Source organism: Acinetobacter sp. YH12233 (assembly GCF_013417725.1).
Classification (GTDB): Bacteria; Pseudomonadota; Gammaproteobacteria; order Pseudomonadales; family Moraxellaceae; genus Acinetobacter.
Map to the genome: position 1 here is coordinate 57672 of NZ_VPDK01000005.1, position 57671 is coordinate 115342.

Genomic DNA, 57671 nt, shown 5'->3' on the forward strand with positions numbered 1-57671 from the left:
ACCGTTATGCCCTGCCTAAATTCCTTTATACCGAATATGGCGTACGTCGTTATGGTTTCCATGGCACCAGCCATGCTTATGTGTCCGATCGCGGTTCTGAACTGGCGGGCAGCTTTAAGCAAGGTGGCTGGTTAACAGCGCATCTCGGTAATGGTAGTTCGACCTGTGCGGTGTGGAATGGCCAAAGTGTAGATACCTCAATGGGTCTGACGCCACTTGAAGGTGTGGTGATGGGAACTCGTAGTGGTGATGTTGATCCAAGTTTGCATAGCTTCCTGGCTGCAAACCTAGGCTGGGATGTATATAAAATTGACAAGATGCTGAATAAAGAAAGTGGCTTGCTTGGTTTGTCTGACAACCTGTCTAATGACATGCGTACCCTGATTGAAGCCTCAGAACAAGGTAGTGAAGATGCGACTCTTGCGATTGAAGTATTCTGCTACCGTCTGGCGAAATCTTTAGCTGCTTTAAGCTGTGGTCTGCCACGTATTGATGGTCTGTTCTTTACCGGTGGTATTGGTGAAAACTCGGCGTATATCCGTGAAAAAACCATGGCTTATTTACCACATTTCGGTTTCAACCTGGATAAAGACGCTAATAGCAGTTTGAAACGCGGTACTGAAGGCCGGATCGATAATGGTACAGGCCCACAAATCTGGGTAGTTCCAACTGATGAAGAAGGCCGAATCGCGAAAGAAACTCATTCTGTGGTAGAGCATGAAGTGGAGCAAGCCACTGCAAAAAAGTCTGAACCTGAAGCTGCGCTTGCATAAGCAAGCCCGGTTCCCTTTTACCTAATTTCTATTATTGCGCGACTGATATTACTTATGAAAACGATTTTATTGGTGCCGACCGGGGAAGGCGTCGGCTTAACTTCAGCCTGTTTAGGTTTGGTATATGCTTTAGAATGCCAAGGGGTAAAAGCAGGTTTTGTGAAACCTTTTTCACAGGAAAAAAGTCAGGAAACAGATCGCACTACAGCACTCTATCGTCATTTATCCCAAAGTGAAACCGTTGAACCGATTGCTTATGAAAGTCTGATTCAGCGCTTTAATCTGGGTGAAACAGATGAATTGCTTGAAGATGCAGTACGCCTGCATCGTGAGATTGCCAAAAATCACGACCTGATTATTGTTGAAGGTTTGGTACCCAATAGCCGTGATACCTTTGCGCCAAGCTTTAATGCAGCCTTGGCACAGGCACTAGATGCCAAAGTCATTATTGTCAGCAATGCTGATATCAACCAGCCTGAAGTGGCAGCTGAAAAAGTTGAAAGCCAATTACGTTATTTGGGTGGGTCCTCTTCTACCCGTATGGCTGGCGTATTATTTATGCGCACCAAAGGCTTACCTGAAGATTCTGCCCATATCCCGGTGACCATTGATCCTGGTTTACGTCTGATTAGTGATACCAACAAATTTATAGCTGATATTCAAAAAACCCATGCCCATATTGGTTCTGAAAAGCTTCCAGTCATTGGTCTGGTTCCATTCAGTAATACTTTAAGTGTGCCACGTATTTCTGACCTGGCAGCGCATATTTCAGCAGACTGGGTGAACTTGGGTGAAGCAAAGCAGCGCCGTGTCTTACACAGCAGTTTAATTGCGTCCAACATTGAACATGAGTTGCATAAATTCGTGGCTGGCGAGCTGATTATCAGTGCATCAGACCGCATTGATGTCCTGCTGGCAAGTAGCCTGGCGAGCAGCAATGGCATTCCATTGGCAGGTCTGGTGCTGACTGAACATTATGAGCCAAATTCGGCAGTACTGGAGTTCTGCCAGACAGCAATCAAACATGGTCTGCCTATTCTGCATACGCCACTCAGCACTTTTGAAACTGCCCAAAGTCTGGCCAATTTAAGCAATGAAATTCCATGTGATGATACTGAACGTGCTGAACAGGTCACTCGTTTTGTGTCCAGTCATTTAAATGAAGAATGGATTGCACAGCTAATCAATGGTTCTTACAAGCCACGTCTGTCGCCTTCTGCATTCCGTCATGAACTGGTACAAAAATCGATTACTGCGAAAAAACGTATTGTGCTTCCGGAAGGTGATGAGCCACGTACCATTCAGGCGGCTGCGATCTGTCAATCTCGTGGGATTGCGCACTGTATCTTGCTGGCAAAACCGGAAGAAGTGGTTGAAGTTGCTAAAGCACGCAATATTGAATTACCGCACGATCTTGAAATTATTGATCCAGACCTGATTCGCGAGAATTATGTCGAAAAAATGGTTGAATTGCGTAAAGGCAAAATCAACGAATTGCAGGCGCGTGAACAGCTACAGGATACTGTCGTACTCGGTACCATGATGCTGGCACTTGATCAAGTGGATGGTCTGGTTTCTGGTGCAGTACATACGACTGCCAATACCGTTCGTCCTGCTTTCCAGTTGATCAAGACAGCACCTGAATATTCACTGGTTTCTTCTGTGTTCTTTATGCTGCTGCCAGATGAGGTCTATGTTTATGGTGACTGTGCGATTAATCCAGATCCGGATGCTGAACAACTGGCTGAAATTGCAATTCAGTCTGCTGACTCTGCAAAAGCCTTTGGCATTGATCCACGTATTGCCATGATTTCTTACTCTACTGGTACTTCGGGTACAGGTGTAGATGTAGAAAAAGTGGCGAAAGCGACTGAGATTGCCAAACAGCGTCGTCCTGATCTGCTGATTGATGGTCCACTTCAATACGATGCCGCTTCAGTTGAAAGTGTGGGTCGTCAAAAAGCACCAGATTCACAAGTCGCTGGTCGTGCCAATGTGTTTATCTTCCCTGATCTAAATACTGGTAACACCACTTATAAAGCGGTACAACGTGCAGCAAATGTCGTGAGTGTCGGTCCGATGCTGCAAGGCTTGAACAAGCCGGTGAATGACCTGTCACGTGGTGCGCTGGTCGATGACATTGTATTTACCATTGCTTTAACTGCGATTCAGGCTGATCAGCAAGCTAGTTAATTTTCTTTAACACTCCACAACCATCCGATCAAAAGATCGGGTGGTTTTTTTATTGATCTATTTTATAAGTTTTCTCAGTAATTATTAGACGTTCTATCATCTACAGATTATCTAGCTCAAAAAATTATGCAGGTTCTTAATCTGCTCTATGAGTAAATGAAACTAAAATAAACAGATTGATGACACAAAAGAAATGCCAGCCGAACAGGCTGGCATTTACCACTTTAACAGATCAGACTTGCCTATTTTAAACTTACATCCAGTTTGACTATTTAAGCCAAACCAGAACAAGTCAGGCAACGATCATGCTTATACCGTGGTCCATTCTTTGTGCACATCTTCTGCTGTTTTATTCAAGATCACGCTGTCATCTTTCACTTCGCTTACCCAGCTGACCGGGATCAGATGATGCTCATTATTCTCGTCATCACTTCTTGTCAATTTAATCTTGTCCTGACCTTCTAAATGATCCACTTTACCAACTTGAGTACCATCTGAAGCAATTACTGAAGCATGTTCTTTGATGTCATTTGTATTAAAGTTACTCATTCTAATTGCCCTATTTATAGAAGTTGAGAGACCTCAGTCTAAGCCCTAAAAAATTGGCTGTGTGTAAGGGTTTTCAGGCTTTGGGTTTTTCTGGGTTAATAATGTAATGAAGAAAAATAACTGTGTCACAGGCGTGTTGTGGCAAGGCCAAGATGATTGAAATATTGTTTTTTTATTAAGGTAATTTGAAGATTTGAAGATTTGAAGATTTGAAGATTTGAAGATTTGAAGATTTGAAGATTTGAAGATTTGAAGATTTGAAGATTTGAAGATAGGCTAATTTTTTAGCTCTTAAAATGTAAAAAAGAAGATAAAGCTTAAGCTTGATCTTCTTTCTGGCCGTAGAACCAAGTAGCAGCGATATAAAGACTAAAAGCAATTACCATCAATACACTAGTCAGGGTCATAAAGAAAACTCATCATTCATTTGATAAGCGCATTATGTAAAAGTTTTATGACAGTTATATGACAATGATGAAATTTTCATAATTTTAATTAATTAATAAAAATCATATATTTAGAATATATTTAATTATATTCCAATAAATTTTAAGCTGAAATATGACAGTAAATATGACAAAAACCTGTCATTTTTAACCAATCTTTCAGCCAAAGTAATTTTCCTTATTGCTTAAACTATAAACTTTTGGCCAATGTCCCTGCAAAACGCCCACAACCGGATTCATTTGTCTTATAATTTAGCCCGCTAGCTAACAGCCCGCTCAAGAGATATTTGTATGACAACTATTATCAAGCAAGATGACTTGATCACATCGGTTAAAGATGCGCTTCAGTTCATTTCTTACTATCATCCACAAGACTTCATCCAAGCGATGAGCCGTGCGTACGACCGTGAAGAGAACAAAGCTGCGAAAGATGCGATCGCGCAAATCTTAATTAACTCACGCATGTGTGCAGAAGGCCACCGCCCTATCTGCCAGGATACTGGTATCGTCAACGTATTTGTTGAAGTGGGCATGGACGTTAAATTTGATTTAACCATGAGCCTGGACGATGCGATCAACGAAGGTGTACGTCAAGGTTATCTTGAAAACTCTAACGTACTTCGTGCATCTGTACTGGCTGACCCTGCTTTTGGCCGTAAGAACACCAAAGACAACACGCCTGCTGTGATCTATCACAAACTTGTTCCAGGTAACAAAGTAGACATCACTGTTGCTGCTAAGGGTGGCGGTTCAGAAAACAAATCTAAACTGGCAATGTTGAACCCGTCTGACTCAATCGTGGACTGGGTATTAAAAACTGTTCCAACTATGGGTGCAGGCTGGTGTCCTCCTGGTATGCTGGGTATCGGTATTGGTGGTACTGCTGAAAAAGCCATGATGCTTGCAAAAGAAGCATTAATGGAAGAGATCAACATGGACGAATTGCTTCGTCGTGGTCCACAAAACAAACTTGAAGAACTTCGTATCGAAATCTTCGAGAAAGTAAACGCGTTGGGCATTGGTGCTCAAGGTCTTGGCGGTTTAACCACTGTTCTAGACATCAAGATCAAAGATTACCCTTGTCACGCTGCGGGCAAACCAGTCGGCATGATCCCGAACTGTGCTGCAACCCGTCACGCACACTTCACACTTGATGGTTCAGGCGTTGCGCATATTCAAGCACCAAGCCTTGAAGACTACCCATCAGTTACTTGGGATTCTTCATCTTCTAAACGTGTTGACCTCGACAACATCACTCAAGAAGAAATGAACTCTTGGAAACCAGGTGATACGCTGCTTCTTAACGGTACGATCTATACTGGCCGTGATGCTGCACACAAACGTATGGTAGACATGTTGAACAACGGTGAAGAACTTCCTGTTGATCTGAAAGGCAAGTTCATCTACTACGTCGGTCCTGTTGATCCAGTGGGTGACGAAGTTGTAGGTCCTGCAGGTCCAACAACTGCAACTCGTATGGATAAATTCACTCGCCAAGTATTAGAAGCAACTGGTCTTTACGGCATGATTGGTAAAGCGGACCGTGGTCCTGCTGCTGTTGAAGCAATTAAAGACAACAAAGCGACTTACCTCATGGCGGTTGGTGGTGCTGCATACCTCGTATCTAAAGCAATCCGTGAAGCTGAAGTGGTTGCATTTGCTGATTTGGGCATGGAAGCGATCTACAAGTTTGTAGTGAAAGATATGCCTGTATCTGTAGCAGTTGACGTAAATGGTACATCTGTACACGCGACTGCTCCAAAAATCTGGCAAGCGAAAATTGGTAAAATTCCAGTAGTTGACGCTGCTGCGGGTTAATTTAAGCTAATAAAAAAGCACCCTTAATGGGTGCTTTTTTATTGGAATTTTAAAATTAATTACCAGGTTCTTGGATCCCAGAGTTTAAACGGTGTGGTTAACTGTACATCTGTAGATGGATCATATTCAGTTGCCTTAATTTTCTGGGCTTTCTTGCGGATTTTCCCAGTTTCCTGATCCTGTGCAAAAAAGTTAAAACTGTCCGATTTTAACTGGGTAAAAGCAATTTCATTGAGGCCCACACTGCTCGGCATCAGCATCAGAGGCCCCGGAACACTACGACGGGTGCTTAGATTTTCTTCATCATACTTAATAAAATAGGATTGACCCGCTTCTACGGTAAAGTCCAGATATTTAGGTTTCTGGAAGTGCAAAGCACCTAAAGGACGGCTGGTACTCAAGCGATAAGTGCCTGCAGGTAACTCAATCCAGTAATGATGATTATGCAATAAACTCGGAATACGATGCTGATTGATAAATAGGCTGGCAGCGACAATTTCCTGACGGTTCCATTTGGAATCCGGGCGGTATAAATAAACAATTGCTGCATCCTCATGCTGAGGTTTAACTGCCTGAAAATGATTGCCCTGTTTCTGGTTGACCCAGCCGCCAATTGTAAACATCCCCACCCGATGCTGTTCGACGAAGCCTGGTTTTTTTTCAAGATCAATATTTTTTAAAGTGCTGAGTGGCTGTGTAGGCTCAACTACGGCTTTTTTACCGTGACAACCCATCAGCGCCAAACTGCCGATGAGCACCATTGCGACTCCACGCATGCTTATCCCTCACTGCGTCTTTATTCTTGTATGCAAGTGCTTTGCGATATATTTTTATAGCTTTCGGCGTCCACGCCTAGATGTTGAGATTAGCATCTGCTTTTATCTTTTGGAAATAAAAAACGTGCGAAAACACGGGGTTTTCGCACGTTTCTGACGAATAGCAATCAAGCAGATTTGCTATTCACCACCTTTAAATCAACTTTTGCCGCTGTTTCTGGCTCATCATGTGGTTGACGTTCAGCACGAAATTCTGGTGCAGCTTCACCATTAATGACAGCTTCATTCACCACCACGGTGCCTACATCGCTACGACTCGGCAGGTCATACATGGTTTCTAGCAATGAATTTTCCAGAATTGAACGCAGGCCACGCGCACCAGTATTACGTTCCAGTGCTTTTTTCGCAACGGCACGTAGTGCTGAATCTTCAAAGACCAAGTCCACATTTTCCATCTCAAACAAATGTTTATATTGACGAGTTAATGCATTCTTCGGCTCAGTCAGAATCTGCATTAAAGCTTCTTCATCGAGCTCATCCAAAGTCGCAATCACGGGTAAACGACCAATGAATTCTGGAATCAGACCAAATTTCACTAAGTCAGTCGCTTCGACCTGACGGAACAATTCAGACAACTTTTTGCTTTCGTCTTTATTACGGACTTCTGCAGTAAAGCCAATACCACCTTTCTCCTGACGCTGCTGTACGATTTTCTCAAGACCTGAGAATGCACCGCCACAGATGAACAGGATATTCGAGGTATCAATCTGAATGAATTCCTGCTGCGGATGCTTACGACCACCTTGTGGTGGAATTGAAGCAACCGTACCTTCGATCATTTTCAGCAAGGCTTGCTGTACGCCTTCACCTGATACATCACGAGTAATGGATGGGTTTTCAGATTTACGGGTAATCTTGTCGATTTCATCGATATAGATAATGCCCTTTTGCGCTTTTTCGACATCGTAATCAGCTTTTTGCAAAAGCTTTTGTACAATGTTTTCAACATCTTCACCCACATAACCCGCTTCAGTTAGGGTTGTTGCATCTGCCATGGCAAATGGAACGTCCAGAAGACGGGCAAGGGTTTGTGCCAGCAAGGTTTTACCTGAACCGGTCGGACCGACCAGCAGGATATTACTTTTGGCAATTTCAACGGAATCATCTGCTTTCTTACCATTGGTCTGTACTTTCAGACGTTTGTAATGGTTGTATACGGCCACAGATAATGTCTTTTTCGCTACGTCCTGACCAATCACATATTGATCGAGCGCCGCACGGATTTCATGCGGTTTCGGTAAAGGACGGTTCGCCCAGTCATTGGTTTCGACCTGTTGACTGGTTTGAACCAAATCTAAGCATACGTCCACACATTCATTACAAATGTATGCGTCCTCGCCTGCAATCAGCTTTCCGACTTCAGACTGCGTTTTACCGCAAAATGAACAATGCTTTTGTCCTTGAGGATGTTCGGACATATTTACTCCAATATCTCAATCTCTAAAACTTATGGACGTTTCGTTAGAACTTCATCCACAAGACCGTATTCTTTCGCTTGCTGAGCAGTCATGAAGTTGTCACGGTCTGTATCGCGTGCCACTTTTTCATAGTCCTGACCGCTATGTTCAGCCATTAAACGGTTTAAACGTTCTTTAATGAACAGAATTTCACGTGCGTGAATTTCAATATCTGATGCCTGGCCTTTGAAACCACCCAAAGGCTGGTGAATCATGACACGTGCATTTTCAAGGCAGTAACGTTTGCCTTTAGTTCCTGCATTGAGCAGGAATGCACCCATTGATGCTGCCTGACCCATACAGTAAGTCACAACATCCGGTTTAATAAACTGCATGGTATCGTAGATCGCCATGCCAGCAGTCACCGAACCACCCGGTGAGTTGATATATAAATGAATATCTTTATCTGGGTTCTCAGCTTCTAAAAACAACATTTGCGCAACGATCAGGTTGGCCATATTGTCTTCAACTTCACCTGTCAGAAAAATTACCCGCTCACGTAAAAGGCGTGAATAAATATCAAAAGAACGCTCACCACGAGAGGATTGTTCTACCACCATTGGCACTAAAGCGTTTTCAATCGTTGGAACATACATAGGTTTATTTATTCCTAAATTTTTGTGACTTAATCCATAATCACAATATGAGGGATAATCAATGAAATTGCAAAATAATCGCGAATAATTCCATCATATTTTTTGCATTAGTTTTGTGAAAATCAGATATGTCAAGAAATTACTAATATGAAAAAAGGCGCACGAAGCGCCTTTTTATGGAAAGCTTGAATTAGCCTTGTTGACGAGCTTGTTGCTCTTTCAATAAGTCTTCATAGCTTACAGTCGCATCAGTCACTTTAGCAGATGACAGAATGTGATCAACAACTTGATCTTCAAGTACAACTGCTTCGATTTGAGCACGTTGTTGCTTGTCATTTTTGAAGTATTCAATCACTTCGTTTGGATCTTCGTAAGAAGAAGCCATGTCTTCGATATAAGCTTCAACGCGCGCTTGATCTACTTCGATTTTCGCATCAGCAAGAATACGGCTTACCAATACGCCAAGTTTAACTGATTTCTCAGCTTGTTCTTTAAACAGGTCATCTGGAAGCATGCTTGAATCAAATGCTTTCGCGCCTTGAGCACCGAACTGTTGAGTGAACTGCTGGATCATTTGTTGACGTTGACGGTCAATTTCTTGAGCAACCATTGCAGATGGAAGTTCAACTTCGTTTGCAGCTACAAGTGCATCGAAAGTTGCGCCTTTAACCTGGTTACGCAGGCCGTTTTTCACTTCACGTTCCATGTTTTTACGAACGTCAGCTTTCAGTTTTTCAACGCCATCTTCTTCAGAAATACCGAAGATTTTCAGGAATTCAGCATCAATTTCTGGAAGTTTTTGTTTTTCAACAAGTTTCACATTGATTTTGAATTGAGCTTGTTTACCAGCAAGGTTTTCAGCTTGGTAATCTTCAGGGAAAGTAACATCGATCACTTTCTCTTCGCCTTTCTTCATACCGATGATGCCATCTTCGAAGCCAGGGATCATACGACCAGAACCTAAAACAAGTTTAAAGTCTTGCGCAGCGCCGCCTTCAAATTTTTCGCCATCAACAGTACCTTCGAAGTCGAAAGTTACTTGCATGTCTTTTTTAGCCATGCCTTTAGTTTCAGCCCAAGAAGCGCGTTGTTTTTGAAGATTTTCAATCATCTTCTCAACGTCTTTATCATTTACTTCAGACGCTTTACGTTCAACTTCCAGACCTTCGAATTTCACTTCAACTTCTGGATAAACTTCAACAGTCGCTTCATAAACTAAAGCATCATCTTTCATTTCAGTTTTTTCGATGTTTGGCATACCAACAGCGTTGATTTTTTCTTGTTGGATTGCTTCGAAAACTGTGTCACGAATGATGTCGTTGACAACTTCTTGGTAGATACCAGCGCCGTATTCACGACGAACTACGTTTACAGGTACTTTACCTGGACGGAAGCCGTTGATCTTCGCAGTTTTAGCAGTGCGTTTTAAACGAGCTTCAAATTGCTCATTAATACGGCTCGTCGGTACAGAAACATTTAAACGACGGGCAACGCCCGAAACCGCTTCAGAAGTTACTTGCATGGCTTCCTCTATATATTTGGTAATAACAGGTTTATAAAAATGTGCCACATTATATGACAACATTTGCAGATATACAAAACACAATACTTGAATCGTCTTTATTGATGCTGTAATAATCAAATTTATTCAGTCAAATTCATTTTTCTTTGATTAAATATCCCTTCCCTCAAATAAGAGTAGATATATTGATTACTCAAACTGGACAGATCATCTCATTCATCGGCATTTATGGATTTTTATAGGACTTTTAGTAAACTTTTCTTTATCTTTTCTTCAAAATTTTTAAACTCTAATAATCTCAATAAAAGTAACGATAATAATCTATTAATCAGATCTATTTTAAATACATTAACTTAGAAACATTTTGATACACTATCACATTGATCAAACCAATTAATACAATCCTTAAAATCGTCATTTCCTATCGGCAAGTAATTCTTAATTTAAATAAGAATTATTATTATTCGCATACATAAATTTTAAGCTTTTTTTCGGGTTCCCACATGTCGTTTATCAAATCACGTAAAAAACTCGTTTCATCGGCGATTGCCTCTTCCCTCTCGATTGTAACCGTAAATGCTGTGGCTGATGAAAATGTGGTCAAGCTCGAAACTATTCATCAAGAAGTTAAAGCTGAACAGACACCAAGTTTAAAAGTAGATAATTCCGCAAATAAGAAATTTGTTGCACCTTTACTGGATACACCTAAATCTGTATCAGTCATTTCTAAGCAACTGATTGAAGACACTCAAGTCACTACACTTTCTGATGCTTTACGTACTGTACCTGGTATTACTTTGGGTGCGGGTGAAGGTGGCAACCCGAATGGCGATCGTCCATTTATTCGTGGTTATAACTCTGAAAGCTCAATGTATGTAGATGGAGTTCGTAGCGCGACTTCACAAAACCGTGAAATGTTTGCGGTCGAACAGGTTGAAGTGACCAAAGGCTCTTCTTCTGCAATGGGCGGTGCCGGTACGACTGGCGGTAGCATCAACATGATCTCTAAGGTTGCTAAAGCTGGTGATTCTTTAGAAGGTTCCATTGCACAAGGTACCGATAATTACCAGCGCATCACTTTAGATGGCAACAAAGATTTCGGTAATGGCATTGCAGCGCGTATTGCTGTGATGGGTCATCAAAATGAAAAAGCAGGTCAGAAAGACGGTGCTGAATATAAACGTGTAGGTATTGCACCAAGTATCAGTTTTGGTCTGGATACCCCTACCCGTGGGACTTTAAGCTATTACTACTTAAAATCTGATGATACACCTGACTCAGGCGTACCTTATTGGAACTCTAAAGATAACACTACAACTGGTAAACCACTTGATGCTAGACAAGGCATTTACTACGGCTGGAAGGATCGTGATTTCCAAAAACAGGAAAATCAAATCGGCACTTTAAAATTAGAACACGATTTAACGGATAACCTGACCATCAGTAATACAGCTGTCTATGGTAAATCTAAAAATGATTATGTCTGGACACAGCCGGATGATTCGAAATCAAATATTGCTAATGGACAAGTAGTTCGTCGTGCGAATACACGTATTACTGATACTGAAACCTTTAGTGATCAGCTTTCATTAACTGGTAAATTTAATACAGGCACACTAAAACATAGCTTTAATGTGGGCGCTGAATATTCAAAACAGGAATCTGATAAAGGAAATTATTTACTTACAGATTTGGGCCAAGCACCAAGCTCTACCCTTCCAGCCATTATTAGTGGAAACAAGGCATGTAGTACCTTTACAAGTGCTACTTCAAATAATTGGTGTACCAGTGCCTATAATCCCAATTCAAAAGATCCTTGGTTAGGTTCAATCACTGCTGCACCAAAAGCGAGTACGACCGACACAGAAAGTACTGGTATCTACTTATTAGACAATATTGAATTAAATCCACAGTGGTTATTAGATTTAGGTGTTCGTTGGGATAAATTTGAAACTGAACAAAATATTCACGCTTCAAATACCAGATACGCAAATGACAGTGATTTCTTTAATTACCAAGCGGGCGTAACCTACAAGCCATTAGAAAATGGTTCTATCTATGCAAGTTATGCTACTTCCGCAAATCCGGTTGGGGTAGATGCGGCTGATGGATCAGAAGGACTTTCTGTTCCTGGACGTAATACGACTGAAGCACAAGCTGAGGCTATGAACAACCTTAAACCAGAGGAAGTTCGTACTATGGAACTTGGTACAAAGTGGGATTTATTTAATGATAAATTAAATCTAACCGCTGCCATTTTCCGTACTGAGAAAACCAATACACGCTCTACTGACGTGGATGGTTTCACACGCAATATTGGTGAAACCCGTGTAGATGGTATTGAGCTAGGTGCAAGCGGTAATCTTAATGATAAATGGGCAGTTTCAGCTGGTTATACTTATTTAGATAGCGAAATTGTAGATGCCGGTTTCTATAATGCAGGTACTTCTGACGTTCCTGATTACCAGCCAAGTTTAAATAATGGCAACCAGGTTCAAAACGTAGCTAAAAACTCTGCCACACTTTGGACGACTTACGATCTCACTCCTGCTTTAACAATCGGTGCGGGTGCAGTTGCTATGGATAAAGTTTATGGTAATGCCGATAATACCAAATATGTTCCAGGTTATGTACGTTACGATGCAATGGCGCGTTATAACGTAAATCAAAACGTTGACCTGCAGTTAAATGTAAATAACTTATCTGATGAACGTTATTTCACTAAAGCATACTCATCACATTATGCAACTGAAGCAGAAGGCCGTAACGCAGTTCTTTCTCTGAACTTTAAATACTAAGTTTTAGCTTCTTCCCTCCTCAAAAAATAGCCTCATTCGTGAGGCTATTTTTATTTTCTAAAAGATATAAAGCTTTAAATCTAGATTTAGTTCTATTTACGCACCTTTTGATAAAAAGCTTTAAATAGAAAATAATTACATTTTTTAATCTTAGGTAAAAAACTGAAAAATAAGTTTATTTTGAAATTTTTCTTAATAGAAATCCTAGATTAAAGTTTGAATATTAAACAGTAATTTCATCCATAAATTCATAAGAATGACTTAATTGAATATTGTTAATGATAATTATTATCACTACAATTCGCAAAATTGTTAAAGGCCATAACAATAACTCCATAATTGCTGCTATTTGATGAACTCGAGCATATCAAGGTGGTAAGGGAAATATTATTCAATTCAGGAATTCTGTCACATGGCGCATATCAAAAGCCGAAAACATCATTACAAGACTTCATTGGTCGCACTTGCTGCAACTTTGCCACTGATCACTCATGCAGATAACATCACCAATGAAAGCGTTATTCAGCTTCCAGAAATTACAGTTAAGAATAAAACTGCAAATGAATATAAAATGGATCAATTAAGTTCTGCTAAATCTAGCCAAGCTTTAGTAGATACGCCTCAAACCGTTTCGATTATCAACAAGAACTTATTAAAAGAACAAGGTGCAACCACCCTGGTTGAAGCCTTACGTAATACGCCAGGAATTACCCTGCAACTCGGTGAGAATGGGAATACCAGTGCTGGCGATGCCTTCCAGATGCGCGGCTTTTCAACTCAAAGCTCCACCTATCTGGATGGCATTCGTGACCTCGGCGCTGTAAGTCGTGATGTGTTTAACCTGGAACAGGTGGAAGTCGTAAAAGGCCCTGCGGGTGCCGAAGGTGGGCGTGGTACGGCGTCTGGTTATGTGAATCTGGTCAGCAAATTGCCTCATTTGGAAAACAGTCGTGAAGTCTCTGCCACCTACAATACGGCTGAACATACGCGTCTTGCCACTGACATTAATCAGGCGATCAATGACAGCGTTGCTGTCCGTTTAAATGCAATGGGTTAAGATGGCGGTGTAGAAGGCCGCGACTTTATCCAGAATCAAGGCTGGGCTGTTGCCCCTTCTATCGCCTTTGGTCTGGATAGTGATACTCGCCTGTATCTTTATTCCCAGCATATCCGCCAACGTAACATTCCAGATGGCGGTATTCCGACGATTGGCATGAAAGGATTTTGGAATGCAGACCCGCTGATCGCCAGCGCACCTAAAGTAGATCGTGAAAATTATTATGGCCATGCAGATGACCATGAAGATGTTGATGCTGACATGTATACAGCCAAAATCGAAAGTGACTGGGCTGAAAATCTGAAATTTACCAATATTACCCGTCTGGGTAATACCCATATGCAGCGTACTTTGACGGGGATTAATAGCCTTTCAAGAAATGACTCTACCCATCCTCAAGACTGGACAGTAAGCCGTTCACGCCAGGGTGTGGATCAGGAAAATAAAATTCTGGCTAATCAGAGCACGGTGAACTGGAATGTCAAAACCGGTTCAGTGGAGCATGATCTGGTCGCTGGTGTAGAACTATTAAAAGAGCAGCAACATTCCAGAACACTGGCCACACAAATGCCGGGACAGCCAAGCAACACCACACCACCCGCGAATCTATACAATCCTGACCGTCACCAGAATCTGCCTGATCCTGTGTATACGGGCGCTTATTCGGATGGTGAAACCCAAACGGCGGCTGCTTATCTTTTCGATACGCTCAAGTTTGGCGAACGTTTTCAACTCAATAGTGGCGTCCGTGTCGATTATTACGATACCAACTACGATGCACTGGGTTATTCAACCGACAGTACGACACTAGCAGTGACTGAAACCAAAACAGATTTAAAAGCCCATGACACTTTATTCAGCTGGAAGCTCGGTGGTTTATATAAGCCAACCGCCTACAGCAGTGTCTATGCATCTTATGCCAAATCCCTGACACCGCCGGGTAGCAGTAACTTTAGCCTTTCATCCACAGGAATAAACAGCTCAGCCGCAGACCCTCAAGAAACTCATCATTATGAAATTGGCACCAAATGGGATCTGCTAGAGGGTGATCTGGCTTTAAATGCTGCGGCATACTACACCGAAAATGAAAACCAGTTTACCCAAGATCCAATTACCCTCGAGTCTGTTCAGGAAGGTAAAACTACAGTTAAAGGAATCGAATTGGGTGCTGTCGGTAAAATTACTGATGCCTGGAATATTTCAGCAGGTGTTGCCCATATGAAAACCGAGCAAAAAGACCAGTTCAGTGTCAATTCCAACACGGGTGTAGTGACCCAGACCAATAGTGTACGTTGGTCACCTGAATGGACCGCTTCTTTATGGACGACCTATAACATTGCTGGTTTAAAACTGGGCTTGGGCGCACGTTATGTGGATGAGCAAAAACGTGTGATTACCGATAGTACTGCAGCAGCGAATATGCCAAGTATTCCAAGCTATGTGGTATTTGATGCTATGGCCGGTTATACCTTTAATGACCAAACTTCCTTAAACCTGAATGTTTATAATCTGGCAGATAAAGAGTACATCAGCACGCTGAATAATGGAGGTGGCCGTGTGATCTTAGGCCAACCACGTTCAGCAGCTTTAACCCTGAACTATAAATTTTAATTCAGCTTTTATCTCTATCTATCAATATCGTGTATTCTCTTGAATGCACGATATTTTCAATTGCAGGAATGCTTTTAAAATGATGTTACATATCCCGGCAGTATTAAGCAAAGCACAAGTTGCCGAACTGAGACAACAACTAGATCGTTCAGAACACTGGATGAATGGGCAACTCAGCGCCGGGAGTCAGGCACAGAAAATCAAAAAGAACCTGCAGCTGGATTCTTCTTCTGTCCTGTATCAGCAGATTAGCCCTATCATTTTACAAGAGCTTAAAAGTCATCATTTAATTACCTCTGCTGCCCTACCGAAACATATCCTGCCGCCCCTGTTTAACTGCTATCAAGATTCTGGCACCTATGGCAATCATGTGGATAATGCCATTCATTATTCTCCCCTACTTGGACAGGCCATTCGTACCGATGTGTCACTGACTTTATTCTTATCTGAAATCGATGAATATGAAGGTGGTGAGCTGGTCGTTGAAGACCAGTATGGCTGCCATGAAGTCAAGCTGGATGCGGGTGATGTGATTGTTTATCCATCGACCAGCCTGCATCGGGTTGAACCAGTAACTCAAGGCAAACGTATTGCTGCCGTAACCTGGATTCAAAGTATGATCCGTGAAGATGCTAAACGCAGTATGTTGTTTGATCTGGACATGACCATTATCAAACTACGCCAGCAAATTGGCGATACCGAAGAAGTCCTACAACTGACCCACCATTATCACAACCTGATTCGTCAATGGGGTGATTTATAATGTCACGTGAACCAATGGCGCCACTGACCCAAATCCCAGCCTACCTACAAACCATCGCCGATTATGAGGTCGAAGCAGAAAAACATCTCTCCAGTATGGTCTGGAACTATCTGCAAGGTGGCTCCATGGATGAAGTCAGTGTCCGGGACAATTTACAGCAATTTCAGGATATTCAGCTTCTGCCGCGTATGCTGAAAGATCTGACCCAAGGCAGTACTGAACTTGAAATGTTCGGACAAAAATTTCCGCATCCAATTTTTCTGGCACCGATTGGACATCAGCAGCAGTTTCATCCTGAAGCCGAAGCCGCTTCTGCCCTCGCCGCAGAAGTGATGGGTAGTAATATGATTCTCAGTACTTTTACGAATACTGACATGCGCGCATTGAAACAGGACAATCCACGCAAATGGTTTCAGCTTTACTGGCAAGGGAATCGGGAAAAATCTCTAGCTTTGGTCAAAATGGCTGAGGCACATCATTATACGGCGCTAGTGATTACGGTAGATTCACCACATACTGGCATCCGCGATCGTGAACGTCGTGCGTTTTTTCATTTACCGGAAGGCATGCAACATCCGCATACGCCTACGCATATTCCCCTTCCGGAATTAAAGGAAAGTGATCATCCTGTCTTTAATGGACTGATGAAAATTGCCCCGACTTGGGAAGATATTGCCTGGATGGTACAGCAGACCCATTTACCCGTGATTCTAAAAGGAATCGTGCATCCCCTAGATGCCCAGCTGGCGATTCAGCATGGGGTAAAAGGCCTAATTATTTCCAATCATGGCGGTCGTGTGCTGGATACCTGCATTTCTCCTCTCATTGCCTTGCAATTGATTAAAAAGGTAGTGCCAGCAGATTTTCCTCTGCTCTATGATGGTGGCATCCGTCGTGGATCGGATGTATTCAAGGCAATTGCCCTAGGTGCTTCTGCTGTCCTGATTGGCCGTCCTTATATTTATGGTCTGGCGACTGCCGGAGCTTTGGGCGTAGCGCATGTGATCAAAATCCTGAAAGAAGAATTTGAGATTACCATGGCCTTAATGGGAACAGCGACCGTGGCAGATATTCAACCGAGCTGTCTATTTAGGGGAATTGATTAATTAGGATTTAATTGAAAATAAAAATGAAAAATAAATTAGTTAAATATCTTACCCTTAACTCCTTGAAGCGTCTTTAAAGGCAATTCAACATAGCTTTATATATCAATAGCTATTATCAATAAAAACCAAATAAGATCCATATTTAATCAATCTATATTAAAAACATGGTTTTAATTCTCAGTTCGCACTCTAGTCTATCTATTTTTTAAATTGATTAAATTTTGTTCATTGCCAATATCAATGCAAGAAGGATAGCAACGATAACAATAATAATTATTATTTGCGAATCCAAACTTAAAAATAAAAAAGAATGATTATGAGTTATATAAAATCTCGTAAAAAAATAGTTTCTTCAGCCATCGTTTCTTCCCTTTCTTTTGCATCTGCACACACGATTGCACAGGAAAATGTGGTGCAGCTTGAGACCATTCATCAGGAAGTACAAGCTGAACCCGTGCCGGGTCTAAAAGTCGATCAGTCAGCAAATAGTAAGTTTGTTGCTCCACTCCTCGACACGCCAAAGTCTGTGGTCGTGATTCCCCAACAACTGATTGAAGATACGCAGGTCACTACCTTAGCTGATGCTTTGCGTACTGTTCCGGGGATTACTTTAGGCGCAGGTGAAGGCGGCAATCCGAATGGGGACCGGCCTTTTATCCGGGGGTATAACTCGGAAAGTTCAATGTATGTCGATGGCGTGCGAAATTCGACTTCACAAAACCGGGAAATGTTTGCCATTGAGCAGGTCGAAGTTACCAAAGGTTCTGCTTCTGCCATGGGCGGCGCGGGCACTACGGGCGGCAGTATTAATATGATTTCCAAAGTGGCGAAAAAGGGAGATGCGCTGGAAGGCTCTGTTGCGGGTGGTACAGATATGTATGCACGTATCACTCTGGATGCTAACAAGGACTTCGGCAATGGCATGGCGACTCGTATCGCGGTCATGGGCCACCAGAATGAAAAAGCGGGTCAACATGACGGTGCTGAATATAAACGTGCTGGTATTGCACCCAGCTTCAGTTTTGGCCTGGACAGCGCAACGCGTGGAACTTTAAGTTATTACTATTTGAAAACTGATGATATTCCAGATTCCGGCGTTCCCTATAATAATCCATTTGGAGCCACCAATGCCAATGCCGCTTTAAATGGTAATGGTAAACCAATTGATGCCAAAGCTGGTCAATACTATGGCTGGAAAGATCGTGATTTCCAGAAACAGGAAAACCAGATTGGTACCTTTAAATTGGAACATGACCTGAATGACAATCTGACCCTGAGTAATACGGCGGTCTTTAACCGCTCTAAAAATGACTACCTCTGGACCAACCCCGATGATTCACGCGGGAACTTCATTTTGAATGGCAATGTCTGGGCACGGGCCAATTCACGTATCGCAAATACCGATACCTTTACTGACCTACTGGCTTTAACAGGCAAATTTGATACTGGTGCTATTCAACACAGCTTTAACCTGGGTGCAGAATATTCAGATCAGGATACCGAACGTACCCAATATATTATTAATGGTCTGAATGTCACGGGAAGTTCTTTTGCGGCGTGTGGTACCCCTGCCAATGTGGCCTTAGGCTGGTGTACTTCTGTAGACAATCCAGACCGGGGTGCGTGGACGGGGATACTTAATACAGATGGTGCGGACCGTTATGATATCGAGACCAAATCAAAGTCGATCTACTTACTGGACAGTATCGAATTGCATCCGCAATGGATTCTGGATCTGGGCATACGTTGGGATGATTATAAAACCCAGCAAACCTTGACCTATGGACGATTCAATAATGCGGTGACAGGTGCAAACAATACACCGATTACCGCCGTTCCAGGTGATCAGCTGACCCTCGAAAATGAAGAAGACTTTTTTAATTATCAGGCGGGTCTGGTCTTTAAGCCAAGAGAAAATGGCAGTATTTATATCAGCTATGCCACTTCCTCGAATCCGGTCGGTATCGATGGCGGTGATGGCTCTGAAAGTATTAGCGCAGCTATTGAAAATCTAAAAGCTGAAAAAGTCCGCACCATGGAACTGGGAACTAAATGGGATCTTCTGGAAGATGAACTGAATCTGACGGCTGCCATTTTCCGTACTGAAAAGACCAATACCCGCGCCACCGATGCTGATGGCACCACCCGTAATATTGGTGAGACCCGTGTCGATGGGATTGAGCTGGGTATCAATGGAAATATTACTGAGAAATGGGCAATTTCCGCAGGCTATACCTATTTGGATAGTGAACTGATTGATGGTGGCTTTGAAAATATTGGAACCACGGCCGAACCGGTTTATGTTCCAAGCACAAACAATGGCAATCAGGTTCAGAACGTAGCAGAAAACAGTGCAACTCTATGGATGACCTATCAGGTCATACCTCAACTAACATTGGGTACCGGTGCTGTGGCAATGGATAAAGTTTATGGCAATGCCGCCAATACCAAATTTGTTCCCGGTTATGTGCGTTACGATGCCATGGCACGTTATCAGGTGAACCCCAATGTGGATCTACAGCTGAATATCAATAACCTGTCCGATACGCGTTATTTTACCAAAGCCTATTCTTCCCACTATGCCACTGAAGCAGAAGGCATCAGTGCCGTTTTAGGCCTGCATTTTAAATACTGATCTGAGCAATCTTCATGATATTAAGGGCTAGTCTGAATCCATCAAACTAGCCTTTATTTTTTAATATGAAAGATTTCATGTATGCATTGCTTAAGAACTTCCAACAAAGCTATTATATAAAGAAATATTTTAGCCTTATCGCTTAATTACAGGAAAATCCAACAAAATTAAAATAGATTATAGAAATATTTTTCCAATTAATAACTTTATAAGAAAATCTTTTTTAAGATACGACTAAAATCCATAGAAAAAGCAAAAACTTTTCACGTTTTCTGGACTAAAATTTAATTATAGGTTCACCATGCAGGTGTCTGGTTGATCCTGATGATCAAAACTTAAAAAATACAGGATTGATCTAATTTATCCTCACCTGCATGTAAACGAATATATAGACAAAATCTATGCTGTAGACCGAGCAACTGCTACACCAAGCGAGTATGCCAGGCTACCTAAGGAGCTCTCTCATGATGTTGGCTGATCCAAGTAAAAAATACCGTCGCATGTATCAACGTGTGGACTTACCAGACCGTCAATGGCCGAATAATGAAATTACTAAAGCGCCAATCTGGATGAGTACTGACCTGCGTGATGGTAACCAGGCGATCTTCGAGCCAATGAACATCGAGCAGAAGTTCAAAATGTTCCAGATGTTGGTAAAAATCGGTTTCAAACATATTGAAATCGGCTTCCCGTCTGCCTCTCAAATTGATTTCGACTTCACTCGTAAATTGATCGAAGAAGGTCATATTCCGGATGACGTCTACATCGAAGTATTGGTTCAGGCACGTGACCATTTAATCGCACGTACTTTTGAATCTTTACAAGGTGCGAAACGCGCAATCGTGCATATCTACAACGCTAACTCACCGACATTCCGTCAAAAAGTGTTGAACGTAGACGTTGAAGGTGCAAAACAGTTAGCGATTAATGCAGCGCAAAAAGTGAAAGAATACGCAGCAAAACAGCCTGAAACTGAATTTGTTTTCCAGTACAGCCCTGAATGTTTCTCTGCAACTGAATTGGAAGTGGCGAAAGACGTTTGCGACGCTGTGACTGAAATCTGGGAAGCATCTCCAGAAAACAAAGTGATCTTGAACTTGCCAGCCACTGTCGAAGTCTCTACACCAAACGTGTATGCCGACCAAGTGGAATGGATGCACCGTAACATCGAGCGTCGTGACGGCGTGATCATTTCAGTCCACTGTCACAATGACCGTGGCTGTGGGATCGCAGCGTCTGAATTGGCAATTATGGCCGGTGCTGACCGTGTCGAAGGTTGTGTATTCGGTAATGGTGAACGTACCGGTAACGTGGACGCGGCAGCGATTGCCTTGAACATGTATACCCAGGGTGTTGCGCCAAACTTGGATTTCTCGAACATCAACGAAATCATTGCGACTGTTGAAGAATGTACGGGCTTGCCTGTACACCCACGTCATCCATATGCGGGTGACTTGGTGTTCACAGCATTCTCTGGTTCACACCAGGATGCCATCAAAAAAGGTTTCGAATTCCAGAAAAACGAAGAAATCTGGGATATGCCATACTTGCCGATCGATCCGAAAGACTTGGGCCGTGACTATGACGCTGTCATTCGCGTGAACTCACAGTCTGGTAAAGGCGGTATCGCTTACTTGTTAGAATCGAACTACAACGTGACCTTGCCACGTCGTTTACAGATCGAATTCTCGCAAATCGTGCAGCAAAAAACTGATGAAGATGGTACTGAGATTTCAGCACAAGCGATCTGGAGCTTGTTCAAAGAGACGTATGTTGCCGCGAAAGATGCTCATTACTCTGCCAAAAACTACAAATTGTCAGATGAAAATGGCAATCAGGTCATTGAGCTGGATATTGAAGTCAATGGTGAAACCCAGCACTTACGTGGTGAAGGTAACGGGCCGATTTCTGCGATCTTGGATGCATTACAATTGCCGATTGATGTCTTGAACTATGAAGAACGTAGCATCAGTTCAGGTGCACATGCCAAAGCCTTGGCATTGGTTGAACTTCAAGTAAAAGGCACAGGTAAATCTGCCTTTGGTGCGGGCGTGCATGACAACATCGTGACCTCTTCGATTGAAGCAATTATTGCATGTACCAACCGTCTGATCGATCAGGATGTGTTAAGCACCGAACAGGTGATTGCTGCTGCCGTCTAAACCCGGTATTTGAATTAGCAATAATTCATAGCATTAAAAAGACTTTAGAAGGATACCTGCAAATGGTATCCTTTTATTTATTCATACTAAAGATTTAAGGCGAATCATTCCCGTGTCTTTTCCAGCTGACTCAGTGGGCCTTGTTGTCCCACAAAAGTTCCAATTCGAACAGCCGTTAGAGCTTGAATGCGGTCGCATCCTCCCACGTTTTGAACTGATGGTAGAAACTTATGGCGAACTGAATGCCGATAAGTCCAATGCCATTTTGATCTGCCATGCCCTGTCTGGCCATCACCATGCTGCCGGTTATCATCATGAAGATGATAAAAAACCAGGCTGGTGGGATGCCTGCATTGGTCCGGGCAAGGCAATCGATACCAATAAATTCTTTGTGGTGGCGCTGAATAATATCGGCGGTTGTAATGGTTCTACTGGTCCTACCTCTCCTAATCCCGAAAATGATAACCGTCCATACGGTCCAGACTTTCCGCTGGTCACTGTGCGTGACTGGGTGAAAACTCAGGCAATGCTGTCTGACCGTCTGGGAATTGATGTGTGGTATTCCATCATTGGCGGCTCACTCGGGGGCATGCAGGCATTACAATGGTCGGTAGATTATCCAGATCGTCTGCAAAAATGTGTGATTATTGCCAGCGCACCAAAACTGTCTGCACAAAATATTGCCTTTAACGAAGTCGCGCGTCAGTCGATTCTGTCAGATCCGGACTTCCATCATGGCCGTTATCTAGAAAATGACAGCTATCCAAAACGTGGCCTGATTCTGGCACGTATGGTCGGTCATATTACCTATCTGTCTGAAGAAGCCATGAAGCAGAAATTTGGCCGTGATTTAAAATCTGGCAAATTCATGTATGGCTTCGATGTAGAATTCCAGGTCGAAAGCTATCTGCGCTATCAAGGTGAACAGTTTAGCCGTAACTTTGATGCCAACACTTACCTGATCATGACCAAGGCACTGGACTACTTTGATCCTTCACGTGAATATCAGCAGTCACTGGTCAAAGCGATGGCACAAACCAAATGTAAGTTCCTAGTAGTTTCTTTCACGACCGATTGGCGTTTCTCGCCTTCACGTTCTGTTGAAATCGTGGATGCCCTCATTACCAATCATAAGCCGGTCAGCTATGTCGATATTGATGCTGAACAAGGCCATGACTCCTTCCTGTTCCCGATTCCCCTGTATGTAAAATCCTTGCGCGCCTTTCTAGGCGGTGAAGAACATCTGCGATCAACACCGAAGGAGGCTGTGTAATGCGTATTGACCAACAACTTGCTGAGAAATGGATCAAGCCCGGTTCACGTATCCTCGACCTCGGTTGTGGTGATGGCGAACTGCTGGCCCATATGAGCAAAAAGCACAATATTCGTGCATATGGATTAGAAATTGATCAAGAAAAGATTGCAATTGCGATCAGTCGCGGGTTAAATATCATCCAGCAGGACTTAAACCTCGGTTTAAGCCGTTTTGCTGACCAGTCTTTTGACTATGTGGTGATGGCACAAGCTTTGCAAGCTGTAGATGCACCAGACGTATTATTGCGTGACATGGTGCGTGTAGGGAAACAGGCCATTATTACCTTTCCAAACTTTGCGCACTGGAAGACTCGTTCTTTCTTGGCATTAAAAGGGAAAATGCCGGTTTCGGAAGCCTTACCCTATATGTGGTATAACACCCCGAACATTCACCTATGTACCTTCCGTGACTTTGAAGCATTATGCGCGGAAAACAACATAAAAATTATTAATCGACTCGCTGTGAATGGGAATCAAGAAGATAGTTTGCTGAGCAAACATCTCCCAAATCTGTTTGGTGAAGTCGCAATTTATCGAGTGAGCGCTCTATGAAAAAATTATTATTAAGTACGACGCTACTGGCTGGACTTTTTGGCATGCAGGCCCATGCCGATTACGTTGCACCAACGCCTTCTGTGGCCAGCCAAGCAGCGCAATATTCAGTAATGGACATTCATAGTCTGACTAAAGCGGCTAAAGCAGGTCAGCCTGGTGCACAATTTTATTTAGCAACAAAATACCAGTATGGTAAAGACATTCAGAAAGATGAACGTCAGGCTTTTGCCTGGTATAAAGCAGCAGCAGATCAAGGTCTGGCAGTGGCTCAACTGAATGTTGGCCGTATGCTGGCAGATGGTATTGGCACCAAGAAAGATGAAACACTGGCTCGCCAGTACTTTGAAAAAGCAGCCAGCCGCGGTGATAATCGTGCCAGCTTTAACCTGGCGATGATGGAAGAGAAAAAGAAAAACTATATGGGTGCTTATCAGTGGTATGAACTCTCTACCCGTGACGGCATGCTGGACAATAAAGTGATTACTTTATCTGAAGGCAAAAAAACTGCATTGGCAGCCAACTTGACCCAGGAACAGATCCGTCAAGCACGTGATCGTGCAGACCGTTGGATTCAGGCACAATAAGCTGGATCTGCAAAAGAGCGCCTTCGGGTGCTTTTTTTTATGGCCTAAAAACTGCAGCAAGTTGCTACACTACATATATGTAATTTGAAAGATGAGTAATTAATATGACTTCAACTGACTGGCTCTCCCAAGGCACACTGGTATTGGCAAGTAATAATAAGGGCAAGATTGCAGAATTCGAAAAGATGTTTGCTGAGCTTAAACTTCCGGTTGAAGTGATTCCTCAAGGTCAGCTGAATATTGAAGACGCAATTGAAGATGGTTTGAGCTTTGTTGAAAATGCCATTATCAAGGCACGTCATGCCTCACGTATTTCTGGCAAACCTGCGATTGCTGATGATTCAGGGATTTGTGTACCAGTTCTGGGCGGTGCACCTGGAATTTACTCTGCACGTTATGCGGGTCAACATGGTGATGATGCAGCGAACAACGAAAAATTACTGGCTGACCTGAAACCACTGCGTAAAGACGGTGAACCGATTGAAGGCATGTTTGTGTGTGTACTGGCCTTAGTTCAACATGCCGAAGACCCATTACCACAAATCTTCCAGGGCATCTGGAAAGGTGAAATTCTGGAAGCAGCACGCGGTGAAAATGGCTTTGGTTATGATCCATTGTTCTGGTTACCAGAACTAGGAATTTCCAGCGCAGAAATGAGCAAGGAAGAGAAAAATAAAATCAGCCATCGTGGTCAGGCGATGAAACTGTTTAAGGCGAGTTTGGAAAAATAAATCTAATTCCTAAAGGAGTCCTCCCTCCTTTTAGGAGGGAGTTAGAGGGAGGCCATTTCCTCACCCTTGGGGAGAAGGAGCCCCTCCCTTTTTCAAAGGGAGGTTGGGAGGGATTTAAATAGTAAATTACCTCTCCCTAACCCTCTCCTACAAGGAGAGGGAACTTTCATAACGTTGGCACCACCGCATGTACCACCATCCCATACACCCCAATCAAAATTGCACTCGCAATCGTTCCTGAGGCAATATATTTCGCTGAATAACCTGTGCCCTGATAATGGGTTTCCAGTGCCACAATATTCGCGGCGGGTGGAAGCAGGAAATACATCATCATCACAGCATAGATCAGGGCTTGATGTGGAATCGGTAATAAGAAATAAGCCCCTGCTGCCAGACCTAGAGCTAGCACAAAACGACCGCTGATCAAGATCAAACTACGTTTTAAATCACTCAGTTGAATCCTGACTTTACTCAACCACATTCCCAGAATACACATACCGGCAAAAGTCACTAGAAACTTGTTCGTGGCATAGCCCCATTGAATCAGCGGATGCGCTTCATAGGTAGTAAAATCCCAGAAGGACAAAATCGCTGCAATAGAAAGCGCAATCACTGGCGGGGATTTCAGCATATTTTTAATAATGAATTGGGGATCCTGTTTATCAGGACTAACAGCGACTACAGCACTGACATTGCCAAATAAAGAACCGCCAATATAAAGAGCCACAATGGTATTTAAGGCATCCGGACCAAATACAGCTAAGGCAAAAGGAAAGCCGAGCCAGACCCCGTTTAAATAACTAAAACATAATGCCCGCAACTTATCTTTGGAGAAAAGAAAGAACAGGCTAAACAGAAACAGTGAGCTAAAGATACTAAAACCGATCAGCCACAGACTGCCCGGCTTATAAAACACCATGTTGTAAATGACAATCAAGGGAATCAAAAGACGTGCCAGCAAGGCCGCCATGAATGGACGGATCGACTTTAAATAATGGACGCCCCAGAATCCAATCAGAAATGAAATAAGCGGAAGGAGCAGTGCCATAGGAGAGCTGAAAATTGCATAGATAGATGGGCTTTATCCTAGCACACCTATCTACTCTCAGAGTTCACTGTTTAAACTAAGCTTTTTATCAAGATCATCATGAATACTATTATTTATACAATGATCTGAATGACTTTTTCTACGATCTGCCCTGCACTCTCTCCCTGCTGGGATTTTTCCAGCCATTGCCAATGCTGCTGATGCAATCTTAGAAAATTGGAACAACGTGTGCCGTAGACCGGACTCTGAATAAATGTAGATGATAGGAGTTCTTCCATCTCCTCGTTAATTCCGGTTTTGGGCAATAGTGCCGGAATCACTTTACGCTCATCTTCCAGAATATCCCAGGCAGCATGATATATATCCGCTTGTGGAATGTTGTTCTGTTGAAGCATCGGCAGAAGCTCCTGAGTAAAGCGCTTGCGCAAATGCCTGGTCTTTTGCCAGTCTTCGCTCATTAGGCCATTTGAGACTACATATACCCCATGTGCCAGTACTTGTGGCGCCTCACCACGATTACTCATATAGACGGCTTGATCACGATCACCGACAAACAGGTTAAAGCCCGCATAATCACATTGACGTTTTTCCAACTCTTGAGCAAACCGGATAGGTTTCAATTCAGATTCCAGAAAATGCTGAATGATATGTCCACGTGAAGTTGGGTAGTTATTCTTGTCATTACCATCCCTGAAATTGGTAATCACTGCCCATCGTCCTGAAGCAGTTATACCCATCCAGGTACCACCAGACTGCAGATCCTGCCCGGCAATAATCGGACTGTTCTCCCATTCATATAATGCCTGTGTTGGACGTTGATAGAACTCATCACGATTTGAAATCAGACATAAAGGCGTTTCATCCAGAACTCGCCAAGCCAGTGCCACAATACACATAATTGATGCTCTCGATCTTTACACATTGAATGTACAACAATTTTCTTCGCTTTCAGCTAAAATCTGTGCAAAACAGAATCACAAGGAACAGGAATGCTCACCTATCCAAACATAGATCCCGTTGCAATTTCGCTCGGGCCTTTGCAAGTCCACTGGTATGGACTGATGTATCTCTTGGCTTTTTTATTTGCCTGGGGACTGGCGACTTATCGCGCTAAACAACGCGGCTGGACACCAGATATGGTCTCGGATCTGATTTTCTTTGGGGCTTTGGGTGTGATCATCGGTGGCCGGGTCGGTTACGTTTTATTCTACGGTTTTTCTCAGTTTTTGGAAAATCCACTCTGGCTGTTCCAGATCTGGACCGGTGGCATGAGTTTCCACGGTGGCTTCCTCGGCGTAATCTTGGCGATGTTATGGTGGTGCAAGAAATATAAGATGGCCTGGTTCCAGACGCTGGACTTTATTGCACCCTGCGTTCCGACAGGCCTGATGTTTGGCCGGATCGGTAACTTTATTGGCGGAGAGCTTTATGGCCGTCAGGTGACTGATCCAAACTTTGCTTTAGGCATGATTTTCCCAACCGATCCGCTGCAGCTGGTACGTCATCCCTCACAACTGTATCAGGCGCTCTGTGAAGGCTTGATTCTGTTTATCGTACTGTGGTGGTTTAGTAGCAAGCCACGTCCACGTATGGCAGTTTCTGCGGTATTCCTGACCGGCTATGGTCTGGCCCGTTTTATCGTCGAGTTCTTCCGTGAACCGGATAATGGTCAGCTATTTATTGGCTGGATGAGTAAAGGACAATTCCTGAGCCTGCCAATGATCCTGGTTGGTCTGTGGATGCTTTGGTATGCCTATCAGAAGAAAGTTTATGACTGGGGTCCACAGAAAAATAACGGATAATTTTCCTAAATATTGCGAGGCATCTGCCTCGCTTTTTTATATTTAAAATATGCTAAAGTGCTTTTTATCTTTTCTGTTCATACATCATCATGCTTGAGTTCTGGTTCAATCCGCAGGTGTCGCTCCTGAAAAAACTGCTGTTCTTTGTTGTGATTGCTGCAATTGCCGTAGGTCTGTACTGGATGGAACCTTTGCCTTTAGATGCCATCCTGATGTTTGCCGGTACCGGAATTATTTTTCTGATTTGTCGTTACTGCAAAATTCATTTCGCAGCAAAAAATCCGACTGGCCTGTTCTATCGTGTCCTGACCTGGATTCCGATTACCTTATTAATCAGCCTGATTTTTATGAACATGAAACAGGGTGAAATCTTGCTGCCAGGCGCTCAGGGAATTGCCTTTATGGCTTTGACAATCTGCCTGTTTTCGCCTCTGTCTTTGCTTAATCAGAACAAGTCGGATTCAGGTTCCCCACATGCTTGAGTTCTGGTACTCCGAACGCTGCAACCGTCAGCTCAAGCTCATCATTATTATTGCGGTATGTATCGTAATTTACATAGCATCGACTGTAGCGAAACTGGGTCCGATATTTGTTGGAATCAGTCTGGCGATTGGAATGCTGATACACGCCTTGCGTGAATTCAGATTAAAGCTTGCTCCTGAAAATCCTTATGCCGAAGGTTTTCGTGCTTTAACGATGGCGATTCCGATTGTGGCAGTAATTAGCCTGATCGGTTATTTACCCAAAACGGGTGAGCTCTGGAAAACTGTAGCGCTAGGTCTACAATGCTTGGGTTTTGTGGCGATTGGACTGTTTATCGTGTCGATTTATAATAAACGTGCGAAACGCTTCGAAGATTGAACCATTTCGCGACTTTCATTTTTAACTTCTGAAATTTTCAGCGTCTGATTTAAAGATATGAATCCAGACGGTAATATGTGTATTTCACATCGGAATTACGATAGACCGCATAGCCATTCTGTTTAAAATCAGAAACCCAAGCAGAACCAGAATACGCTGCAATATGACCATACTGATGCTGTGAAGTCCGGTCGATAATGTAGATATCACCTTTTTTCGGACGGTCAAAAGACAGGTTGATTTTTCGATAGCCTAATTGCTGCAGGGTATTGCCCCAGTCAGCTGCGGCAACAGGATGATTCACAATTTTTGCGCCTGAAGACTGCAAACCGACACGAATACTGCGTGCACATTTCTGTGTACTAGTACTGCGGGTAATGCCTTGCAGGTAGTTGGTGAATTTTTCAATATCGAAACGCTGGCCGTTCATTGCACCGAAAGTCTTGCGAGATTCAGAATTTTTGTTACGAGCTGACGCAGAGGTATAACGCTGAGGCTGACGTTTGGAATTTTGTCCCGATTGGGAACGAATTATGACGTTCGCTTGAACAGGAGCATGCACTTCGCTCATATTCACTTGATGATCATAAATCATATTGGACCAAGTACTCCTCGCCTGTAAGTTTGGCTTTCAAATCTTCAACACGCGGTGAATACTAGACGGTTAAATGTTACTTTTCACGTTAAAAATGTAAATATATTTTTCCGCATTTATTTAATTTTACTTAACTTGTTATTTCTTTTAGATTTATAAAATTTACAATTTTCACAAAAAAGTTATAAATTCACTACTTTTCAAATTTATTACCGACCCTGCCCAGACTATTTCTAACTCAATATTTGAGCGCCTTTCTGACTAAATCTGTAATTTTACTCACGATAATAAAGTCAACATTTCACTACAGGATTACATCATTCCGGCTAACAACTCTCGTATTAGACTGATTTAGTAAATTTAAATTGAGATGATGAGGAAGAAAAATATGAGTCATGATGTAAAGACTATTTCAAATTTCAATTTAGAACAATATTTAGGGATCTGGTACGAAATTGCCCGTCTGCCTATGAAACACCAACCTGAAGACAGTACTGATATTTCCGCAGCCTACAGCCTGAATGAAAATGGCACAGTCCGCGTTCAGAACCGTTGCTTGGATGGCGCAGGCAAACTGGATGAATCTATTGGGGAAGCCACCATTGTGGATGCTGAGCATGGGAAACTGGAAGTCAGTTTCTTGCCTGAAGGTTTGCGCTGGGTACCTTTTACCAAAGGGGATTACTGGATTCTCAAACTGGATGACAATTATGAAACTGCATTGGTTGGTGAGCCAAACATGAAATATCTATGGCTCCTGCATCGTAAGCCGACACTGGATGAAGCAACCAAACAGGAATATCTGGCCTATGCTAAATCTCTGGGTTATGACCTGTCTGATCTGATCCATACGGTACATACCGGTAAGCCAACAGCTTAAAAAAGATGATAAAAAAAGCATCCATCATGGGTGCTTTTTTATGCCCTTTTCTCTCATGTTTAATCCTTTTCACTGCTATGCGGAAGTGCTCAAAAAAATGTTATGATGAGCGCAATTTTAAATTGCCCAATTCAAAGAAAAGCAATTTGCAACAGATTTTAAGAGAGACCTATGCGCCAATATCTTGACCTTTTACAACATATCCTCGACAACGGCGGCGATAAAGGCGACCGTACCGGCACAGGTACACGCTCGGTATTTGGTCATCAGATGCGCTTTGATCTTTCCAAGGGCTTCCCTTTACTCACCACTAAAAAAGTTCATTTCCGTTCGATCGTGATTGAACTGCTGTGGTTCCTGAAAGGCGATACCCATGTAAAGTATCTTCAGGATAATAAAGTGACCATCTGGGATGAATGGGCAACTGCGGAACAGACCGCGCGTTTTGGTCGTCCAGAAGGTGAACTCGGTCCAGTCTACGGCCATCAGTGGCGTAATTTTGGTGCTACTCAAAATACGGATGGCAGCTACAATCAGGATGGTTTTGACCAGATCAAATGGCTGATCAATGAAATCAAGACTAATCCTAATTCACGCCGTCTGATTGTGTCTGGCTGGAATCCAAATGAAGCGAGTCAGGTGGCTTTACCGCCTTGCCATACCCTGTTCCAGTTCTTTGTACATAATGGCAAATTGTCTTGCCAGCTTTATCAACGCAGTGCTGACGTATTTCTTGGCGTTCCATTTAATATAGCCAGCTATGCCCTATTGACTCATATGATTGCACAGGTGTGTGATCTGGATGTAGGCGATTTTGTCTGGACGGGCGGTGATACGCATTTATATGCCAATCATTTTGAACAGGCCAAACTTCAACTCAGTCGTGAGCCTTTAGGCCTGTGCCAGTTGAAACTGAATCCTGAAGTTAAAGACCTGTTTGATTTCAAATTCGAAGATATTGAAATTGTCGGTTATGAATCACATCCAGGAATTAAAGCACCAGTTGCAGTTTAATTCTGGTTAAGCCCCGGAAAATATTCAAATCCCACTTTGCTTAAAGTGGGATTTTGCATTTTAATAGCAATAATTTTTATCTGTTTTTGAGTATGGGTATGGCATTTCAGGATTTAGAAGTCGTTCATGTCGTGGCAATGGATCAGCAGCGCTGTATTGGTAAAGACAATGATCTGCCTTGGCATATCTCAGCAGATCTCAAGCACTTTAAGGAAATTACCCAGGGTGGCGTGATTGTCATGGGCCGTAAAACGCTTGAGTCGATGGGCCGTGCGCTGCCTAAACGTGTGAACTGGGTGATTACCCGCGATCCTGACTGGTCTTTTGAAGGCGTCAAAGTCGCGCATACGATTGAAGATGCCTTGACTCAAGCCGTAGCCGATGTGCAGGCTTCAGAAAAACCGAATGCTATTTTTATTATTGGCGGTGGTGAAATCTTTAAACAGACTCTGGAGATCGCTGATCGTCTGGAACTGACCCATGTTGAACTGGATGTACAGGGTCACGCCTACTATCCGGAAATTCCAGTCGAGTTCAAAAAAGTTGCATCAGAACAACATATCGATGACAAAACCGGTATTGCATTTGAGTTCGCAACATACAGAAAATAAAGCCTATTTTCTATAAAAGATTGAACATGCAAGGACAAGATCATTCAGAAAAGCATTGGAGCCTGTGGTTATTAGGGAGTCTGTTTAGTGTATTTGTCCTGTGTTCAAGTCTTTGGCTGAGCCTGATGCTCTGGGTGCAACAACCCTTGGGTAAAATTGGCAGCATCATTCTGATCTGTCTCTGGCTTCTATTTGCCTGTGTGGTCTTGGGCATTTATTTCACCAAGCATCTGATTTCCCGCCAGGTGGATACAGTGCTTTATCTGCTGGCCTTTCTGGTCAGCTTACTGGCTTATTTAAGCATGGAGCCTCGTCAGGATCGTGACTGGAATCCTGAAGTTTCCCGACTGCTCTCCTATGAGCAGCAAGGCAATCAAGTCACCTTGCACAATATCCGTAATTTTGACTGGCAAGCAGAGGGGCAGTATACCGAACGCTGGGAAAGCCGCAGTTTTGACCTGAACGACATTACCGGGGTAAATATCATTACCTCTTATTGGATGGGGCCTAAAATTGCCCATACGCTGGTCAGTTTTGATTTTGCCAATCAGAAACCGCTCGCCTTCTCGATCGAAATTCGCAAAGAAAAGGATGAGAAATTTTCTGCTATTGGTGGCTTCTTCCGAAAATATGAACTGAGTTTGGTCGCCTCAGATGAGAAAGATATTGTATATACGCGTAGCAATATTCGTGGTGAGCAGGTTTACTTTTTTCCGGTCAAAATGCCGCAAGCAGAAGCTCAGGCCCTATTTAAAGAATATCTGCGTAAGGCTGATGAACTGGCCAAAGAACCTAAATGGTATAACACCTTGAGCAGTAACTGCACGACGCTGGTCTTTGATATGGCTCAGGCAGTATCTCAACAACAGCTTCCTTCAGATTACCGCTTGCTGGCTTCTGGGTATTTACCTGATTATTTATATGATTTAAAAGCGCTAGATCAACGCTGGGATATACAAACCTGGTATCAGCGTGCACACGTTAATCCACGAGTTAGAGATACCGGTCAGATCTCCAGTCAGGAGTATTCACAACGCCTGCGTCAAGGCTTACCTGAGCCGAGTTCCAGATAATTTTCTAAGTTATCCAACTTAAAGAAAGATACAAAATCAACTGGCATATATTGCATTTTTTTGTTTATATACAAATAGCTAACTCAGAATTAGAGTCTCTCTCATGCTAAAAAAATTAACAGCAATCATGATTTTAGGTTCAGTCTTTGCTATATCAGGTTGTGAAACCGTACCGAGTACTTCATCAGTCAAAACTGAAAATAATTTACAGCTCCTGCAAAATCGCACCTGGATTGTGAACCAGATTGGTAATACCGAAATTACTACAACACCGACAACACGCAATATTCCAAGTCTGCAATTCGATGCAGCGACTCAACGCGTGTCTGGCGCAGATGGCTGTAACCGTATAATGGGCAGCTACACTGCCGGCAAAGACACCCTTAACTTAAGCCAGATGGCGAGTACCGAAATGGCTTGTCTGGATAATGCAGGTCTGGATCAGAAATTTAAGGAGGCACTGAGCAAAGTGACTCATTATCAGGTCTATGGTAAAACCCTGAAATTAATGGACCGTCATGGCAATTTACTCATTCAGTTAGAAAGTGCAGTACAGCCTCGCTAAGTTTTGACTACAAAAAACCTGTGTCGTGCAGGCTTTATATCTTTCATACTCATATGAACATTCAATAATCAGCACTCTACAATGATGAGGACTTAACCATGCAACAAGCACTATTTGGTGGTGGGTGCTTTTGGTGTACCGAAGCAGTATTTTTACAGCTTCAGGGCGTACAGAAGGTCGTCAGCGGCTATGCGGGTGGACAAAATCCTAATCCGACCTATGAGCAAGTCTGCGGCGGTGATACCAATCATGCCGAAGTGATCCTGATCGATTTCGATGAAAATCAGATTACGTATAGTCAGTTGCTCGAAGTCTTTTTCGCAACCCATGATCCAACGACATTAAACCGTCAGGGCAATGATGTCGGCACGCAGTATCGTTCTGTGATTTATTATTTTAATGATGAGCAGAAAGAAACTGCACAGCTCACAATAGACTCATTGAAAGCTGAAGGATTGAATATTGTGACTGAACTTAGCCCTGCACCGACTTTCTACCCTGCTGAAGAATATCACCAGAATTTCTTTGCCAAGAATCCGAATCAGGGCTACTGTAATTTCGCGATTCCGCCCAAGCTGAACAAATTACAACATAAGTTTATGACGCTGCTCAAAACTCATTAATCTGGATGCGGCTTGATCAAATGCCCTCTTAAATTAAGGTAATAAAAAAGCGACTGAGATCAGTCGCTTTTTTCATTGAGAGTAAAAAATTAGTTATCAGTTGCAAAGGCAATATCGCTGAGTCCGGCTCCACTCGCGCGTGACATCACTTGAGCAACGGTGTCATAACGTGATTCTTTATCTGCTTTCAATACGATGGTCGGTTGACGCTGTGCCTGGCTCGCCTCATTGAAACGGGTTTCAAGTTGATCCAGGGTCAGTACATCACCATTCCACGCTACATCACCTTTGGCATTGATGCTGATGGTGACATTTTCAGGTGGCAGGTCAATAATTTCTGCAGTGGTTTGCGGCAAAGTTAATGGAATTGATGGGTTCGCAACGGTCGCTGTCACCAGAAAGATGATCATCAATACCAACATGATGTCGATCAGGGGAATGAGATTCATCTCATTCATGCCTGTATCGTTGTCTTCACCCAATTGAAAAGCCATTAAGCTTGACCTCCAACTAAACTGTCTTGTGTTACTTTCGCATCAGCCTTCTTTGCAGAAGAGTCCTGCTGCAACATGGTATCAATCAATAAGCTATGCGCATGGTCTTGCAGTTCATTGCTTAAAGTACGGTTGACACGTACACAGATGTTATATGCAAGTACTGCAGGAATCGCCACAGCCAGACCCAGACCGGTCATGATCAGCGCTTCACCCACGGGAGTGGCTACTTGTGCCAGACCTGCCTGACCGCTCTTACCCACGGCAACCAGTGCGTGGAAGATCCCCCATACTGTACCGAACAGACCGACAAAGGGTGAAATTGAAGCGATGGTACCCAAGACAGATACACCTTTTTCCGCATTACCTTTTTCTAATGCGATCTGACGCAATAAAGCCTGCTCAGCTACAGCTTTACGTTGTTCAAATGCCAAAGGAGTCATTTTATTTTTCAATTGTCCTAATGCTTTAGATAATTGAGCATAGGCAATCTGTTTAAGTTGGCGAGTGCCCATTAAACGCAGCACAAAAATGGTCCATGTCGCAATCGACATTGCCAATAACACGAAATACAGTGTTTTACTGACTGCATCAGCGTGTTGCCAATAAACTGAAAAGTTCATATTCGAACTCCTAATGGGTTAGCCGTTATTTGGTAATCTGAAAATCGAAAGGCTGTTCCACACGGGTTGGATAAGCCACACCATTTTCAACATATTTGGTCAGTTGTGCACGACGTACCGCTGATTCAACTTTGCGCGTAACGGCCGGACTACAACTCGAATTTCGTGCGGTCGCAGAGACCACTTTCCCCTGCTCATTTGCAGATACATCCACCACTAATGAACAGGCTGATTTTAACTCTCCTGCCGAGAGCGACACTTTTGGTGCACGCTGCCAAGATACGCCGCCGCCAATTGCAACACTTTTCGGTGCAGGTGGAGTCGGCGGTGCGACAGGTGCTGGTGGCGCGACCGGTGCAGGCGCAGGTGCCACTTTTTTAGTTTCAGTCACGACCGCAGGAACCACTGGACTTGGTGCCGGTTTGGCTTCAACTGGCGGTGCAGTAACAGGTTTAGGCGTTTCTGCTTTTTTCACCTGCTCAATTTTTTCTACTTTTTTGGGTGGCGGTGGCAGCGGTTTTTCTACAATTTTAACTTCTTTCGGCTTTGGTGGCTCTTGTTTAGGCTCTGGCGGCTTTGGCTTCGGTGGTAAAGGTTTCGGGGCTTCCTGAAGTTTGACGAAGCGGACTTTTAAAGGCTCTTTATCGACTTGTTTCAGTTCAGGTGCTTCCATCTGGCTGACTGCCCATAAAAGACCCACGTGTCCAACCAGAACCGCCGCCAGAATAGAAACGACTTTCTTTTTCATCTGATTTGACGGTGGTGGTGTCATGGGAGCAGCAACTTGACTCATTAAATCTATTTACCTCGAGGAGATGATGTGAAACAAACTATCAAGCTCATCGGTTAGCACAATTAAAGTACGCCAATAATAAATGAGAAGTGTTTTCATTTGCAACTACTAATCCCACTTTTCTCCATTATTTTTGTTTCAAACAAAAAAGGCATACTTAAAGTATGCCTTTTTTAAACAGAGATGCAAGCGCTTATTGGAACACGACAGTTTTATTGCCGTCGACAATCACACGGTCTTCCAGATGCCATCTCACTGCACGTGCCAGCACATTACGTTCAACGTCCTGACCCAGTTCACGCAGCTGTTCCACAGTAAAGTCATGGTTCACACGCTCCACATCTTGCTCAATGATTGGACCCTGATCCAGATCGGCTGTCACATAGTGTGCAGTTGCACCGATCAATTTTACACCTTTGTCATAAGCTTGTTTGTATGGATTGGCGCCCACGAATGCTGGCAGGAATGAATGATGAATATTGATCACTTTCATTTCCCATTTACTTACGAATTCTTCATCCAGAATCTGCATATAACGGGCTAATACCAGCAGATCGTTGCCCTGCATCAGTTCATCAATCTGTGCATAGGCTTCACGTTTGTTCTCTTTGGTCACAGGAACCACTTCAAACGGAATACCAAAGTTTTCTACTGATTCACGTAGAGTTTCGTGGTTAGATACCACTTTAGTGATTTCACATGGCAGACCGCCGCGTGCATGACGCCATAACAGCTCTAGCAACGCATGGTCGACTTTAGAAACCAGAATACCGACCTTTTTCACATCACTGACCAGTGCCAGACGCCAGTGCATGCCATAGCGCTCTGCAACATTGCCAGCAAAAGTCTGCAACAGGCTTTCTTTACGGCTTTGCAGATTGTCCAGTTCAAACTCAACACGCATGAAGTAACGTCCGCCCTGCGCTGCTGTCGCGTATTGATCAAGCGCCGTAATGTTGGCACCCTGATGATACAAGAAGCTTGAAACAGCCTGCACGATGCCTGGCTTGTCTTCACAAGTAATCAATAAACGTGCGGTATTAGCAGTCGTCATATTCATGTTGGTTAAGGTCACTAATTAGTTAAATTAAAAAAATAAGCCGAGTATTCTAACGCGTTTCTTAGATATTCTGAATAGTTTGTTCAGATTCAGGCGGTTTAGGCGACGACAGACTGGCAAACAGCTCTGAGGAACCGAACGAGTTAAGTAAGCTTTCATACGTCTGACGGCTTTCACCACGCAGATAAGCACCTTCCAGGAACACCATCTGACGCAGTGCTTGCCAGACCCATTTTTCTTCCAGAGTGTTGGAATCGGTAATATGTCCCGACATATACAGGAAGTTGGTCCAGTTGGTCAGTACGATCCAGAGGTTAATGATCAGCGCTTCAATTTCTGAATCGGTCATTTCCATCAGGCCGGCATTTACGAAGGCTTTATAAATTTTTTGTCCCTGCTGCATAACCTGTCCGGCAAAACGCGGATAAAGCTTGCGGAAATCTTCGTTATTTTCGACCAGATGGTATACGTCACGGTGCAGAAAACGATAAGCCCAAAGCTGACTGCTCAGTACCTGAAAATAATGAATCTTGTCATTGGCATCCAGAGCACGGTCTTCCGGAAGTGCCAGCATTTCCAGCGTCTGATGCTGATACTGCTCCATCAGTTCCTTGATAATTTCATTTTTATTACGGAAGTGATAATACAGATTACCCGGACTCATGCCGAGTTCAGCAGCAATATGGTTGGTGGTTACAGATCGTTCGCCACGTTCATTAAACAACTGCAAGCTGAGCTGTAAGATACGCTCTTTGGTTTTTAACGTTTTGGTTTGGGACATCCTAAAATAACCATTCAGTTCATGCATTAGTAGACTAACACACAAAGTAACTTGACTAATTAGAGTATTTGCTCTAAAAATTAATTAATCGATTTTGAATAATGGTAGTGCGGCATGAACAGTCACACAAAAACAACTTCAATGACACCACATTTTCTTGATAGCCAGCACCTCAATGAAATTCTGGCTCAACAAAAACACGCCTACTTACGCTACCCACTGCCGACTGCAAAGGAACGTATCGATCGTTTAGCTCGGCTTAAGCGTATCTTAGTTAAGTATCAAGATCAATTTGCCGATGCAATTAATCAAGACTATGGTAACCGCTCTATCGGGGAAACCAAAATTGGCGAGTTACTGACTTGTCTTGAACATATTAAATATTACAGCAAAAACCTGACCAGCTGGATGAAACCATCCAAGCGTCATGTCGGTATTATTCACCAGCCGGCAAAAGCCTGGGTACAGTATCAACCTCTGGGCGTGATCGGCATCATCGCACCGTGGAACTACCCTTTATTATTATCCATCGGCCCTCTGATCTGTGCGTTGGCTGCGGGTAACCATGCCATGATCAAGATTTCCAGTTCATCGGCTGCTTTTGGCAAGGTATTGGAAAAAGCCTTAGCTGAAGCCTTTCCTAAAGAACTGGTTGCCGTGGTGAATGGTGGCGGTACGGTGTCTGATGCCTTCTGCCGACTGGCTTTTGACAAGATGATTTTTACCGGCTCAACGGCTGTGGGTAAAACCGTGATGGCAGCAGCTGCGGAAAATCTGGTACCTGTGATTCTGGAACTGGGTGGCAAATCCCCTGTACTAGTGCATCCATCCATTGACCTGCGTGATGTGGCTCAGCGTATTGCCGTGGGCAAGCTCTGGAATGCGGGTCAAACCTGCGTGGCACCGGATTATATGTTCCTGCCGCGTGGCAAAACTGCCGAGTTTATCGATCATTTTAAAGCCTGTGTCGAAAGCATGTATCCGGACATCAGCCATAATCAGGATTACACCTCGATTATCAATGACAAGCAGTACAATCGTTTGCAAGGTTATCTGGATGATGCCCGTGAGCAAGGCGCGCAGATTATTGAAATCAATCCACGTAATGAATCGCCAGCAGACCTGCGTAAAATTGCACCGACCATCGTGACCAATGTTATGCCAAGCATGCAGATCATGCAGCATGAAATCTTTGGTCCACTGCTGCCGATCATGGAATATGATCAAATTGACGACGTTATCGACTTTATTAATAGCCGTCCGCGTCCACTTGCATTATACTATTTCGACTTTGATCAGGCGCGTGCTGATTATGTCGCACAGCGTACCCATTCAGGGCATTTCGGGCAAAACACTGTATTAACCCATGTCGCACAGGATGACCTGCCATTTGGTGGTGTCGGTGCTTCCGGTATGGGTAAATATCATGGGCCAGAAGGCTTCTTCAGTTTGTCGCATGAACGGTCTGTAATGTCCAATCCTAAGCTGTATAGCTTGAAATACATTCTGCCTCCGTTTAATAAGCCGATCCATAAGCTGATTTCGAAGACACTTCTTCGATAAATGATCAAGGCATGAGCTATCACACGGGCTCATGCTTCGTTTTAGACAAAATCGCTTGTCTTTTAAGCGCATTTTTGATATAAAACGCCCCTTGAATGAATTCAATCCGTTTATTTTTGACTGGCCATACAGATTTGCTGTTGGCTAAATCAATGGAGTTACACCATGTCTAAGGTTTGCCAAGTTACCGGCAAGCGTCCAGTCGTTGGTAACAACGTCTCACACGCCAACAACAAAACTAAGCGCCGGTTCGAGCCGAACCTGCACCACCACCGTTTCTGGTTAGAAAGCGAAAAACGTTTTGTACGTCTTCGTTTAACCACTAAAGGTATGCGTATTATCGACAAATTGGGCATTGAAAAGGTTGTTGCTGACCTTCGTGCTCAAGGTCAAAAGATCTAAGTAAGGAGTCAGGACAATGCGTGATAAGATTCGCTTAGTTTCTTCAGCTGGTACAGGTTATTTCTATACCACTACTAAGAACAAACGTACTATGCCGGAAAAAATGGAAATCAAAAAATTTGATCCAAAAATCCGTCAACACGTAATCTTCAAAGAAGCTAAAATCAAATAATTTTAGTTTTTTGAAAAAAGCGACCTTCCCGGTCGTTTTTTTTTGCATTTTTTTTATGCGGCTTGATAAACTTTCTGTTTCTTCTGGCATTTTCTGTGCTTATTTCCCATAAAAAACTGAAATTTCATAAAATTCATTTTAAAGGAGTGTTTAGTGCCACATGACGTAGAGCTCATTATCCTGTTAGCTGTCGGTTTTGGCTTGGCCTTGGTTTTTGGCTATATCGCTGCACGTCTACGCCTTCCCCCACTGATTGGTTATCTGGTTGCCGGGATTCTGATTAGCCCGAACACCCCAGGCGTGGTTGGAGATGTGCATCTGGCGAACCAGCTGGCCGAACTTGGCGTCATGTTCCTGATGTTTGGTGTCGGGATGCATTTCTCGCTGAATGATTTAATGCAAGTACGACGCATTGCTTTACCAGGTGCTGTATTACAAATTGCCGTTGCAACCCTACTCGGTGTTGGCGTTTCGATGATGTGGGGCTGGGAATTTGGCTCTGCACTAATTTTTGGTCTTAGCCTGTCATGTGCGAGTACTGTCGTTTTACTCAAAGCACTCGGTGACCGAGGTTTACTCGACTCCGTTAACGGGAAAATTGCGGTCGGCTGGCTTTTGGTTGAAGACCTCGTCATGGTCTTGGCCTTAGTCCTTTTACCTGCAACTGCCGTTTTACTCGGTGGTCAAGCACTTGAAGGTACTGCCACTGATGATAATATTTGGCTCACTTTAGGCATTACCTTAGTCAAAGTTGTTGGCTTTATTGCCTTTATGCTGATTGTGGGCAAACGTCTTGTTCCAATGATCATGCAGTTTGTTGCTCGCCTAGGTTCTCGTGAATTGTTTACCTTAACAGTGGTTGCAGCAGCAATTTCGATTGCGTTCGGTGCGTATAAAGTTTTTGGTGTTTCGATGGCACTCGGTGCATTCTTCGCGGGGATGGTGGTTAAAGAGTCTGACTTTAGCCATCGCGCAGAAGAAGAAACATTGCCTTTGCGTGAAATTTTTTCAATTTTGTTCTTCGTTTCGGTCGGGATGTTATTCGACCCAAGAATTTTGATTGAACAACCCCTGCATGTACTCGCTGTTGTTGGCATTATTATGATTGGTAAGACCATTGCGGCCATGGCATTGGTTTTATTCTTCCGTTATCCAATCAATACTGCTCTTACAGTTGGGGCATCGCTTGCACAAATTGGTGAGTTCTCATTTATTTTGGCAGCGCTTGGCGTGTCACTAAACTTACTGTCGCTTGAAGGTCAAAACCTAATTTTGGCAGGTGCACTCATTTCAATTACTTTGAACTCATTTATTTTTTCTGCAATTGAACCTGTTCAAACATGGATTCGTGAGCGCTCGTCATTGGCACGTTTACTTGAACGTAGTGGTGACCCATTAGCGATGCTTCCAGATGAGGTCTCACAGGACTACCTGCGCGATCAGGTGGTGATGATTGGTCATGGTGAGGTCGGTCGTCGTGTCACTCGCTCTTTAATGGATCAAAACATTAAAGTCGTGATCGCAGAAGAAAATCGTGAGATTGTAGAAAATTTACGTGCTAAGGGCATTGCTGCCGTTTCAGGTGCAGCCACTGAACCTAGCGTTTTAATTCAAGCACATATTCAGCATGCACGTTTGCTCGTGATCTCCCCGATGGACATTATCGACATTCATAAAATCGTGGATATTGCCAAGACCCTAAACCCTGCTATTCAGATCCTGCTATGTGCGGAAAGCAAGGAAGAAGCCGAAGTGATTCGCCGTGACAATATTGGCGAGGTGTACTATGCCAAAGAGGAAATGGCGAGAAATATGAGCAATCATATTTTGAACCAGATCGAGATTGCGCATAACCATCCACCTACGCATTATTCAGGCTGATTTCTTAAAGAAGTTGTCAAAATTGGCAACTTCTTTTTTTTTATTGATTTAGCTGAAATTTATCGGATCTTAAGTTAATAAAATTTAAAATTGCTTCTTTAATATAACCGACTTAATTTTTCTCTTATTCTCTATTTTTCTCATTTTATAAACACAAAAAAAGCACACTTCAAGTGTGCTTTCCTGCTCGCCAAGGTAGGCAATTTAACTCATATATTTGGGCTCTTCATCCACAACTTCAGCTTGCCATTCATTGACCTGCTGTTCCAGCAAACCATATAAAGCGGCCTGAATCATGTGTTGTGCAATCACAGGCGTTTGATCACCCAACAGGGCTTTCACCTCGTCATTAAACTGAATCATGACTAATGGCTGTTTTTTTGAGCCCGCATTTCGTAATGCCAACGCGCCACCTTCAAGTTGAACGAGTTCCAAAATCGCGTCTTGATTACCAAATAAATCTTTCAACTGTTCTATAGACATATATCCTCCATGTTCAACATGGTGGCAAAGAGCAATTGCACTTTGCATCATTAGAGTAATTGATATAGGGTTAATAATCGCAATTTCAAGTACAGCTGATCAGATTAAAATTCAACCATCTCATTACGAAAACCATCAATAAGCTGCGTCAGGTCACGATGCCATTCTCGTAATATAGCAGTATCAGGTAACCAGGCTTGTGGTGTCTGTGTGACTTTAATGATGAGATTTGAAGAAGTTTCGTCTTCGGGTTGTGGCGAACTTGGCTCTGGCGCATATTGGCAGAGACGGTAAGCACGTTTCAGTTCAGCAAGAAAACCATCTTTGGATAAATGCTGTAATACGGTCACTTCAGGTGACACCTGACCCTTAGCCGCCATAAGTTCTTCAATCGATTTCAGCGTCGGGCTCAGGTCATTCAGACGGTAATAGCGTACCAGTTCCTGTAAAAAGGCCAACAGTGCCCCATGCAGATGGAATACAGCAGCTTCACGATAAGCTTGTGCCTGCTGCACATGATCAGTCTGTTCAGCCTGCTGACAGGCCAGACGGGCGAAATAAAGTTTTTGATTGGTACGGTCCGCATGATAGCGAGCAACTCGTGTCATCGAAATTTCCTAAGCATTAAAACAAATTTTGGCTCTTATAAAGTAAAACGTACGCCCGCATTACGCAATGCAAGATTATCTACGCTGTCGATCTATTCTGCATAATCTTGATACTTCAGACTGCTGATATTAACCCTTCAGTAAAAAATCCAAGCCTTTTTAAAGGCAAAAAAAAAGAGCATCACACATGCTCTTTTTTATCAGCTGTTATTAAGCCTGTGGCTTTTCTTCAGCTTGCTTCACACGAATCCCCTGACCATGCAGGCGCAGTGTATTTAAACCTTTAATTGATTTGACAGCTTCACGGCCATGTGGCATTTCTACGAAAGCAAAACCTTTAGACTTACCTGTTTCTGCATCCATGACCAGCGTACAAGATTCAACAGTACCGTATTGCTGAAACAGGGTCAGTAATTCAGCTTCTGTTACTGTACGTGCCAAGTTACGAACTAAAATTTTCATCGGATAACCTTAAGAAGATAGGCAAAAATAATCAAAAAGCACGTGCCTACTCTACTTTTTGCGTCAAACCCAGAAGGGATAGTTTAATCGAGATCAATCCCAAAATCTAAATTAATCGACTGGCGCTCAATTAAAGCACTTTTCACAGTCTGTTGACGGGTTTTGTAATGAGTTTCTGTGACACATAAATTGCGGGTCAAATCATTGAGAAAATAGCTTTCAATTTTACGCCCCTGCTCATCTACCGTTTCACGCGCCCAGTGATTCAGGTTTTGCTTGGTCAGAATCAGTTCATTCTGTGCACGAGTCAGCGCCACATACAATACACGCCGCTCTTCCTCGACATCATCAAAATCCCCTTGCGCCCGTGCATGCGGATATTGTCCCGGCGTAACATTAGCCACATAACAGACTTTCTGTTCCGTACCCTTGGCCGAGTGAATGGTAATGAGGGTCACCACATCCGTATCCGACTGGCGTTCAATTTCGGAAATAGAGACCGGATCGAGTACATATTCTTCAAGGAACTCGCTCAGCTGGGCATGTTTGGAAGCCAACTGTTTGACCAGTTCAAAATCACCCTGACGGCGATTCCAGTCTTTTTTATAGTTTTCAGCAAGCTGATTTTCGATGGCTTGAATACCCAGACTGACACAGGCTTCAACTTCAGTTTTTAGGACAGCCATCTGCTTCATGATTAGAATGGATTCCAACGGAATCTTGCCAAACTTTTCTAGCTTGTATGCAAGGATATCCATCTCAGGTTCTGCCAACAGTTGCTGTGACAGTTTGCTGGCACCCACATCACCAACGCCATTCCACAGGGTCAGGAAACGCATCCAGGCAATATCATCCAGCGGATTGGCAACCACACGTAATAAACTCAACAAGTCTTTAACGTGTGCGGTCTCTAATAGCTTCATCCCACCGATAAAGCGATACGGTACATTGGCCGCGATACAGGCTGCTTCAATATGTCGCGCTGCATAACTGGAACGTACCAGCACCATATGATCTGACCATTTACTGCCTTGTAGATAATGGCGCTCTTTAATATCGATCGCGATCCATTTGGCTTCATCAAATTCGTTCGGGAAGATATGCATTTTCGGCTTGATGCCTTCGCCACGATATGCATCCAGACGCTTGTCATATTTAATTTCGGACTGGTCCAACAACCAGTTGGACAGGTCTAAAATCTCTTGAGTCGAACGGTAATTCTTTTCTAATTTGAAAATCTGAGCGTCTGGCACACGTTCCTTGAAATGATGAATATTTTCAAAGTCTGCGCCACGGAAACCATAAATCGACTGCGCATCATCGCCAACACAAAACAGACTGATCTGATCTTTTAGCGGTTCCAGCAAGGCCCATTGCAATGGGTTGGTATCCTGCATTTCATCAACCAGCATATGGCGACAGATCGAAGAGACATATTCAACCAGCCCTTCTGACTGCGCCAAGGCGGTAGCAACGACTGCCAGGATATCGTCATAATCGAGGAAACTACGTGCTTTTTTACGTGTTTCGTATTCCTTCATAATGTCGGCAATCTGGTCTTTGAGTGCTAGGTATTCCGGCATCTGTTTTTCCAAAGCCAGGCTCAGTTTCTGACGGGTATTACGAGCAAAGGAATAGAGATCACAGAGTTCTTGTGGTTTCGGCAAATGATTTGGATTGTTCTTGTCATCACGACCGCGGATCAGGCGAAACATCATCAACTGATCATCACGGTCGATAATTGAAAATTGTTCCAGACCAAATGCTTTGGGAATTCGGCGCAATAAATACATACAGAAGGTGTGGAAGGTTGATGCTCGCAAGCCTTTAGCCTGTTCACCCAATGCCAGCTCCACACGCGCCACAATTTCACTGGCTGCACGACGGGTAAAGGTTAGAATCTGGATCTGATTGGCTGGTACGCCCTGATCAATCAAATACGCCGCACGTGCCACAATGGTTTTGGTCTTACCACAGCCCGCCCCAGCCAGGACTAAACTATGCTTGGCATCAGTCGTCGCAGCTTGCTTCTGTTGGGGATTTAGTTCATCAATTAGGGCGGCTAAACTCATGGTCACTCATCATTCTGTGGATGGGTGTAGTTTAACAGAGCTGTCCCTAGAAAACTTATCATCAATATTCCAGAAAGCATTTGAATCCGGCCAGGCGGCATGGATGCCGCCGTTATTCAGTGATGCAGGGATGTATCATCTGAATAACACAGGAGTTTGGTTACTTTGCTCCGTCAAAGTAACAATGCACCTACGCACCCCACATAAGTTCACTCACCTATAAATGAGGTCGGGCATTCAGCTAGGTTAGCTCATAAAAATTTATCTATTTTGTTGTTCCAGCTTTGTTTTAATTTCTTTCATAACACGAGCACAAGCCTGCTCCAGGTTTTGCTCAGCATTTTTTAATGCTTCTCCCAATGAGCAACCCGGCGGATTAATTCCCACAATTTGGCTAAATCCTTCCTCATACAATGATTCAATCCCCTCACCGACCAGACCTGCAAACGCAATTACTGGTTTATTGAATTGCTTGGTAACCTGAGCCACGCCAAAAGGTGTTTTACCTAAAGCTGTCTGATGATCAATTTTACCTTCACCGGTCAGCACATAATCCGCTTGAGCAATTTTTTCAGCCAAACGGCTTTGTTGAATAATTAATTCCACACCGGATTGTAGGTTTGCTTCAGCAAAAACCATCAGGCCAAAGCCCAAGCCACCGGCTGCACCCGCACCCGGAATGTTTCTTTTGGAAATACCTAAACCAGCTTCTACCAGATCAGCAAAATGACTGAGATTTTGATCCAGCAGCTGCACCATTTCTGGCATTGCTCCTTTCTGCGGTCCAAAAATTTCCGAAGCACCATTTGGTCCACACAGCGGATTATTCACATCTGATGCAATCAGAATTTCCGTATTTTTTAACCGCTGATCCAAGTGAGAAAAATCAATTCGCTCGATCTGATTTAAGTTACCGCCACAAACCTGGATCTGCTCACCTGTAGTATCAAAAAACTGCACACCCAGCGCCTGTGCCATCCCAGCACCACCATCATTGGTGACACTGCCACCGAGTCCAATAATGATTTTCTTTACACCGAGATCCAACGCATTCCTAATCATCTCACCCGTGCCATAGGTCGAGGTCAGCATTGGATTACGTTGAGAAGGTTCTAGCAAATGAATGCCATTGGCTTTGGCCATTTCGATGATTGCTGTTTGCCCTTGATCCACCAACGCAAAATAAGTCGAAACCTGTTGGGTTGCCAAAGGCCCCGTCACAGTACAGGAAATACACTGTCCCTCAAGCGAATGCAGCAAGGCATCCACTGTTCCTTCACCACCATCTGCCATCGGTACTGCAATACAGCGTGCATCTGGAAAGACCTGAAAAATACCGCGTTGCATGGCCTGACAGGCTTGCTCGGCAGTCATACTTTCCTTAAAGGAATCAGGTGCCAGGACAAAAGTAGGCATATTTCTCTCAATTATTACTGTTTTATGGTCAGGAGTTTCAGTCTATCGATAACTTTATGAATCTGTATCAAATTTATCCACAAGCCCGACTAAAGTTGTGGATAAATTCAGCATTATCCACATCAGCGTTTCCAACCGAGTTCAATCGCAGTGATTTCATTGATCAGGGTCTGATTTAGAGATTCTGGCATTTTGCTCGCTGTTTGAGAGGTTGGAATATGTCCTGCCATTAGCTCTGCTTTCGCTTGAGGAAATAAAGGTTGCTGATTTGGAAATGCATATCCAGCAGGATAGATTGGCTGACCAGTAGCCAGATCATATTTATCATTAGCACCAAAGGCATGCAACAACTCATGCACCAATACAATCTTGTTTTGTTCAGTCTGTTTCTTGGAAGCAAACAGATTCACTGATCCAATTCGACCTTTTTGCAAGGCAGTTGAGTGCTTTAAGACCTTGTGCTGTGCTAGATCATAATAATTTAAATATAAGGTCACATTGGCTGAAGGATCAGAACTTTGCTGCTGTTGCCAGGCATAGAAACGGAATTTCAGGCTCCAAAATATGGTATCGATAATCGATGCCTGCTCAGGAACTTTAGGAGGTAATTCTTTCAGTTCACGTCCAAGATTAAAGTAGAAATAAGTTGGCTGGCCACGATAATATTGTGCAGCTGTTTCCAGATATGCTCGTGCACCATTTAAATCTTGCGCTGAAAGCTGTTGAATATATTGTTGCGTAGCTGTCGAGCCATCAGCATTAATTGGATGCAACAAAACAAAAACTGGCTTGGTCCAGTTCTGGTTTTGATCACGATAGGCATTTACAGCTACAATAAATAGAATCAGCAATAAAATCAGAATTCGAATTTTTTTCCACATAGATGAAAATCAACTTAGCTTGTTGTTTTTATAGCTTTCTATTATCCATAAAAAATGCCGACTGATGTCGGCATTTTTTACTTTTAGATTTTAGGCTTCAACCCATTTTCCGTCCTGGTAAACCAAAGACCATTTGGTTTGCTTGCCTTCAGGCGTTTCTGAACCAATATATTGCGACTGGTTCTTACGGCTGAATTTCACCAAAGTTGGATTACCTTCAGGATCTTCATCTGGCGCTTTCAAAATAAACTGATATTTCGGATCAAGCTGTTCTGCAACAGTACGTAGTTCTGCGACCTTTGGTGCACGAGTTTCACGTACTTTAGGGAACTTGCTTGCTGCCAGGAACAGGCCTGCTGCACCATCACGCAAGACAAAGAAGTCATCGTGTTTGGTTGAACGTAAGTGTTCCATCTTGATCGGATCAACACGCGGTGGCGCAGGCTGACCATTCTTCAACACTTTACGGGTATTGTCACAGCTGGTGCAGGCAAAGTAAGGACCAAAACGACCTGTCTTCAACTGCATTTCACCATCACATTTATCACATGGAATGGTTGGGCCATCATAACCCTTAATCTTAAACTCGCCTTCTTCAAGTTCAAAACCGGCACAGTCTGGGTTATTGCCACAGATATGCAGTTTACGACCGCCATCAATCACATAGCTGTCCATTGCAGTGCCACAGACTGGACAACGTTTTTTCGACATCAGGTCAGCAGTTTCTGCTGCATCATCATCAGACAGTGCAGCCAGAGATTCAACCGGAGTCAGGTTCAATGTACCTTTACAACGTTCTTTCGGTGGCAAGTTATAACCCGAACAGCCCAGGAATACGCCTGTTGTACCGGTACGGATCTGCATCGGACGGTCACATTCTTTACAATGGACTGCTTCAACTTCGACAGGCTGATTGCGGCGCATGCCGTTTTCACCCTGAGCATTGGTCAGACGTTTTTTGAAGTCACCATAGAAGCTGTCTAACAGATCTTTCCAGTTACGCTCACCATCTGCCACTTTATCCAGCTGACCTTCAAGGTCTGCAGTAAAGTCATAGTTCATCAGGTTATTGAAGCTTTCATCCAGACGATCGGTGACGATCTCACCCATCTTCTCGGCAAAGAGACGACGGTTCTCCAGTTTTACGTAACCACGATCCTGAATGGTCGAGATAATGGCAGCATAAGTCGAAGGACGACCAATACCTTTTTTCTCAAGCTCTTTTACCAATGATGCTTCAGTAAAACGTGCCGGTGGTTTGGTAAAATGTTGAGATGGATCTAGTTTTTCCAGCTTCAGCACTTCACCAACTTTCACAGCAGGCAACAGTACATCATCATCAGATTTGTTCTGGCCACGAACTTTGGTGAAACCATCAAATACCAGAGTACGACCTTTGGCTTTCAGTTCAACACCATTCGCATCCACTAAAATAGTCGATGATAAATATTCTGCTGGTGTCATCTGACAAGCTACAAATTGACGCCAGATCAGGTCATACAGACGCTGTGCATCACGTTCCACTCCAGCCAGACTATCGCCTTTCAATGCCACATTGGATGGGCGAATGGCCTCATGGGCTTCCTGCGCACCAGCTTTATTACCATAACGGTTCGGCTTGGCTGGCAGATATTTCTCGCCATATTCAGACTCGATATGACCACGCACCATATTGACTGCATCATCACTCAGGAAGGTGGAGTCAGTACGCATATAGGTAATGAAACCAGCTTCATACAGGCGCTGTGCCAGCATCATGGTTTTCTTTACCGAGAAACCTAGACGGGTACTTGCGGCCTGTTGCAAGGTAGACGTGATATACGGCGCACTTGGATTCACCTTGGTCGGCTTATCTTCACGGCTAATAACTTTATATTCAGCGTCTTTAATCAGATTCAGTAAAGCATCTGTTTCAGCTTTATTATGCAGCTTTAAAGTCTTGCCATTTTGCTTGACCGCTTCCAGACGAATATCATCTTTCTTGGATTTGGTATCTGCAAAAACCTGCCAGTATTCTTCAGGAATGAACTTACGAATTTCACGTTCGCGTTCCACGACCAGCTTTACAGCGACAGACTGTACACGCCCCGCAGACAGACCACGGGCAATTTTTTCCCATAGCAGTGGCGAAATCATGAAGCCGACGACACGATCCAGGAAACGGCGTGCCTGCTGGGCATTGACCTTATTGGTATCTAGACGTGAGGGCTGTTTAAACGCTTCCTGAATGGCATTTTTGGTAATTTCGTTAAAGACCACACGTTGATAGCGTGAATCATCGCCGCCGATCACTTCTTTTAAATGCCAGGCAATCGCTTCCCCTTCACGGTCCAAATCCGTTGCGAGATACACTTCATCGACTTGCGATGCCAGTTTTTTCAGTTCAGCGACTACGCCTTCCTTGCCCGGAAGGACTTCATATTTGGCTTTCCAGTCATGTTCTGGATCGACACCCATCCGGTTAATCAACGCCTGCTGTGATTTTTCCGCTTTTTCTGCTTCAGTCAGCTTGGTTCGGGTCACCGGTTTTTTCTCTGCAGTTTTCGCAGAGCCGCCCGTTGGCAAGTCACGCACATGACCCACCGAGGATTTCACGATGTAGTTTGAACCGAGATACTTGTTGATTGTTTTCGCTTTTGCAGGCGACTCCACAATCACCAAGGCACGTTTACTTCCAGCGTCGGAAGACTTCGCCGTGCTGCTTTTTGATGTGGACCGAGGAGCGTTCGCCATATTAACCGTTTAATCCTGTTTATTTCTAAAATTAAAGTTCAGCCAAAGAATGTAATAGTGCCTTGATGTCATCAAGTTGTGTGGCTCTAAGATCAGATTCTTCATCCCAATAGAGTCCTACACAGTTTGCCTGCATATCAATAGCATAAATGCCCTTTAATGCAATGGGAAAATCTTTAAATTTGTCATCCCCATACACCAGTTCAAGTTTGTTATCAACCACGCGGGCACGCATCAGCGGTAAACGGGCATCTGGAAGCAGCACACTATAATAGGCCACCATACTGGCACGACTTTCAGTCACCTTGGGAATATTGGTCCAGTCCGGTGCAACCACCAGACGTGGATGTAAGCCCATCTTGCGGGCTTTATCACGCATAAGTCCTAATGCCTTTTCTCTAGGACTCACACGCAGACCAAAAATAGACCCCAGTACGAAAACGATGATGACAACTGCCACCCAGATTCCGGTATTTTCCATAGTTCAACCTTTATGTTCTTATATTAGATTTGCATAAGCCCGCTATAAAAGGCAAGCACCGCTGGATAAATTTAATTTCCCAGCAGCTGCGGACTATAAATAATTTCCCGTTTATTTAACTGTATTAGCTGATGTTTGATGAGTAAATCGAGTGATTCTCGTACCTCTTCCTTAGGCACGCATCGCTCTAGTAACGCCTCGAAACTGGCAATAAATTTAGGCCGACGTTCTGCAAAAACATTGAGATAAGGCATCAGGCGCAGACGTAAATGACTTAATTTTCTTTCAGTCACTTCATCTTGAGTTTCGACGGTTTCGACGGTTTCGACGGTTTCGACGGTTTCGACGGTTTCGACGGTTTCGACGGTAGCTAAATGCTGTTTATAAAATTTTTCAATTGCTGCAGTCTGATATTGAAGCTTACCAGACTGATTTTTAATAATTTTTATTCTAATTAATTCATCTACTAAAAGCTGAGCATATTTTTCTTCCACTTTTAAATTGGCTTTAAGCGAGTTGATTAAAGTTTCTACTTTTGCAGGCTTAGAAAAGTTACTTCTCACTAAATTGGAGCAGTATTGAAAAATCAGCTTTTGAATGTCTATTTCTGCTTTTATTTGCTGAGCAATATTTGGATTGACTAATGGTTTAGCTGAAATAACTTTAGCCTGAAATTTGGCAATTTTAAGTAAGTCCGCCACATATTCCATAGAAAAGTCATTCGACATAATCTCGAAGCAAACTTCAGAGCTTTTATATTGGGTAGAAAGCTGTCCAGCAATAAAACATAGGCCAAAATCAGCAGCGTCTTTACCTATTTTAGGCATCTTCAGGACTTTTAGTTTTCCTGCACTGATTGCAGGTGCAAGCCTGACGACACCATCCAGACTAAACCCCATGGGCGTTTTGGCATAGACCAGATAAACATATTGATATTGGGCAAGATATTGAAGGAGCTCTGTTTCAGTTTTAGGTAAGTTTTCAATATCCAATAACAGTATTTTTTTCATATGCCCTCATGAGATTATTCTAATTTAGAAACATCTCATGACTATATAACACTTCGTGACCATCCCAATAAATATATCCTTTTTCAATCAACTCTTTAAGTAAAAGACGGACATCGGATTTTGGAAATAACTGCTCGAGCAAATCACGTAATTCATAAATATCTTTAGGCTTATTTCCCTGTAATTCGCGCAGCTTGCGTGCAACTTCGAGCTGTACCGGGTCAATTTTATTAAAGTTTTTGAACAGACCTTGCTGGGCAGACTGGATTGGAGATTGAGCAGGTTCAACTACAGGCTCTTCAGGATTAAGCTTCGAGATCACCTGATCCAAAGCTGGTTTTTCAGCGGGTTGGTTGTCATTGAGATCCAGCTGCACCCACTGTTTCAGCACTTTTTTACGGAAACTGATCTGCTCATCATAGCGTTTGACTATTTTCAGATTAATCAGCATGCCAACTACATGCTGGGCTTTGCCTGGTAAAACTTGCAGAATATTGGTGACAGAATTTTTTAAGGTTTCGAGCGTGGTCGGTTTACCACTCATCTTGCCGAGCGCATCACAATATTTTTTCACCAGCTGCAAAGCCGGTTTAGCTTTAATGGCTTCAATACTTGGCAACTGGATTTTGGGTTTATCTTGAGTCTCTGTTGATGCATCCTCTGGTAGCACCTGAATCAGGCTGCAATCAATATCTGAAGCCTGCAGCATCTGCATTAGCATTTCACTGCTATCCATCGCGGAGATCAGCTCGACCTGAGTATCTGCTTCCAGCAAAGCCATCAGCTGGCCCACAATCACGGCATATTCATATTCCTTATGCTCTGCTTCCAGGACGTCCAGAATGATAATTTGTCCGCTGCTGATCCAGCTCGCCAACTCAGTCAGTTCTTCTAGAGCAAACTCGAATTTTCCGGCACAGTTAAACAGATACAAGGTCGGATAATGTTCAACAATGTCACGTAACAGTTTGGCTGTAGGAAAGTTATTTTCGAGATCAAGAAGGACAACTTTTTGGCGCATAAGGCAAGATTAAAAACTGAGCTAGAAAAATACTATTAGAGTAGGAAGTGTGTGAAAGGTCAAATAGTTTCCTCCTTCCATGACGATATTTAGATTTTAAAGATCATCTTGGACGGAATAAAAGTAGCGACTTGGTTTAGGTTTATCGAGCTTCACCTACTTAAAAGAAAACCCTCACGACTGGAGGGCTTTTTTTTGTTTTCTTTTTAAAAATTATTTGTAAATTAATAATGCGGGGGACGGTTGGTGACCGGATCAAAAGCATCAATCCCTTCGGACAAGTCTGCAGACTCAACACGTTGATATAACAACTGCATTTGTTTTTTTAAATCGGCAATTTCCAGATTCTGGCGAGTGACCTGCTGATTCAGCTGTTCAACTAAATCATCTAAAAATGCAATTCGCACTTGCAAATCTTCAATGGGTGCGGAAAATGACGCCTGATCATTTAGATTTTGTTGTTTAGTCATTTTAAGTCCTCATTTGGGATTTCAGGAAACATTAACATTATGGCCTATATTACTTTAAGGGATGTCCAACTGGCATTTGGCGGACCTGCCTTGCTCGACGGCGCCAACTTTAATTTGGAACGCGGTGAACGAGTATGTTTGATTGGCCGTAATGGTGAGGGTAAGTCTACCTTACTTAAACTGATTGAAGGAAGTTTACTCCCGGATAGTGGTGAAGTTTCGTTACAAAATGGCATCACCATTTCCATGCTGGCCCAAGACGTGCCAATGGATTCCGGCAAGGTTGCAGATATTGTTGCCGACGGCGCTGGTGAAGCTTCAGAAGTGTTGCGTGCTTACCATGAAGCCAGTGAAGCTTGCGTGCTCGGTGATATGGAAGCCTGTGACCGCATGGGACATTTGCAGCATCAGATGGATCAGCTGGATGGCTGGGCTTTAGAAACTAAGGTTAATTCAATCCTAAGTAAAATGGGACTGGATCCTGAAGCGGATCTGGCCGATTTATCTGGCGGTCGTAAACGCCGTGTCCTGTTGGCACGTGCCCTGCTCACCCAACCTGATGTGCTGTTACTCGACGAACCGACCAACCATCTGGATGTCGAAAGTATCGAGTGGCTGGAAAAATTCCTGCTCGAGCAGAACAACCTGACCTTACTGTTTATTTCGCATGACCGTGCCTTTGTGGACAGTATTGCGACCCGTATTGTCGAGCTGGACCGTGGTATTTTGCGTAGCTATGAAGGCAACTATTCACGTTACCTCGACCTGAAAGCTCAGCAGCTGGAAGCAGAAGAAAAACAGAATGCCCTGTTCGAGAAAAAACTGGCTGAAGAAGAAGCCTGGATTCGTCAAGGTATTAAAGCGCGCCGTACCCGTAACGAAGGTCGTGTTCGTGCTCTGAAAGAATTGCGTGAAGAGTCTAAAGCACGCCGCTTCCAGCAAGGCAAAGTCAACATGTCGACTCAGGAAGCACAGCGTTCAGGTAAAGTGGTGTTCGAGATTGAACATCTGAGCGTGAAGTTTAGTGACAATGCACCGATCATCAATGACTTCTCGGCGCTGGTAATGCGTGGTGACCGTATTGGTCTGGTGGGTGATAATGGTGTCGGTAAAACCACACTGATCAAAGCCATTCTGGGAGAAATCGAGCATGGCGGTACAGTCAAAACCGGGACCCAGCTGGAAATTGCTTATTTTGACCAGCTACGTAATGTGCTGGATCTGGAAAAATCAGTTAAAGATAACGTTTCGGAAGGTTCAGATCATGTCGATGTGAATGGCCAACGTCGTCATATCTATAGCTATTTACAAGACTTCCTGTTCTCCCCAGAACGTGCCCGTACGCCAGTTAAAGCCCTTTCAGGTGGTGAACGCAACCGTATTCTGCTCGCCAAACTATTACTGAAACCATCCAACCTGATCGTGATGGACGAACCGACCAACGATCTGGATATGGTGACGCTAGAACTGCTGGAAGAAATGCTGGCGGAATACAAAGGCACCCTGCTACTGATCTCGCATGACCGTGCTTTTATGGACAACGTCGTCACATCGACTTGGGTCTTTGATGGCAAAGGCAATATTGATGAATATGTCGGTGGCTATCAGGATTATCTGGAACAACGTCCAGATCAAACTGTGGTTGACCAGAAAATGGCTGTCAAAAAAGCTCAGGCCAAAGCTGAAGCAGCAGTTACACCTGTAGCATCGGCTCCGAAGAAAAAACTCAGCTACAAAGATCAGCGTGAACTGGAAATGTTACCGGCTGAAATTGAAGCACTGGAAAAAGAACAAGCTGAACTTTCTGAAAAACTGGCGGATGGCTCGTGGTTTGTCACAGATGCAGCAGCAGCGACCAAGGCCTCTGAACGTTTAGGCGAAATTGATGAGATTTTGCTGGAAAAAATGGAACGTTGGGACGAACTGGAAAATATGACCAAAGGCTAATCTTTAAATCGCCTAGTCACTAAGCATCTGTATTCGTACAGGTGCTTTTTTATTTTACAGTTTTTTATTTCAAAAAGCTCTTCTGCTACACTGCTGACATCTTTGATTTCAAATATTGAATTTATGAGTCGAACGCCAGAATACAAACCCGGTGAATTTCAATGGTCATTCCTGTTGCCGCAATACTGGGGCATCTGGGTGGGTATTGTATTTCTGATGATTCTGGCTATCTTACCTTGGGCGACTCAGCATCGTCTGGCACGTCTACTCGGCCAGATAGCATTTAAATATTTGAAATCTCGCCGTGAAACCACGCTTCGCAATCTGGAAGTTTGTTTCCCTGAATGGTCAGCTCAAGAAGTTCAGGACAATGCTCGTATGGTCTTTATTGACCAGATGCTCGGTGTATTTGAGACCTTGAATGCCTGGTACTGTCCAAAATGGTTTAAAGGCCGGGTACAGATTGAAGGGCTGGAACATATCCAGCAGGCTCAGGCAGAAGGTAAAGGGGCTTTATTGCTCGGTACCCACTCGACTTTGCTGGATGCTGGTGGTTATTTATGTGCACAGTATTTTGAGCCGGATGTGGTGTATCGACCACAAAATAATCCCTTGCTCGATATGCTGATTTACCGCTGCCGTGCCACCATTTATGCCAACCAGATTGACCATGATGATATGCGCGGTCTGGTGCGTAACCTGAAAAATGGCCATGCTATCTGGTACAGTCCGGATCAGGATTTTGGTTTAAAACAGGGTGTGATGGCACCCTTTTTTGGAGTACCTGCAGCCACAGTCACTGCACATCGTCGCTTATTAAAAATGACCAAGGCCGCTGCCATTCCACTCTATTTTTATCGAACTGGTGATATTAAAGATCCATGCTACTGTGTGTTGATCGAGCCTGCGGTAGAGAACCTGCCAAGTGCGGATGAAGTCGATGATGCAACCCGGGTAAATCTGATTATTGAACGCCAGTTGCGCATTGCACCGACGCAATATATGTGGTTCCACCGTCGCTTTAAGACCCGTCCTGAAGGCTACGATAAAATCTATTAAGAACTAGAATTAATATGAACGCTATTATTGGCAAGAAAAATCAATGATCGGTTCCCTGATAAATCCACATTGCTTGTGTATGCCCTGCACGCTCAAAGCCTAGAGCTTTATAAAATTCAGTGGCATGCTGATCAGTCACCAGAATTTTCTGATGAAATCCTGAATAACGTTGCAGCATTTCTTGCATGATCAGACGACCAATACCCTGTCGCTGCACCTCCGGGTGAACCAATAAATGTGGAAAATACACCACCAGATAACCATCTGAAATCGCATTTCCCAAGCCGACCAGCCGACCGTTGATACGTGCCGTCACCAGACTATGAGAATACTGCAAAGCCTTTAAAAGCAATTGAGGTTTTTCTGCAGCTGACCATTGATTGACAAGATAGAGCTGTAGCACTTCGAATTCATTGACTGAATCATGATCGGAAATCATAACTTCCATTCAGGTAATATCCATTTTTTAATTTAAATTTTATTTTAATAATCAATTAATTATAATAAAAAAAATGAGCCAAAATAATTTAACCCGGGTTCTACATCCTGTAAAACCCGGGTTAATGAGGTTGTGCTTTCATATGTTATAATTGCTTCTTCGTTGTTGTGATTTCCCTTTCAGCATCATTTCCATGATGTTTTCATTCAGCTTCGTCTTCCTTATGAGAATATCCTTTCTCG

General features: G+C 43.4%; 52 protein-coding genes and 1 pseudogene (1 of these 53 only partly in view). 28 read left to right on the forward strand and 25 right to left on the reverse strand.

The window, feature by feature from the left end:
* Together FTV12_RS03955 and pta are read left to right on the forward strand one after the other, a co-directional pair.
* Positions 1–773: the 3' portion of an acetate kinase gene (locus FTV12_RS03955; RefSeq protein ID WP_180033525.1), read on the forward strand. The gene continues 451 nt to the left of window position 1, outside the view; only the last 773 of its 1224 coding nucleotides appear in the window; the start codon falls outside the window, past its left edge; the stop codon is at positions 771–773.
* Between the two features lie 54 nt (positions 774–827).
* Positions 828–2966, forward strand: a complete 2139-nt coding sequence (gene pta, locus FTV12_RS03960) for a phosphate acetyltransferase (protein WP_180033526.1) — start codon at positions 828–830, stop codon at positions 2964–2966.
* A gap of 309 nt (positions 2967–3275) precedes the next feature.
* Here pta and FTV12_RS03965 read toward each other — a convergent pair whose 3' ends face one another.
* Entirely contained in the window at positions 3276–3515 is a 240-nt protein-coding gene (locus FTV12_RS03965) for a DUF2171 domain-containing protein (protein WP_166136309.1), read from the reverse strand.
* A gap of 737 nt (positions 3516–4252) precedes the next feature.
* Here FTV12_RS03965 and FTV12_RS03970 point away from each other — a divergent pair.
* Positions 4253–5779, forward strand: a complete 1527-nt coding sequence (locus tag FTV12_RS03970; protein WP_005232211.1) for a fumarate hydratase — start codon at positions 4253–4255, stop codon at positions 5777–5779.
* 59 nt (positions 5780–5838) lie between these two features.
* Here the strand turns inward: FTV12_RS03970 and FTV12_RS03975 are convergent, their stop codons facing one another.
* The 4 genes from FTV12_RS03975 to tig form a co-directional block, all read right to left on the reverse strand.
* Positions 5839–6555 carry a DUF2846 domain-containing protein gene (locus tag FTV12_RS03975; RefSeq protein WP_004781989.1) on the reverse strand — a complete coding sequence of 239 codons (717 nt, stop codon included), beginning with the start codon at positions 6553–6555 and terminating at the stop codon, positions 5839–5841.
* A gap of 167 nt (positions 6556–6722) precedes the next feature.
* Positions 6723–8033: an ATP-dependent protease ATP-binding subunit ClpX gene (gene clpX / locus FTV12_RS03980; protein WP_004781987.1), complete on the reverse strand. Its 1311-nt coding sequence runs from the start codon at positions 8031–8033 to the stop codon at positions 6723–6725.
* A gap of 29 nt (positions 8034–8062) precedes the next feature.
* On the reverse strand, positions 8063–8668 hold the full coding sequence (clpP, locus tag FTV12_RS03985; RefSeq protein WP_004781985.1) for an ATP-dependent Clp endopeptidase proteolytic subunit ClpP: 606 nt from the start codon (positions 8666–8668) through the stop codon (positions 8063–8065).
* A gap of 190 nt (positions 8669–8858) precedes the next feature.
* Positions 8859–10190, reverse strand: coding sequence for a trigger factor (gene tig / locus FTV12_RS03990; RefSeq protein ID WP_004781984.1), 1332 nt, complete (start codon positions 10188–10190; stop codon positions 8859–8861).
* A gap of 503 nt (positions 10191–10693) precedes the next feature.
* Here tig and FTV12_RS03995 point away from each other — a divergent pair.
* The 10 genes and pseudogenes from FTV12_RS03995 (at position 10694) to rdgB (ending at position 25506) form a co-directional block, all read left to right on the forward strand.
* The gene (locus FTV12_RS03995) at positions 10694–12988 is read left to right on the forward strand and encodes a TonB-dependent siderophore receptor (RefSeq protein ID WP_180033527.1); all 2295 of its coding nucleotides are present in this window, start codon (positions 10694–10696) and stop codon (positions 12986–12988) included.
* Positions 12989–13400: 412 nt separating this feature from the next.
* A pseudogene (locus tag FTV12_RS04000) lies at positions 13401–15656 on the forward strand (catecholate siderophore receptor Fiu).
* A gap of 79 nt (positions 15657–15735) precedes the next feature.
* Positions 15736–16419 (forward strand): Fe2+-dependent dioxygenase, encoded by a 684-nt coding sequence (locus tag FTV12_RS04005; protein ID WP_180033528.1) that lies wholly within the window; start codon positions 15736–15738, stop codon positions 16417–16419.
* Positions 16419–17525: an alpha-hydroxy acid oxidase gene (locus FTV12_RS04010; RefSeq protein ID WP_180033529.1), complete on the forward strand. Its 1107-nt coding sequence runs from the start codon at positions 16419–16421 to the stop codon at positions 17523–17525. Before FTV12_RS04005 ends, FTV12_RS04010 begins: the two co-directional genes overlap by 1 nt.
* A gap of 316 nt (positions 17526–17841) precedes the next feature.
* Positions 17842–20160: a TonB-dependent siderophore receptor gene (locus FTV12_RS04015; protein WP_180033530.1), complete on the forward strand. Its 2319-nt coding sequence runs from the start codon at positions 17842–17844 to the stop codon at positions 20158–20160.
* Between the two features lie 464 nt (positions 20161–20624).
* Positions 20625–22322 carry a 2-isopropylmalate synthase gene (gene leuA, locus FTV12_RS04020; protein ID WP_180033531.1) on the forward strand — a complete coding sequence of 566 codons (1698 nt, stop codon included), beginning with the start codon at positions 20625–20627 and terminating at the stop codon, positions 22320–22322.
* Positions 22323–22434: 112 nt separating this feature from the next.
* The gene (locus FTV12_RS04025; RefSeq protein ID WP_034704397.1) at positions 22435–23595 is read left to right on the forward strand and encodes a homoserine O-acetyltransferase; all 1161 of its coding nucleotides are present in this window, start codon (positions 22435–22437) and stop codon (positions 23593–23595) included.
* A complete protein-coding gene (gene metW / locus FTV12_RS04030; protein ID WP_004781976.1) occupies positions 23595–24188 on the forward strand; it encodes a methionine biosynthesis protein MetW in 594 nt (197 codons plus the stop codon). Before FTV12_RS04025 ends, metW begins: the two co-directional genes overlap by 1 nt.
* Positions 24185–24775 carry a tetratricopeptide repeat protein gene (locus FTV12_RS04035; RefSeq protein ID WP_166136288.1) on the forward strand — a complete coding sequence of 197 codons (591 nt, stop codon included), beginning with the start codon at positions 24185–24187 and terminating at the stop codon, positions 24773–24775. The genes metW and FTV12_RS04035 overlap by 4 nt, the downstream gene beginning before the upstream one ends.
* A gap of 104 nt (positions 24776–24879) precedes the next feature.
* Positions 24880–25506, forward strand: coding sequence for an RdgB/HAM1 family non-canonical purine NTP pyrophosphatase (gene rdgB / locus FTV12_RS04040; RefSeq protein ID WP_180033532.1), 627 nt, complete (start codon positions 24880–24882; stop codon positions 25504–25506).
* Between the two features lie 166 nt (positions 25507–25672).
* Here rdgB and FTV12_RS04045 read toward each other — a convergent pair whose 3' ends face one another.
* Both FTV12_RS04045 and FTV12_RS04050 read right to left on the reverse strand, forming a co-directional pair.
* Positions 25673–26554 (reverse strand): permease, encoded by an 882-nt coding sequence (locus tag FTV12_RS04045; protein ID WP_180032208.1) that lies wholly within the window; start codon positions 26552–26554, stop codon positions 25673–25675.
* Between the two features lie 113 nt (positions 26555–26667).
* Positions 26668–27450, reverse strand: a complete 783-nt coding sequence (locus FTV12_RS04050; RefSeq protein WP_180032210.1) for an NRDE family protein — start codon at positions 27448–27450, stop codon at positions 26668–26670.
* Between the two features lie 93 nt (positions 27451–27543).
* Between FTV12_RS04050 and lgt the strand changes: the two genes are divergently transcribed.
* The 3 genes from lgt (at position 27544) to FTV12_RS04065 (ending at position 29217) form a co-directional block, all read left to right on the forward strand.
* On the forward strand, positions 27544–28356 hold the full coding sequence (gene lgt, locus FTV12_RS04055; protein ID WP_180033533.1) for a prolipoprotein diacylglyceryl transferase: 813 nt from the start codon (positions 27544–27546) through the stop codon (positions 28354–28356).
* Between the two features lie 89 nt (positions 28357–28445).
* A complete protein-coding gene (locus FTV12_RS04060; protein ID WP_180033534.1) occupies positions 28446–28838 on the forward strand; it encodes a hypothetical protein in 393 nt (130 codons plus the stop codon).
* Positions 28831–29217, forward strand: a complete 387-nt coding sequence (locus tag FTV12_RS04065) for a hypothetical protein (RefSeq protein ID WP_180033535.1) — start codon at positions 28831–28833, stop codon at positions 29215–29217. The genes FTV12_RS04060 and FTV12_RS04065 overlap by 8 nt, the downstream gene beginning before the upstream one ends.
* Before the next feature lie 49 nt (positions 29218–29266).
* Here FTV12_RS04065 and FTV12_RS04070 read toward each other — a convergent pair whose 3' ends face one another.
* Positions 29267–29812 carry a CHAP domain-containing protein gene (locus FTV12_RS04070; RefSeq protein WP_180033536.1) on the reverse strand — a complete coding sequence of 182 codons (546 nt, stop codon included), beginning with the start codon at positions 29810–29812 and terminating at the stop codon, positions 29267–29269.
* A 388-nt stretch (positions 29813–30200) separates the two neighbouring features.
* On the opposite strand from FTV12_RS04070, the gene FTV12_RS04075 reads away from it, so the two are divergent.
* The 6 genes from FTV12_RS04075 to msrA all read left to right on the forward strand — a co-directional run bounded on the left by FTV12_RS04075 (position 30201) and on the right by msrA (position 34578).
* Complete coding sequence (locus tag FTV12_RS04075) at positions 30201–30692, forward strand: lipocalin family protein (RefSeq protein WP_179992413.1); 492 nt, start codon at positions 30201–30203, stop codon at positions 30690–30692.
* Positions 30693–30863: 171 nt separating this feature from the next.
* Complete coding sequence (thyA, locus tag FTV12_RS04080) at positions 30864–31706, forward strand: thymidylate synthase (RefSeq protein WP_180010908.1); 843 nt, start codon at positions 30864–30866, stop codon at positions 31704–31706.
* Positions 31707–31804: 98 nt separating this feature from the next.
* The gene (dfrA40, locus tag FTV12_RS04085) at positions 31805–32317 is read left to right on the forward strand and encodes a trimethoprim-resistant dihydrofolate reductase DfrA40 (protein ID WP_180033537.1); all 513 of its coding nucleotides are present in this window, start codon (positions 31805–31807) and stop codon (positions 32315–32317) included.
* 26 nt (positions 32318–32343) lie between these two features.
* A complete protein-coding gene (locus FTV12_RS04090) occupies positions 32344–33390 on the forward strand; it encodes a DUF4105 domain-containing protein (RefSeq protein WP_180033538.1) in 1047 nt (348 codons plus the stop codon).
* Between the two features lie 103 nt (positions 33391–33493).
* Positions 33494–33955 carry an META domain-containing protein gene (locus tag FTV12_RS04095; RefSeq protein WP_004781908.1) on the forward strand — a complete coding sequence of 154 codons (462 nt, stop codon included), beginning with the start codon at positions 33494–33496 and terminating at the stop codon, positions 33953–33955.
* Between the two features lie 98 nt (positions 33956–34053).
* Positions 34054–34578: a peptide-methionine (S)-S-oxide reductase MsrA gene (gene msrA, locus FTV12_RS04100; RefSeq protein ID WP_004781907.1), complete on the forward strand. Its 525-nt coding sequence runs from the start codon at positions 34054–34056 to the stop codon at positions 34576–34578.
* Between the two features lie 89 nt (positions 34579–34667).
* On the opposite strand, the gene FTV12_RS04105 is transcribed toward msrA, so the two are convergent.
* The 5 genes from FTV12_RS04105 to FTV12_RS04125 all read right to left on the reverse strand — a co-directional run bounded on the left by FTV12_RS04105 (position 34668) and on the right by FTV12_RS04125 (position 38329).
* Positions 34668–35072, reverse strand: a complete 405-nt coding sequence (locus FTV12_RS04105) for a biopolymer transporter ExbD (RefSeq protein WP_004781905.1) — start codon at positions 35070–35072, stop codon at positions 34668–34670.
* Positions 35072–35695 (reverse strand): MotA/TolQ/ExbB proton channel family protein, encoded by a 624-nt coding sequence (locus FTV12_RS04110; protein WP_034702346.1) that lies wholly within the window; start codon positions 35693–35695, stop codon positions 35072–35074. Before FTV12_RS04110 ends, FTV12_RS04105 begins: the two co-directional genes overlap by 1 nt.
* A gap of 25 nt (positions 35696–35720) precedes the next feature.
* Positions 35721–36488 carry a TonB-dependent receptor gene (locus FTV12_RS04115; RefSeq protein WP_180033539.1) on the reverse strand — a complete coding sequence of 256 codons (768 nt, stop codon included), beginning with the start codon at positions 36486–36488 and terminating at the stop codon, positions 35721–35723.
* 193 nt (positions 36489–36681) lie between these two features.
* A complete protein-coding gene (gene purU / locus FTV12_RS04120; protein ID WP_004781900.1) occupies positions 36682–37548 on the reverse strand; it encodes a formyltetrahydrofolate deformylase in 867 nt (288 codons plus the stop codon).
* Positions 37549–37609: 61 nt separating this feature from the next.
* On the reverse strand, positions 37610–38329 hold the full coding sequence (locus tag FTV12_RS04125) for a TetR/AcrR family transcriptional regulator (protein WP_034580311.1): 720 nt from the start codon (positions 38327–38329) through the stop codon (positions 37610–37612).
* A gap of 114 nt (positions 38330–38443) precedes the next feature.
* Between FTV12_RS04125 and FTV12_RS04130 the strand changes: the two genes are divergently transcribed.
* The 4 genes from FTV12_RS04130 to FTV12_RS04145 all read left to right on the forward strand — a co-directional run bounded on the left by FTV12_RS04130 (position 38444) and on the right by FTV12_RS04145 (position 42347).
* A complete protein-coding gene (locus FTV12_RS04130) occupies positions 38444–39892 on the forward strand; it encodes a coniferyl aldehyde dehydrogenase (RefSeq protein WP_180033540.1) in 1449 nt (482 codons plus the stop codon).
* Between the two features lie 165 nt (positions 39893–40057).
* A complete protein-coding gene (gene rpmB, locus FTV12_RS04135) occupies positions 40058–40294 on the forward strand; it encodes a 50S ribosomal protein L28 (protein WP_000048256.1) in 237 nt (78 codons plus the stop codon).
* A 16-nt stretch (positions 40295–40310) separates the two neighbouring features.
* Positions 40311–40466, forward strand: coding sequence for a 50S ribosomal protein L33 (rpmG, locus tag FTV12_RS04140; protein WP_001205031.1), 156 nt, complete (start codon positions 40311–40313; stop codon positions 40464–40466).
* Positions 40467–40619: 153 nt separating this feature from the next.
* Positions 40620–42347 carry a cation:proton antiporter gene (locus FTV12_RS04145; RefSeq protein ID WP_180033541.1) on the forward strand — a complete coding sequence of 576 codons (1728 nt, stop codon included), beginning with the start codon at positions 40620–40622 and terminating at the stop codon, positions 42345–42347.
* 204 nt (positions 42348–42551) lie between these two features.
* On the opposite strand, the gene FTV12_RS04150 is transcribed toward FTV12_RS04145, so the two are convergent.
* The 11 genes from FTV12_RS04150 to FTV12_RS04200 all read right to left on the reverse strand — a co-directional run bounded on the left by FTV12_RS04150 (position 42552) and on the right by FTV12_RS04200 (position 53984).
* Positions 42552–42830, reverse strand: a complete 279-nt coding sequence (locus FTV12_RS04150) for a hypothetical protein (protein WP_004781893.1) — start codon at positions 42828–42830, stop codon at positions 42552–42554.
* A 104-nt stretch (positions 42831–42934) separates the two neighbouring features.
* Positions 42935–43438 carry a DUF6586 family protein gene (locus FTV12_RS04155; RefSeq protein WP_034702359.1) on the reverse strand — a complete coding sequence of 168 codons (504 nt, stop codon included), beginning with the start codon at positions 43436–43438 and terminating at the stop codon, positions 42935–42937.
* Between the two features lie 210 nt (positions 43439–43648).
* Positions 43649–43900, reverse strand: a complete 252-nt coding sequence (locus FTV12_RS04160; protein ID WP_180033542.1) for an RNA-binding protein — start codon at positions 43898–43900, stop codon at positions 43649–43651.
* Positions 43901–43983: 83 nt separating this feature from the next.
* Positions 43984–45972, reverse strand: coding sequence for an ATP-dependent helicase (locus tag FTV12_RS04165; protein ID WP_180033543.1), 1989 nt, complete (start codon positions 45970–45972; stop codon positions 43984–43986).
* Between the two features lie 261 nt (positions 45973–46233).
* Positions 46234–47388 carry a glycerate kinase gene (locus tag FTV12_RS04170; protein WP_180033544.1) on the reverse strand — a complete coding sequence of 385 codons (1155 nt, stop codon included), beginning with the start codon at positions 47386–47388 and terminating at the stop codon, positions 46234–46236.
* A gap of 122 nt (positions 47389–47510) precedes the next feature.
* Positions 47511–48269, reverse strand: a complete 759-nt coding sequence (locus tag FTV12_RS04175) for a hypothetical protein (RefSeq protein WP_180033545.1) — start codon at positions 48267–48269, stop codon at positions 47511–47513.
* A gap of 90 nt (positions 48270–48359) precedes the next feature.
* Positions 48360–51002: a type I DNA topoisomerase gene (topA, locus tag FTV12_RS04180; RefSeq protein WP_180033546.1), complete on the reverse strand. Its 2643-nt coding sequence runs from the start codon at positions 51000–51002 to the stop codon at positions 48360–48362.
* Positions 51003–51033: 31 nt separating this feature from the next.
* Positions 51034–51483, reverse strand: a complete 450-nt coding sequence (locus tag FTV12_RS04185; protein ID WP_180033547.1) for an ammonium transporter — start codon at positions 51481–51483, stop codon at positions 51034–51036.
* A gap of 71 nt (positions 51484–51554) precedes the next feature.
* Positions 51555–52475, reverse strand: coding sequence for a PIN domain-containing protein (locus FTV12_RS04190; protein WP_180033548.1), 921 nt, complete (start codon positions 52473–52475; stop codon positions 51555–51557).
* Positions 52476–52512: 37 nt separating this feature from the next.
* Entirely contained in the window at positions 52513–53514 is a 1002-nt protein-coding gene (locus tag FTV12_RS04195) for a hypothetical protein (RefSeq protein ID WP_180033549.1), read from the reverse strand.
* Positions 53515–53738: 224 nt separating this feature from the next.
* Positions 53739–53984 carry a SlyX family protein gene (locus tag FTV12_RS04200; RefSeq protein ID WP_004781873.1) on the reverse strand — a complete coding sequence of 82 codons (246 nt, stop codon included), beginning with the start codon at positions 53982–53984 and terminating at the stop codon, positions 53739–53741.
* Positions 53985–54023: 39 nt separating this feature from the next.
* Between FTV12_RS04200 and FTV12_RS04205 the strand changes: the two genes are divergently transcribed.
* Together FTV12_RS04205 and FTV12_RS04210 are read left to right on the forward strand one after the other, a co-directional pair.
* Positions 54024–55931 carry an ATP-binding cassette domain-containing protein gene (locus tag FTV12_RS04205; RefSeq protein WP_180033550.1) on the forward strand — a complete coding sequence of 636 codons (1908 nt, stop codon included), beginning with the start codon at positions 54024–54026 and terminating at the stop codon, positions 55929–55931.
* A gap of 123 nt (positions 55932–56054) precedes the next feature.
* Positions 56055–56990, forward strand: coding sequence for a lauroyl acyltransferase (locus tag FTV12_RS04210; protein ID WP_180033551.1), 936 nt, complete (start codon positions 56055–56057; stop codon positions 56988–56990).
* A gap of 40 nt (positions 56991–57030) precedes the next feature.
* Here the strand turns inward: FTV12_RS04210 and FTV12_RS04215 are convergent, their stop codons facing one another.
* Entirely contained in the window at positions 57031–57438 is a 408-nt protein-coding gene (locus FTV12_RS04215) for a GNAT family N-acetyltransferase (RefSeq protein ID WP_180033552.1), read from the reverse strand.
* Positions 57439–57671: the final 233 nt, after the last annotated feature.

Coding starts and splice junctions, on each gene's coding strand:
- FTV12_RS04095 (WP_004781908.1), top strand. CDS start 33,494: ATGCTAAAAAAATTAACAGCAATCATGATTTTAGGTTCAGTCTTTGCT.
- msrA (WP_004781907.1), top strand. CDS start 34,054: ATGCAACAAGCACTATTTGGTGGTGGGTGCTTTTGGTGTACCGAAGCA.
- FTV12_RS04050 (WP_180032210.1), bottom strand. CDS start 27,450: ATGTGTATTGTGGCACTGGCTTGGCGAGTTCTGGATGAAACGCCTTTA.
- FTV12_RS04200 (WP_004781873.1), bottom strand. CDS start 53,984: ATGACTAAACAACAAAATCTAAATGATCAGGCGTCATTTTCCGCACCC.
- thyA (WP_180010908.1), top strand. CDS start 30,864: ATGCGCCAATATCTTGACCTTTTACAACATATCCTCGACAACGGCGGC.
- tig (WP_004781984.1), bottom strand. CDS start 10,190: ATGCAAGTAACTTCTGAAGCGGTTTCGGGCGTTGCCCGTCGTTTAAAT.
- FTV12_RS04165 (WP_180033543.1), bottom strand. CDS start 45,972: ATGAGTTTAGCCGCCCTAATTGATGAACTAAATCCCCAACAGAAGCAA.
- FTV12_RS03975 (WP_004781989.1), bottom strand. CDS start 6,555: ATGCGTGGAGTCGCAATGGTGCTCATCGGCAGTTTGGCGCTGATGGGT.
- rpmG (WP_001205031.1), top strand. CDS start 40,311: ATGCGTGATAAGATTCGCTTAGTTTCTTCAGCTGGTACAGGTTATTTC.
- FTV12_RS04195 (WP_180033549.1), bottom strand. CDS start 53,514: ATGCGCCAAAAAGTTGTCCTTCTTGATCTCGAAAATAACTTTCCTACA.
- FTV12_RS04185 (WP_180033547.1), bottom strand. CDS start 51,483: ATGGAAAATACCGGAATCTGGGTGGCAGTTGTCATCATCGTTTTCGTA.
- FTV12_RS04075 (WP_179992413.1), top strand. CDS start 30,201: ATGAGTCATGATGTAAAGACTATTTCAAATTTCAATTTAGAACAATAT.
- FTV12_RS04110 (WP_034702346.1), bottom strand. CDS start 35,695: ATGAACTTTTCAGTTTATTGGCAACACGCTGATGCAGTCAGTAAAACA.
- FTV12_RS04045 (WP_180032208.1), bottom strand. CDS start 26,554: ATGGCACTGCTCCTTCCGCTTATTTCATTTCTGATTGGATTCTGGGGC.
- FTV12_RS04090 (WP_180033538.1), top strand. CDS start 32,344: ATGCAAGGACAAGATCATTCAGAAAAGCATTGGAGCCTGTGGTTATTA.
- lgt (WP_180033533.1), top strand. CDS start 27,544: ATGCTCACCTATCCAAACATAGATCCCGTTGCAATTTCGCTCGGGCCT.
- pta (WP_180033526.1), top strand. CDS start 828: ATGAAAACGATTTTATTGGTGCCGACCGGGGAAGGCGTCGGCTTAACT.
- purU (WP_004781900.1), bottom strand. CDS start 37,548: ATGAATATGACGACTGCTAATACCGCACGTTTATTGATTACTTGTGAA.
- FTV12_RS04205 (WP_180033550.1), top strand. CDS start 54,024: ATGGCCTATATTACTTTAAGGGATGTCCAACTGGCATTTGGCGGACCT.
- FTV12_RS03970 (WP_005232211.1), top strand. CDS start 4,253: ATGACAACTATTATCAAGCAAGATGACTTGATCACATCGGTTAAAGAT.
- FTV12_RS04035 (WP_166136288.1), top strand. CDS start 24,185: ATGAAAAAATTATTATTAAGTACGACGCTACTGGCTGGACTTTTTGGC.
- FTV12_RS04160 (WP_180033542.1), bottom strand. CDS start 43,900: ATGAAAATTTTAGTTCGTAACTTGGCACGTACAGTAACAGAAGCTGAA.
- FTV12_RS04150 (WP_004781893.1), bottom strand. CDS start 42,830: ATGTCTATAGAACAGTTGAAAGATTTATTTGGTAATCAAGACGCGATT.
- FTV12_RS04115 (WP_180033539.1), bottom strand. CDS start 36,488: ATGAGTCAAGTTGCTGCTCCCATGACACCACCACCGTCAAATCAGATG.
- FTV12_RS04015 (WP_180033530.1), top strand. CDS start 17,842: ATGAGTTATATAAAATCTCGTAAAAAAATAGTTTCTTCAGCCATCGTT.
- FTV12_RS04125 (WP_034580311.1), bottom strand. CDS start 38,329: ATGTCCCAAACCAAAACGTTAAAAACCAAAGAGCGTATCTTACAGCTC.
- FTV12_RS03995 (WP_180033527.1), top strand. CDS start 10,694: ATGTCGTTTATCAAATCACGTAAAAAACTCGTTTCATCGGCGATTGCC.
- leuA (WP_180033531.1), top strand. CDS start 20,625: ATGATGTTGGCTGATCCAAGTAAAAAATACCGTCGCATGTATCAACGT.
- clpP (WP_004781985.1), bottom strand. CDS start 8,668: ATGTATGTTCCAACGATTGAAAACGCTTTAGTGCCAATGGTGGTAGAA.
- rdgB (WP_180033532.1), top strand. CDS start 24,880: ATGACTTCAACTGACTGGCTCTCCCAAGGCACACTGGTATTGGCAAGT.
- FTV12_RS04105 (WP_004781905.1), bottom strand. CDS start 35,072: ATGGCTTTTCAATTGGGTGAAGACAACGATACAGGCATGAATGAGATG.
- FTV12_RS03965 (WP_166136309.1), bottom strand. CDS start 3,515: ATGAGTAACTTTAATACAAATGACATCAAAGAACATGCTTCAGTAATT.
- FTV12_RS04210 (WP_180033551.1), top strand. CDS start 56,055: ATGAGTCGAACGCCAGAATACAAACCCGGTGAATTTCAATGGTCATTC.
- dfrA40 (WP_180033537.1), top strand. CDS start 31,805: ATGGCATTTCAGGATTTAGAAGTCGTTCATGTCGTGGCAATGGATCAG.
- FTV12_RS04175 (WP_180033545.1), bottom strand. CDS start 48,269: ATGTGGAAAAAAATTCGAATTCTGATTTTATTGCTGATTCTATTTATT.
- FTV12_RS04060 (WP_180033534.1), top strand. CDS start 28,446: ATGCTTGAGTTCTGGTTCAATCCGCAGGTGTCGCTCCTGAAAAAACTG.
- FTV12_RS04170 (WP_180033544.1), bottom strand. CDS start 47,388: ATGCCTACTTTTGTCCTGGCACCTGATTCCTTTAAGGAAAGTATGACT.
- topA (WP_180033546.1), bottom strand. CDS start 51,002: ATGGCGAACGCTCCTCGGTCCACATCAAAAAGCAGCACGGCGAAGTCT.
- FTV12_RS04070 (WP_180033536.1), bottom strand. CDS start 29,812: ATGATTTATGATCATCAAGTGAATATGAGCGAAGTGCATGCTCCTGTT.
- FTV12_RS04010 (WP_180033529.1), top strand. CDS start 16,419: ATGTCACGTGAACCAATGGCGCCACTGACCCAAATCCCAGCCTACCTA.
- rpmB (WP_000048256.1), top strand. CDS start 40,058: ATGTCTAAGGTTTGCCAAGTTACCGGCAAGCGTCCAGTCGTTGGTAAC.
- FTV12_RS04130 (WP_180033540.1), top strand. CDS start 38,444: ATGAACAGTCACACAAAAACAACTTCAATGACACCACATTTTCTTGAT.
- FTV12_RS04155 (WP_034702359.1), bottom strand. CDS start 43,438: ATGACACGAGTTGCTCGCTATCATGCGGACCGTACCAATCAAAAACTT.
- FTV12_RS04215 (WP_180033552.1), bottom strand. CDS start 57,438: ATGGAAGTTATGATTTCCGATCATGATTCAGTCAATGAATTCGAAGTG.
- FTV12_RS04065 (WP_180033535.1), top strand. CDS start 28,831: ATGCTTGAGTTCTGGTACTCCGAACGCTGCAACCGTCAGCTCAAGCTC.
- metW (WP_004781976.1), top strand. CDS start 23,595: ATGCGTATTGACCAACAACTTGCTGAGAAATGGATCAAGCCCGGTTCA.
- FTV12_RS04005 (WP_180033528.1), top strand. CDS start 15,736: ATGATGTTACATATCCCGGCAGTATTAAGCAAAGCACAAGTTGCCGAA.
- clpX (WP_004781987.1), bottom strand. CDS start 8,033: ATGTCCGAACATCCTCAAGGACAAAAGCATTGTTCATTTTGCGGTAAA.